The sequence below is a fragment of the Empedobacter sp. EJD.6dd genome (genome assembly GCF_057369435.1).
On the sequence record NZ_CM170667.1, the window covers coordinates 1845488 to 1903158 of the forward strand.

Here is a 57671-nt window from a genome sequence, read left to right on the forward strand (position 1 = left end):
ATGATTGCTCCTGTAGCATAAACTCCTTGAGCTACTAATTCGTTTAACTCAATGTTTAATCCTTCGTTTTGTTGATTTTCTGACATTATAATTCTTGTTTTGCGTTTATTAATTCCTCGTATTCACGGTTAGATCCTACGATGATGTTTTGATACTCTTTTAATCCAGTTCCTGCAGGAATTAAGTGTCCAACAATTACGTTTTCTTTCAATCCTACTAAACCGTCTACTTTACCAGCTACAGCTGCTTCGTTAAGAACTTTTGTAGTTTCCTGGAACGATGCTGCAGACATGAAAGATTTAGTTTGTAAAGACGCTCTTGTAATCCCTTGTAAAACTGCCTCTGCTGTTGCAGGTAAAGCTTCACGAGCTGTTACTAAGTTTTTATCTTCACGTTTTAATTTAGAGTTTTCGTCACGTAATTCGCGAATTGTGATGATTTGTCCTGCACTTAAAGTATCAGAATCACCAGCGTCTTCTACGACTTTCATACCGAATAAACGATCATTTTCTTGCATGAAATCGTCTTTATGCTCTAAACTATCTTCTAAGAATCTTGAATCTCCTGAGTCCACAATACGAACTTTACGTAACATTTGACGTACAATAATTTCGAAGTGTTTATCATCAATTTTTACCCCTTGTAAACGGTATACATCTTGAATCTCATTTACTAAGTATTCTTGAACCGCTGTTGGTCCTAAGATTCTTAAAATATCTTCTGGTGTAATTGCTCCATCTGATAAAGGCTCACCTGCACGTACAAAGTCATTTTCTTGAACTAAGATTTGAGCAGATAATTTAACTAAATAACGACGGATTTCACCATTTTTAGATTCAACGATGATTTCGCGGTTACCACGTTTAATTTTACCAAAAGATACAACTCCATCCATTTCACAAACAACTGATGGATTAGATGGATTACGAGCCTCTAACAACTCTGTAATACGAGGTAAACCTCCTGTAATATCGCCAGATTTAGCTGACTTACGAGGAATCTTAACTAAGATTTTACCTGCATTAATTTTTTCTCCATCATTTACCATTAAGTGCGCACCTACTGGTAAGTTGTATGTTTTTTCTTCACCATCAATTGTGATAACTCTTAACGCTGGAACTAATTTTTTATTACGTGACTCAGAAATAACTTTTTCTTGGAATCCTGTTTGCTCATCGATTTCAATTTGGAAAGTTACCCCTTGTTCTAATTGTTCGTACTCAATCTTACCTGTAGATTCTGCAATGATAACCCCATTATAAGGATCCCAACTTGCAACCTCTTGACCTTTCTTAACTTTAGTTCCATTTTTCACTGATAATATTGTACCATAAGCGATATTCGTTTGTTGACGAACGTTACCTAAATCGTCAATAAGCTTCATCTCAGTAGAACGAGAAACAACAGTGTCTACTTTGTTTCCTGCATCATCAGTAGATTCAACAGTACGTAAGTCATCAAACTCAACTGTACCATCAACTTTTGCATTAATTGTATTTTGCTCAGAAACGTTACCAGCAGTACCCCCAACGTGGAATGTACGTAATGTTAACTGTGTACCAGGCTCACCAATAGATTGTGCAGCAACTACACCTACTGATTCACCTTTTTGAACACCTTTACCTGTAGCTAAGTTACGTCCGTAACATTTAGCACAAATTCCAGTTTTCGCTTCACATGTTAATGGAGAACGAACTTCTACATTTTCGATACCTGCAGCTTCTAAAGCTTCACCAATATCTTCTGTGATAATATGACCAGAAGCGATAATTAATTCGCCATTATCTGGGTTGTAAATATCATCTAATGAAGTACGACCTAAAACACGAGAAGATAAACTTTCGATAATTTCTTCTTTTTTCTTAAGTGCAGATACTTCTAAACCTCTTAATGTACCACAATCTTCGTGCATTACGATAACGTCTTGCGCAACGTCAACTAAACGACGAGTCAAATATCCAGCATCGGCAGTTTTTAAGGCAGTATCGGCAAGACCTTTACGCGCACCATGCGAAGAAATAAAGTACTCTAAGATTGACAGACCTTCACGGAAGTTAGAGATAATCGGGTTTTCGATGATATCCCCTCCTGAAGAACCAGCTTTTTGAGGTTTAGCCATCAATCCACGCATACCTGATAACTGACGAATTTGCTCTTTAGATCCACGCGCTCCAGAATCAAGCATCATGAATACAGAGTTAAATCCTTGTTGATCTTCTGTCATGTGTTTCATTACAATTTCTGTTAATGTTGCGTTTGTTGTTGTCCAAACATCAATAACTTGGTTGTAACGTTCGTTATTTGTAATAAGACCCATGTTATAGTTCATCTTAATGTTCTCAACTTGGTTGATCGCACCAGAGATAAGGTCTTTCTTTTGTTCTGGGATTAAGATATCACCTAATGAGAATGATAAACCACCCTCGAAGGCATTACGGTATCCTAATTGTTTCATATCATCTAAGAAAGCAGCCGTTGTAGGGAAATCTGTAATCTTGATAATTTTGTTAATAATAGTACGTAACGATTTTTTCGTTAATACTTCATTAACAAATCCAACTTGTTTTGGAACGATTTGGTTAAATAACACACGTCCTACAGAAGTCTCGATTAATTGATTTTCTACCAACTCCTCTCCTACACGAATTGTTCCTTTTACACGAATTGGCGCGTTTAAGTCAACAGCACCTTCGTTGTAAGCAATTTGAACTTCTTCGTCTGAATAGAAAGTTAATCCTTCACCTTTTACTGTAAATTGGTGGTCAGTACGACGAATTTTCGTCATGTAGTACAGACCTAAAACCATATCCTGAGAAGGTACAGTAATTGGAGATCCATTTGCAGGATTCAAAATATTTTGAGAGGCCAACATTAATAATTGTGCTTCTAAAACAGCTTCTGGTCCTAATGGTAAGTGAACAGCCATCTGGTCACCATCGAAATCGGCATTGAAGGCAGTACACACTAATGGGTGTAAACGAATTGCTTTACCTTCAATTAATTTCGGTTGGAATGCTTGGATACCTAAACGGTGTAACGTTGGGGCACGGTTTAATAAAACTGGATGACCTTTAATTACATTTTCTAAAATATCCCAAACAACTGGCTCTTTTCTATCGATAATTTTCTTAGCCGATTTAACTGTTTTTACAATTCCACGCTCGATTAATTTACGAACAACAAATGGTTTGTATAATTCAGCTGCCATATCTTTTGGTAAACCACATTCGTGTAATTTAAGTGTTGGTCCAACAACAATTACAGAACGAGCAGAATAATCCACACGTTTACCTAATAAGTTTTGACGGAAACGACCTTGTTTACCTTTTAATGAATCAGATAATGATTTTAACGGACGGTTACCATCAGCTTTTACAGCAGATGCTTTACGTGTGTTATCGAATAATGAATCAACCGCTTCTTGCAACATACGTTTTTCGTTACGTAAGATTACTTCTGGCGCTTTGATCTCCATTAATCGTTTCAAACGATTATTACGGATAATTACACGACGATATAAATCATTTAAATCTGATGTTGCAAAACGACCACCATCTAATGGAACTAATGGACGTAATTCTGGTGGAATAACCGGAATAACGCGCATTACCATCCATTCTGGACGGTTTACGTGGTGCATATTTGACTCACGTAACGACTCAACAACTTGTAAACGTTTTAACGCTTCTGTACGACGTTGTTTAGATGTTTCGTTATGTGCTTTGTGTCTTAATTCGTAAGATAACTCATCTAAATTGATACGAGATAATAGGTCCTCTAATGCTTCAGCACCCATTTTCGCAACGAATTTGTTTGGATCTGTATCTTCAAGATATTGATTTTCGATCGGAAGAGTTTCTAAGATATCTAAGTACTCTTCTTCTGATAGGAAATCTAATCTATTTAATTCTTCACCTTCTGGTCCTTTTGCGATACCTGGTTGGATAACTACATATCTTTCGTAGTAAATTACCATATCTAATTTCTTAGATGGTAATCCTAAGATGTAACCAATTTTGTTTGGTAATGAACGGAAATACCAAATATGTGCAATTGGCACAACAAGATTGATGTGTCCAATACGCTCACGACGAACTTTCTTTTCAGTAACTTCAACCCCACAACGGTCACAAACAATACCTTTATAACGGATTCTTTTATATTTTCCGCAGGCACATTCGTAATCTTTTACAGGTCCAAAGATACGCTCACAGAATAACCCGTCACGCTCTGGTTTGTGCGTTCTATAGTTAATCGTTTCAGGTTTTAAAACTTCACCTTTAGATTCTTGAAGAATCGATTCTGGAGAAGCTAACCCGATACGGATTTTTGAGAATTGACTTGTTTTATTTTTTGTTGACATATAGAAATGTATCTAACAATTATATTATTATAACGAAAAAGGTAGAATAATAGGTTGCCCTATTATTCTTCCAAGTTTATGTCTAATCCAAGACCTTGTAATTCATGTAACAATACGTTAAATGATTCTGGAATACCAGGTTCTGGCATTGGCTCTCCTTTTACGATTGCTTCGTAAGTTTTTGCACGTCCAATTACGTCATCCGACTTAACTGTTAAGATTTCGCGTAAGATATTAGATGCACCAAATGCTTCTAATGCCCAAACCTCCATCTCTCCAAAACGTTGTCCACCGAATTGTGCTTTACCTCCTAATGGTTGTTGAGTAATTAATGAGTATGGTCCGATAGAACGCGCGTGCATTTTGTCGTCAACCATGTGTCCTAATTTCAACATGTAAATCACCCCTACAGTAGCTTTTTGGTCAAAACGTTCTCCAGTATTACCATCATATAAATATGTTGTACCGTGTTTAGGAATACCTGCTTCTTCTGTAATACGATCGATGTCATCAATTTCTGCACCGTCGAAAATAGGAGTAGCAAATTTTTGTCCCATTTTTAATCCAGCCCATCCTAATACCGTTTCATAAATCTGACCGATATTCATACGAGATGGTACCCCAAGTGGATTAAGTACGATATTTACTGGTGTTCCGTCTTCTAAGAAAGGCATATCTTCGTCGCGAACAATACGAGCAACAATACCTTTGTTACCGTGACGTCCCGCCATTTTATCCCCTACTTTTAGCTTACGTTTTTTCGCAATATAGATTTTCGCTAATTTTACGATACCTGCAGGTAATTCGTCTCCAACAGAGATTGTAAATCTTTCGCGGTTAAGAGCTCCTTGTAAATCGTTGTACTTAATTTTATAATTATGTATCAACTCTTTTACTAATTCGTTCTTATCTTCATCTGTTGTCCAAAGAGATTCTAATCCAGTTAAGTTTAAGAAATCTTCAACGTTAGATAAGATTTTTTGTGTGTATTTTACACCTTTCTTGATTACTTCTTCGTTCAAGTCGTTGTAAATACCTTGAGAAGTTTTTCCGTTTAATAAAACGTATAATTTCTCTAATAAAATCTCTCTTAATTCGTTGAATTTAACGTCGTACTCAGCCTCTACACTATCAATGATAGCTTTGTCTTGAGAACGTTTACGTTTATCCTTGATACTACGTGAGAATAATTTTTTGTTGATTACAACACCACGTAATGATGGAGAAGCTTTAAGAGAAGCATCTTTTACATCACCTGCTTTGTCACCAAAAATTGCACGTAATAATTTTTCTTCTGGAGTTGGATCTGATTCTCCTTTCGGTGTAATCTTACCAATCAAGATATCTCCTGGTTTTACTTCTGCTCCAATACGGATCATACCATTTTCGTCTAAGTCTTTAGTAGCCTCTTCAGAAACATTAGGAATATCAGAAGTTAATTCTTCCATACCTAATTTAGTATCACGTACATCTAATGAATACTCATCGATGTGGATAGATGTAAACCAGTCTTCGCGAACAGCTTTCTCAGAGATTACAATGGCATCCTCAAAGTTGTACCCTTGCCAAGGCATAAAGGCAACAACCATGTTACGACCAATAGCTAATTCACCTCCTTCTGTTGCATAACCTTCAGATAAAACTTGTCCTTTCTCTACACGATCTCCAACTTTTACAATTGGTTTCAACGTAATTGTAGTTCCTTGATTCGTTTTTCTGAATTTAGTTAAATTATATGTTTTCTCTGCAGAATCGAAGCTTACTAATTCTTCGTCTTCTGAGCGATCATATTTAATTGTTATAATGTCAGCATCAACATAAGTTACTGTACCTTCACGTTCTGCATTTACTAAGATTCTTGAATCTTTTGCAACTTGTTTTTCTAATCCAGTACCTACAATTGGTGCTTGAGGTTTTAATAATGGAACTGCCTGACGCATCATGTTCGATCCCATTAACGCACGGTTGGCGTCATCATGCTCCAAGAAAGGAATTAATGATGCTGAGATAGAAGCAATCTGGTTAGGTGCAACGTCGATTAAGTCTACTTCTGATGGAGTTACCACAGGGAAATCTCCGTCTTCACGAGCTGTTACACGTTCAGTAGCAATAGTACCATCGTCTGCCATGTCGATATTGGCTTGAGCAATTACTTTAGATTCTTCCTCTTCCGCAGTTAAGTAGATAGGTGCTGATTCGACGTCCACTTTTCCTTCTTCTACCTTTCTGTACGGTGTTTCGATGAATCCTAAGTTATTAACTTTAGCGAATACACATAATGACGAAATCAAACCAATGTTTGGTCCCTCAGGAGTTTCAATTGGACATAAACGTCCGTAATGAGTGTGGTGTACGTCACGTACCTCGAATCCCGCTCTTTCTCTTGATAAACCTCCAGGTCCTAATGCTGATAAACGACGTTTGTGTGTAATCTCTGATAATGGATTTGTTTGGTCCATAAACTGAGATAACTGATTCGTTCCGAAGAATGAGTTGATAACAGATGATAATGTTTTAGCATTAATCAAATCGATTGGTGTAAACACCTCGTTGTCACGAACATTCATTCTTTCACGGATAGTTCTAGCCATACGAGCTAAACCTACTCCGAATTGGCTTGCCATTTGCTCACCAACCGTTCTTACACGACGGTTAGATAAGTGGTCAATATCATCCACCTCTGCTTTAGAGTTGATTAATTCGATTAAGTATTTAATAATCGAAATGATATCTTCACGAGTCAATACTTGTACGTCCTCGCTAATAGCTAAACCTAATTTTTTATTTAATCTGTAACGACCTACTTCACCTAATGAATAACGTTGATCAGAGAAGAATAATTTGTCAATAATTCCTCTTGCTGTTTCCTCATCTGGTGGCTCAGCGTTACGTAATTGTCTATAGATGTACTCTACTGCCTCTTTTTCAGTATTAGTAGGGTCTTTTTGTAAAGTATTATGGATAATTCCATAATCAGCAGAATTGATATCTTCTTTGTGTAATAAGATCGTCTTAACGCCTGAATCTACGATTTGATCGATGTGATCTTTCTCTAGGATTGTTTCACGGTCTAAGATAATTTCATTACGTTCAATAGATACAACTTCTCCTGTATCTTCATCTACGAAATCCTCGTGCCATGTATTTAATACACGTGCAGCAAGTTTACGACCTACAACTTTCTTTAAATTAGCTTTATTAACTTTTACTTCTTCAGCTAAGTCGAAAATTTCTAAGATATCTTTATCTCTTTCGTATCCGATAGCACGTAATAAAGTAGTTAATGGTAACTTTTTCTTACGATCGATGTAAGCGTACATTACGCTGTTGATGTCTGTTGCGAACTCAATCCAAGATCCTTTGAAAGGAATGATACGAGATGAGTACAGTTTTGTACCATTCGCGTGGAAAGATTGTCCGAAGAATACCCCAGGAGAACGGTGTAATTGAGATACAATAACACGCTCTGCACCATTGATAATGAACGATCCTGAAGGAGACATATAAGGAATTGTTCCTAAATAAACGTCTTGCACAACAGTTTCGAAATCTTCGTGCTCTTCGTCAGTACAGTACAATTTAAGACGAGCTTTCAATGGTACACTGTACGTTAATCCTCTTTCGATACATTCATCAATAGTGTAACGAGGTGGATCTACGAAATAATCTAAGAATTCTAAAACAAACTGATTGCGAGTATCCGTAATTGGAAAATTCTCAGCAAATGTTCGGTAAAGACCTTCATTTTTTCGTTGGTCAGGTCTTGTTTCCAACTGGAAAAAATCTTCAAACGATTTGATCTGAATGTCAAGGAAATCTGGGAACTGAGCGACTGCTTTTGCAGAAGAGAAGTTCAATCTTTCTTTTTTCTCAGTCGAGTTGCTTAATGTTGCTTTAGTGGCCAATTTCGAATGAATTTTGGTTTATATAATGACTTTATGCGTAAAAAGGTTTAGACCTAACACGTCCTGTGTTAGGTCCAAACCTATATTTTTGAGTAATAAAAATTACTTCAATTCTACTACTGCACCAGCTTCTTCTAGCTGTTTCTTTAAAGCTTCAGCTTCGTCTTTAGAAACTGCTTCTTTAACTGTTGCTGGAGTTGAATCTACTAAATCTTTAGCTTCTTTTAATCCTTTTCCAGTTAATTCTTTAACTAATTTAACAACACCTAATTTAGATGCTCCTGCTTCTTTTAAGATTACGTCGAATTCTGTTTGCTCTTCTGCAGCTTCAGCTCCACCAGCAGCAACAACAACTGCAGCAGCAGCTGGTTCGATTCCGTACTCGTCTTTTAAGATTGTAGATAATTCGTTAACTTCTAAAACTGTTAAGTTTACTAACTCTTCAGCTAATTTTTTTAAATCTGCCATTTTAATGCTTTTTGTTTTTTAAACTTTATTTAATATGAGTGTGTCTTATTCTTCTGAAGCTCCTTCTGCTTTTGCAGCATCTTTGTTCTCTAATTGAGAAACAACTGTTTTGATAGGAGATTGAAGTAACATAACGATATCTGCTATTAATTCTTCGCGAGATTTCAATGCTACTAATTGTGGTAATTTATCATCACCAACCCAAGTATTATCTTCAATCCAAGCTCCTTTTAAAATAGGTTTATCAGATCTTTTTCTGAAAGTATCGATTACTTTAGCTGGTGCGTTACCAACTTCAGCAGTCATTAATGCTGTATTTCCTTTTAAAGAACCATAAAGCTCTTCGAAGTTTTTGTCTTCGATTTGCTCCATAGCTTTCTTTAATAAAGTGTTTTTTACTACGCGTAAAGATACATTGCTTTTGTAGCAAGCTCTTCTTAATTCAGTAGTATTAACAGCGTTTAATCCGTCGATATTTGCTAAGTAGATGATTTTTGCTTCTGCTAATACAGCTTGCAACTCATCTATCATATTTGCTTTATCTTGTTTTGTCATTGCCATAATCTACTAATTTTAAGCGTTTACACTTTTTGGATCTACTGATACACCTACAGATTGAGTTGTAGAAAGCGTGATGCTTTTTACATACGTTCCTTTAGCAGCTGTTGGTTTTAATTTAATTAAAGTTTGAATTAATTCATTCGCATTTTCTTTAATTTTATCAGCATCAAAAGATACTTTACCAACTGCAGCGTGGATAATTCCGTAACGGTCTACTTTGAAGTCGATTTTACCTGCTTTTACTTCAGAAACGGCTTTACCAACTTCTAAAGTTACAGTACCTGATTTTGGGTTTGGCATTAATCCACGAGGTCCTAAAACACGTCCTAATGGTCCTAATTTACCCATAACAGCTGGCATAGTAACGATAACGTCAACGTCTGTCCAACCTTCTTTAATTTTTTGTAAGTATTCGTCTAATCCTACATAGTCTGCACCTGCTGCTTTAGCTTCTGCTTCTTTGTCTGGAGTAACTAATGCTAATACTTTTACATCTTTACCTGTTCCGTGTGGTAATGAAACTACACCACGAACCATTTGGTTAGCTTTCTTAGGATCTACACCTAAACGAACTGCTATATCTACAGAAGCATCAAACTTAGCGTAGTTAACTTCCTTTACTAATGATGATGCTTCATCGATAGAGTAAAGTTTGTTTTTTTCTACTTTCGCTAATACTTCTTTTTGTCTTTTTGTTAACTTTGCCATTTCCTAAAATGTTTTAATTATTCTGGAGCTTGCCCACCTTTTACAGTTATACCCATAGAACGTGCAGTTCCAGCAACCATTTTCATAGCAGATTCAACAGTAAAACAGTTCATGTCCGCTAACTTGTCTTCAGCAATAGCTCTAACTTGATCCCAAGTAACAGTACCTACTTTTTGACGGTTTGGTACACCTGATGCTTTTTTCAATTTCGCAGCTTCCATTAACTGAATAGCAGCTGGTGGAGTTTTAATTACGAAATCAAATGATTTGTCTTGATACACCGTAATAACAACTGGTAACACTGCACCTTGTTTTTCTTGTGTACGTCCATTAAATTGTTTACAAAACTCCATAATGTTAACACCTGCAGCACCTAAAGCTGGTCCTACTGGTGGCGAAGGATTTGCTTGTCCTCCTTTAACTTGAAGTTTTACAACTTTTTCAATTTTTTTTGCCATTTTTTTAATTCTTAAAATTAAGCGTTATGTGGAAGCAGCCTAAATTTTCTACTTTAATTGTTGATAGATTAAACAATCTTTTCAACTTGGTTAAAACTTAACTCTAGCGGTGTTTTACGTCCGAAGATTAAAACCATCACTTCAAGTTTACGTTTGTCTTCAATGATTTTTTCAACTGTTCCGTTGAAACCATTGAATGGTCCGTCGATTACTTTAATCGTTTCACCTACAATGTAAGTAATTCCTAATGTTGTATCAACGTTTTCTGCTAATTCGTCAACTTTACCTAACATACGGTTAACTTCCGATTGTCTCATTGGTACAGGATCACCTCCTTTCGTTGCACTTAAGAAGCTAATTACACCTGATGTATTCTTTACCATGTGAGGAATTTCTCCTACAAGTTCAGCTTCTATCATAATGTAACCAGGAAAATGTACTTTTTCCTTTTGATATTTTTTACCGTTACGGATTTGAATCACTTTTTCCATAGGAACAACAATTTGTCCTACATAATCATTCAAATTTTGGTACTGAATTTCTCTTTCAATATAATCCTTAACTTTAAGCTCTTGTCCAGCCACAGTCTTGATTACATACCATTTCTTTTCACTCATGATTCTAATTACTAAACGGGATATTATATAAACTAAAAAGCGCCGTAAATAAAGTTAAGCACTTGTGTGAATACTGTATCTACCGCATATAAAAATATAGCTAACAAAACTGTAGCTATTGCAACAATAATTGTATCTCTTTGCAGATCAGAAAAAGATGGCCATGTAACATGTTCTTTGAATTCTACAAAGGATTCTTTAAAGTATTGTACGACTTTCATATCGTTTTCATTTAGCACGGGCACAAGGATTCGAACCCTGATCAACGGTTTTGGAGACCGCTATTCTACCATTGAACTATGCCCGTAGAATAAAAAGAGTGGTAATCATTGAAGATTACCACATCTTCTATATTATATTTTTACTATAATTAGTCTAAAATTTCAGTTACCTGACCTGCACCAACTGTACGTCCACCTTCACGGATTGCGAAACGTAAACCTTCGTTTAATGCAATTGGTTGTAATAATTCAACTGTAATAGTTAAGTTATCTCCTGGTAAAACCATCTCAACTCCTTCTGGTAAGTTGATTTCCCCTGTTACGTCAGTTGTACGTACGTAGAACTGTGGACGGTAACGGTTGTGGAATGGAGTGTGACGACCACCTTCTTCTTTAGTTAAGATATAAACCTCAGCTTTGAATTTTTTGTGTGGTTTAACAGATCCTTGTTTTGCGATAACCATACCACGACGGATGTCAGTTTTATCAACACCACGTAATAATAAACCTACGTTATCACCAGCTTCACCTCTATCTAAGATTTTACGGAACATTTCAACACCTGTTACAGTAGAAGTTAATTTTTCTTCTCCCATACCAACGATGTCAACTGGCTCCCCAGAGTTAATTACACCAGCCTCGATACGTCCTGTTGCAACAGTACCACGACCTGTAATAGAGAATACATCCTCTACTGGCATTAAGAATGGTTTATCTTGATCACGAACTGGTTGCTCGATCCACTCATCAACATTGTTCATTAAGTTCAAAACAGTTTCAACCCATTGAGGCTCACCATTTAATGCACCTAAAGCAGAACCTTGAATAACTGGAGTGTTATCTCCGTCATACTCGTAAGAAGATAATAAATCTCTTACTTCCATTTCTACTAACTCTAATAACTCAGCATCGTCAACCATATCAACTTTGTTTAAGAAAACAACGATACGAGGAACGTTTACTTGGCGACATAATAAAATGTGCTCACGAGTTTGAGGCATTGGACCATCAGTAGCAGCAACTACTAAGATACCACCATCCATTTGAGCAGCTCCTGTAACCATGTTCTTTACGTAATCCGCGTGACCTGGACAGTCAACGTGCGCGTAGTGACGGTTAGCAGTTTCATACTCTACGTGAGATGTATTAATTGTAATACCACGCTCTTTCTCCTCTGGAGCATTATCGATTTGATCGAAAGCTTTTGCTTCTGAAAAACCAGCATCAGCTAATACTTTAGTAATCGCTGCAGTCAAAGTTGTTTTACCGTGGTCAACGTGACCAATAGTACCAATATTTAAGTGCGGCTTACTACGGTTGAAAGTTTCCTTTGCCATTTTACTTTTTATTAATTTCTATTGTTATACTTAAATTTAAAAAATAACTTTAAATTATTTTCAAGTGCAAAAATACACTTTTTGATTTATATAAAGATATTTATTTTTGACTCGCGTTAACCTTGGTTAAATGAGTTTCAACAACTACTTAAAAGATTAACTATACTGGCGAACCAGAATTTGAGCGGGAAACGGGACTCGAACCCGCAACATTCAGCTTGGAAGGCTGACGCTCTACCAATTGAGCTATTCCCGCATTCACTTCTAAAAAGCTTTGCAAATTTACAGATTAAATCCTAAACCACAAAAATTTTTAAAAATTAAGTTTGTGGGGAGAGCAGGATTCGAACCTGCGAAGGTGAAACCAACGGATTTACAGTCCGTCCTCGTTGGCCGCTTGAGTATCTCCCCGCCTTATTTTTTTTGTTCTTAAAAAAACTTAGAGCCGATAGAGGGACTCGAACCCACGACCTGCTGATTACAAATCAGCTGCTCTAGCCAGCTGAGCTACATCGGCATTTTGTTTTTAAAAGTAATATTTAAAAGAACAGTCCGCTAAATATGTTTGTTTAACGGACTGCAAATTTACGTTGTTTTTTGAATTAACCAAATTTTTAAGATTTTTTTTTCGACCAATTCTTCAATTTTTATCTATCGCTAATTTTTTCTTTTTTTCTGATAATTAATTTTTTCAATGTATCTACCGACAAATCAATACATTCCTCAAAAGACTGTCCTGTTTTACTTACAACGATATCATCACCTGGCACTTCTAACTTAATATCAACCGTCTTGTTATTTTTTTCTGCAGTATTTTCTAATTTGAAAGAAACGTTCGCTGCTATGATTTTGTCTGACAAAGTTTCTAGTTTTTCTAATTTTTTTTCTAAATACTCCTCTAAACCTGGTTTAGTGTTGAAGTTTACTGCTTGAAAGTTAATTGTCATAATTACTCTTTTTTGTTCTCACGTGGGTGAGCTTTGTTAAACACTTTTTTTAAATTTTCTATACTCCCATGTGTATAAATTTGAGTCGATGACAAACTTGAATGCCCTAAAATATCTTTCACTGCATTCAGATCTGCTCCGGAATCTAACATATGGGTCGCAAATGAATGCCTCAACATATGAGGACTTTTTTTATGTTTTACACTTATAAGACTAAGATAATATTTTACTTTGGAATAAACAAGATTATCGTACAAAGGTTTTCCTTTTTCTGTTACAAAAACATTCGTACATTGTAGAGTAATTTCGTTATGTTTACGCGTGTTATAAACTGCGATATCTTCTAATAAAAAAGTAGAAATAGGAATTACACGCTCTTTGTTTCTTTTTCCTAAAACTTTTATAGAAAGCGTATTAGGATCAATATCGTTTTCTTTTAATCCTATTAATTCTGCTCGACGAATTCCTGTTTGATACATTACATCAATCATTAATCGATCTCTTACTCCTTCAAACGTATCAGGAAAAAATTCATCATTATTTAGCAAATCATTTAATTCTGTCTCAGTAAAAGGAACCAAAACTTGTTTGTTTTGCTTTAAAGAATGAATTTGCTCGATTGGATTTACCGTAAGATGATTTTCTTTAATCAAATATTTATAAAAAGTGCGAAGCGCGCTTAATTTGCGATTGACCGTTTTCTCAGATTTCTCTAATTCTGATAAATACATGACAAATGCGCGAATATGATTTTTTGTTGCGAGTTGAATATCTGACGAATTCTCTTCTTGTTGATAAAATTCAACAAAATCGTCTAAATCTCTTTTGTAACTTGTGATTGTTAGCCTAGAATAGTTTTTCTCGAGCGCTAAATAATCTAAGAATAGTTGAATAAATTCCATAAAAAAACCTATTCATCAAAGTTACAACTTTAATAAATAGGTCAACAGAAATTAATTCTTTATATTGTTTAAAACAGCAATTTATGCTTCTTCGTTAGCAACTAAAGCTTGTTTGTAGATTGCTCTACTCATTTTAATTCTATTTGTAACAGAAGGTTTTGTAAATTGTTGACGTGCTCTTAACTGACGTACAACACCTGTTTTATCAAATTTTCTTTTGTATTTTTTTAGAGCTCTTTCGATTGACTCTCCGTCTTTTACTGGTATAATCAACATAATTTTATCTATTTCTTTTTGAGATGGCAAATATACAACTCTTTAGTAATTAAACAAATCCTTTTGTATTAATCTTTCAAAATATTTCTTCCGATGACTAATTTTTGGATCTCAGTTGTCCCTTCACCTATAGTACATAACTTAGAGTCTCGGTAGAATTTCTCTACTGGGAAATCTTTTGTATATCCATATCCTCCAAATATTTGTACCGCTTCATTCGAGATTTTAACACATGCTTCAGATGCATAATATTTAGCCATTGCACCTTCTGTTGTCATTGGTTTTTTATGATTTTTCAGATAAGAAGCTTTGCGAATTAATAATTCAGAAGCTTCAATTTCTGTAATCATTTCAGCCAATTTAAAATTAATTGCTTGGAAATTTGCAATTGCAGTACCAAACTGATGACGTTCTTGCGCATATTTTAGCGCCGCTTTATACGCTCCTTTTGCAATACCTAACGATAAAGCAGCAATTGAAATACGACCACCATCTAAAATCTTAAGCGCTTGCTTGAAACCGTCCCCAACATTTCCTAAACGATTTGAATCCGATACACGTACATTATCAAAGATAAGCTCTGCAGTTTCAGAAGCACGCATTCCTAACTTATTTTCTTTTTTACCCGATGTAAAACCTGGCGTTCCTTTTTCTATTACAAAAGCAGTGGCATTATTTTTTGCTCCTTTTTCACCTGTTCTTGTCATTACAACCGCTACATCTCCGGAAATTGCATGTGTAATAAAGTTTTTTGCTCCATTAATTACCCATTCATCACCATCTTTTACAGCTGTTGTAGACATTCCTCCCGCGTCAGATCCTGTATTGTGCTCTGTTAATCCCCAAGCACCAATCCATTCTGCTGTTGCTAATTTTGGTAACCAACGTTGTTTTTGCTCTTCGTTACCAAATTCTAAAATATGATTTGTACAAAGTGAATTATGTGCTGCTACTGAAAGACCAATAGAAGGATCTACTTGCGAAATTTCATCAACGATAGATACATATTCATCATATGACAAACCGCTTCCTCCATATTCTTCTGGAACTACAATTCCCATGAATCCCATCTTTCCAAGTTCTTTAAAAATTTCTACTGGAAAAATTTGAGCTTCATCCCACTCCATAATATTGGGCTGAATGTATTGTTTTGCAAAATCTCGTGCTGATTGTGCGATTAATGATAAATTTTCATTTTCTAAGAAATCCATTTTTTTGAGTTTTTTTTGTTTTTTTATGACTTAGCATCAAAAGTAATAAATTTCTATTAAGTGAATAGTTTTTCTTTTGCGATTATTTTTAATGAATAAAAATAATTGATTATCAGTGGCTTTAAGTTAAAAACATTTTGAAAAATAGCAAATGTTCAAAGTCATTTTAGGAAATGATTTTTCGCATTTTAATTCGGATAAATTAGTCTGAATTTTGTTTCAGAAATAAAACGATACATTATGAAAAAAGGACTTATACTATTAGGAGCAATCCTTACATCTGCAATCTCATTTGGACAAGAAGCAGGTGAATTGCATATGCGTGTAAGAGCGACAGGTGTAGTTCCTATGGAAAATGCTAAAATTGATGCTATAGGCGGAAATGTAGCGGTTACAAATAACCTTATTCCAGAAATTGATTTTACCTATTATATCACAAAAAACATTGCAGCTGAATTAATTTTAGGAACTTCAAAACACGAAGTTGTAGCTGTAAATACTGCTTTAGGAAATTTAGATTTAGGAAGAGTAATGCTTTTACCTCCTACTCTTAATGTGCAATATCATTTGTATCCTACAAAAAACTTGAAACCATATGTTGGTGCAGGAATAAATTATACAATTTTCTATGATGAAGGTACAGGAAAAGGTAGAAACGCAGCAGTAACAAATGTTGATTACGAAAACAAAGTTGGTTTTGGTTTTCAACTAGGATTTGATTACAAAATCAATGATAAATTATATTGGAACGTTGATGTCAAAAAATTATACTTAAACACAGATGTTACAGTTGGTGCAGCTTTAGACAAACAAGTTTATGTGCCAGCAGATGTGGATCTTAATCCTTGGTTAATCAGTACAGGTATTGGTTTCAAATTATTTTAACAATATTATCGAACTTTTATATATATGATGATTTATTAATCAAAAAAAAAGAGAAGTGTTAATTTGCTTCTCTTTTTTTATTTTATCACTATTTCTCTACTCGATTATCTTCTATTTGATTGTTTCGAAAATATTCTCGAACTGAAACAAATGTAGGTTCTATATGCACTAAGACATCTTTTACTTGTGGCATTTCTACTTGTACAGCATCTTTAAGATCGTGACTAATTTTATGTCCTTCGACTACCGAAATAGAGCCGTCTACAATTGCATGTAAATCCACATAATAATTCATTCCATTTTTACGCACATTACATTTCTCTGTTGCCATAACACCAGGAACATGCGAAGCAATTTCACGAATTTGTTCAATTTCTTCTTCATATAATTGTTCATCCATAATTTCTCCCAATGCTGGTCGAAGAATTTTATACGCATTATATAAAATGAAACTTGAGGCAAAAAGCGCTGCAACATCATCCGCCGCTTCCCAACCTGGTCCCATTACCAATGAAATTGATATTCCGATAAATGCCATCAACGAAGTAATTGCATCTGAACGATGATGCCAAGCATCTGCTTTTAGAGAAGAACTATTTGTTTCGACGCTTTTTCGCATCACGTATTGAAACGATAATTCTTTGAACAAAATAATTCCTCCAAGAACCAATAAAGTAAAAGGTTTGGGTTGATGATGAGGCGTAATAATATTAGTAATACTCTCTTTTGCGATAATAATAGCAGAAACAATTAAGAAGGTAACAACCAAAAATGTAATCAACGCTTCTGCTTTTCCATGTCCATACGGATGATTTTCATCTGCAGGTTTTGCAGAATATTTTAATCCAAAGAAAACAAATATAGAAGAAAAAACATCTGCCGAAGACTCGATAGCATCTGCAATAAGGGCATAAGAATTCCCAAAATAACCAGCCAAAAACTTAATTCCAGCCAAAGAAGCGTTTCCTACTATACTAAAAATCGAAGCTTTGATTGCTTTTTCCGAATTATCATTCATACCAAAAAAATAAGCCCTACAAATGTAAGGCTTATTCTAATTTTATATCTCGAAAATATTATTTTTCTAAGAATGGGTATTTGTAATCTTTTGCAGGAACAAATGTTTCTTTAATTGTTTGAACAGAAGTCCAACGTAACAAGTTCATTGCAGAACCTGCTTTATCATTTGTACCAGAAGCACGTGCCCCACCAAATGGTTGTTGTCCTACAACTGCACCTGTTGGTTTGTCGTTGATGTAGAAGTTTCCACAAGCATTTTTCAATGCTTTAGCAGCTAATTCTACAGCAGCACGATCTTTTGCGAAAATTGATCCTGTTAATGCGTAAGCAGAAGTTTCGTCAACTAATTTTAAAGTTGCTTCGAATTCATTTTCATCATAAACATAAACTGATAATACAGGTCCGAAGATTTCTTCTACCATTGATTCATATTTAGGATTCGTTGCTTTGATAACTGTTGGTTGAACAAAATATCCAACTGAATCATCATAAGTACCACCAATTACAACTTCAGCTTCTGAAGATGCTTGTGCACGATCAATGTATGCTTTAGATTTTTCGAAAGAGTTTTTATCAATAACAGCTGTCATGAAATTAGAGAAATCCTCTGGAGATCCTAATGTAACAGTTGCTAACATTTCTTTCATTTGTTTCTCAACTTCGTTCCATAAGTTAGATGGAATGTAAGCACGAGAAGCAGCAGAACATTTTTGTCCTTGGTATTCGAATGCTCCACGAACTAATCCTACAGCAACTTCTGTTGGACAAGCAGATTTATGAACCATTACGAAATCTTTTCCTCCTGTTTCTCCTACGATACGTGGATAAGTTCTGTAATTATTGATGTTATCACCAATTTGTTTCCACAATGTATTGAAAACTTTTGTAGAACCTGTGAAGTGTAAACCTGCGAAATCTTTGTGTTCTAAAACTGTTTTTGCAGTTTCTGCTCCATCCGTTAAAATCATGTTGATTACACCATCTGGTAAACCAGCTTTTTTGAACACTTCCATTGTTACTTTAGCAGCTAAAGTTTGTTTATCAGAAGGTTTCCAAACAACAACATTCCCCATCAAAGCCATACAAGATGGTAAGTTACCAGCGATTGCAGTAAAATTGAATGGAGTAATTGCGAAAGTAAATCCTTCTAATGGACGATAATCTACACGATTCCAAATTCCTGGAGAAGAAATTGGTTGATCTGCATAAATTTCTGTCATGTATTGTACGTTAAAACGTAAAAAGTCAATCAACTCACAAGCTGAATCAATTTCTGCTTGCATTGCATTTTTAGATTGACCTATCATCGTTGCAGCGTTTAATTTTGCACGGTAAGGTCCAGCAATTAAATCTGCAGCTTTTAAGAAAATTGCCGCTCTATCTTCCCATGGCATTGCAACCCAAGCTTCTTTTGCAGCCAAAGCTGTATCAATCGCTTTTTTTACATCGTCTTGAGTTCCTTCGTGGAAATAACCAACAACTTTTTGATGATCATGAGGAGGACGAATTTCTTTTTTATTTCCTGAAAAAATTTCTTCAGAACCAATGTATTGAGGAACTTCAGTTACCTCATTAAACATTTTCTTGTATGCGTCTAATAATTGCGCACGCTCTGGTGAACCAGGAGCATATGATTTTACCTCTTCGTTAACAGCTTGAGGAATTTGAGCAAATGATTTTGACATTTTGATTATTTTGTTTGTTTATACTTTTCAAAGTTCAAATTTAAGAAAAATAAATGGAAATGTTTTAGTTTGAATAATTAAGTCTCTTGTTGCTTTTACATCAAAACTCTATTGTTACTATTCATTTGGTTTATTCTCTTTTTTATCTTTTGTATACATGATTTGTTTTTCAATATTTTCTAAATATTGAATCTGCATTTCCTGTATTTCTAATAATTTTTTATTTTGATGAACCAATAAATGATCAATTTTTTCGCTTAATAATTTTATCTCCAATTCAGCTTTCAAGTTAATCTTATAATCATGTTCGGCTCTATCACGATCTTTATCTTCTTGACGATTTTGACTCATCATAATAATTGGTGCTTGTATAGCCGCTAAACAAGACAATATCAAATTCAATAAAATGAACGGATACGGATCAAAACCTTTGTTGTGTAACATCCAAAAATTAAGAAACATCCAAGCCAATAAAAAAATAAAAAACGAAATAATAAACGTCCAACTTCCTCCAAAAGATGCTACTTTATCTGCAATTCGATCTCCTGTTGTCAATGGTTTTGTTGAATTTTCTTTGATATTTTCAGAAAGAATTGAATTATCACGAATTGCTTCTACCACATCTTGATCCAGTTTTTCCATTTCACCTTTTTCTTGCGAAATTAAATTAGCAAAAAATTGACGTCGATATTTGTTCAATACTTTAATCGAAATATAATCTTCTTCAGTTATAGTTGGATAATCATGTTGAATTAATTTAAAAATTTCTTGTTGAATTTCTTTTCCTTTTACAGCTTCGTAGCGATTAATTGGTTTTTGAGTTACAAAACATTTCATAATAGTCTATTTAAGTCAAAAATCACATCACAAAAAACGCTCCTAAAATTAGAAGCGTTAATATGATTAAAAATTATTTGTGTAATAATCGAAATATTTACAATTGGATTTAATTTCTTGATACGTTTTTGTATCTGAATATTGTTTCAAGTTTTTAAAATTTGAACGATAATTTGCGACTTTAAAAGCCAAAATTTTATCTTCGTTATCATATTGATTTTCGTACAAACGTTTCAATACAGGATCTTTTGCATTATAAAATCTTCCTTGTTCATTCTTAGACAACGCAAATAAAAGCTGGGCTTTCATTTCTTTATCTTTTGTCGAATCGAAAGCTTTTTTCAAATAATTTTCAGAAGGTGTAAAATTGTCCACATAGTTTCCTCCCCAACCAAAACTTTTGTAAAAGAAATTATTTGTCGCGCTATACTCTTCTCCATAATTGTTATATTTTGGTCCATTTTCATTGTTACGATCAAATGTTAACAAGTAACGATAATAGCCCAAAGTTGTCGTGTTGTAATAAAAATTTCCTAACAAATAATTCGCTTTCGCACCTTCCTCGTTATCCTTTTTCGCAATTTTATTCAATTCAATCATTGCATTTGTCAATTCTAATTTTGACATTTTTGGTTTGATGAATTTAAATTCATTCAAATAAGGTATTGCAATTACTTGATTTTCGTCACAGTTAAAACACTCAATTTTATTATAGCCAAAAATTTTATTCGTGATATTATGATAGCCATCAAACTGATTTTCTACCCAAGTTTTGCTTTCTTTTTCTGTTGTATAATCGTAATCATAAACAAAATAAGCACTTTCTGACGTATGATATTTTTGATCAATCTTCTCAAATTCTTTCTTCGCCAAATCAAATTTCATTTCGCCTAAATACAATGTTCCTTTGAAATCGGCTAGATAATCTGATAATTTGAACTGAATTTCTTTCGATTTTTCTGTTCTCCAATCCCATGAACTCGATTTTACTTTTGTATTAATCAAATATTTTTCGAAAGCTGTTTTATTCGATTTTTTATCCAATTTATCCAAATCATTTATAATCACCCAATCTGGATTTGAACCTAATTGAGTAATTTCATTATGAATCAAAAATGCTTTTCCTTTATCGCCTTGCAAATAAAAACGATTTGCCAAAACGTCTAAAATGACATTTTTTAGATTCATTTTCTGATCATCTTCATTAGAATAACTATACACATCTTCAGGTAATTTTGGGTATTCATAATTCAAAATTGACGCGTATTTTGTCATCAATTGATTCTCAAAACTATCTGTAATTTTCTTTTGCTCGAAGATTTCTAACAAAATTTCGATCACTTTTTTCTGTTGTTGAAATTCTTTCGATGTTGAATTTACTTTTGCTAAATATGTTTTTGTTTCACTAAAATTTTTGTTCAATAAATTCAAATAAGCAACCGATAAATTCCAATACTCTTTATCATTTGCTTTCGTTGCTTGAGATTTTGCTAATGCAATTAATTCACTAATCTGAATATCATCTTTCGAATTCTCATCAGGATTGCTGTAATAACCATTACTTGTCTTAACTGGCAAATACAAATCCGTATATTTTTTTCGCTCTTGCGTCGAACTCCAATAATAATCTTCGGGATTTTGTTGCAAATATTGACGCTCGATCAAATTTATAGAACGCGCAAATAATATTCTCGCTTGTGGAGCATTTACATCATTTGCAATAATTTTTTTGGCTGGTGCTAACGGATTAGAGAAATTATTATACCCAATCAACAAATACAAGTCATTCTTTTCTTGATTCGTTTTGGCATTGTTTAACATTTTTTCATAATCCAAATCTTGTGTCACATTCATCGATTGATAAGCACTCATTTTTCGATCATTCGAATGAGAAAAAACTTCAAAAAAATCATAATTTGCTTGAATATAATTTCCAAGAGCTCGCTCTGCACCTCCTTTTTGATCTAACGCATAATAATACATTGAGTTTTTAATTCCTTGTGATGCCACATACATATTAAAATAATTAATCGCATCTTTATATTCGTGGAAGTAATGTGCAAAACGAACCAGTTGATAACCGTAACGAATTTTCAATTCTTTATCTGTTTCGGCATTCCAACTTTTCTTTAAAACATCAAGCACTTTTTTATAATTCAAATTATTGACATTCTTTTCTGGACGATCCACATACGACCATTCACCATTATCTATGTAATAAAATGCCATGTAAGGCTCTAAATATTTGGCATACGATAAATAAAGTAATTGTTGTTTGTTCTTACTTACCCAATCTGCAGTCGCAAAATTATACTTAGAATTTGTTGATTTTCCATTTTTAATCATCGAATCTACTTCTTGTTTCGATGCTTTAAAAACCAAATTATATGCTTGTTGATAACCAATTCCCAACGTTTTTTGCCAATCGAGAATATTATCATTTTTCTGATTTGCATCCATCGTATAATATGGATTATCCAAAGTCATCAAAAATGGTTGATATTGTGGCGCTTCGCTTAACGTTTGCGAAAACAAATTATAGTAGTAATAATCTTCTCCGCCTCCATCTGCGCAAGCAAATGCTTTGGTTAAACCAAAAGTTAAGTATAAAGTAAGTACTATTTTTTTCATAATTGGTTTGGTATTGTATTTAAAAATTTTGAATCTAAATGATAATAGATCAAACGATAATTGTATGGTAGTTTAGTATCGATAAACGATTTTGTTTCAACTAATAATTCGGGAGAAATTGTTTCAACTTTTATGGTAAAACCTTTGCTAACAAAAAAATTTCGAACAAAAAAATCATCTTCTACTTCGTAAAAACCTTTTCTAATTTCCTTCACAGGTTTTCCTATCAAATCTTGCTCCGAAAAAGAATTGATTAACTTTATTTTCCCGAGATGATTCGTTAAAATCGCCCACGAATAAATAGGTAAAGCTACATCTAGTTTAATAGGATAATCGTTTAAATTTTTCAAATAATCTTTGGCTATTTTTAAATCTAAAATCGAATTATTTTCAGATTGATCAGTTGGATTTGCTGTTGCATAACACATCAAAACCATTTTATCTAAAGGCGGAACACCTTCTTGTTCTTTAAATTTCACTTGATGTAAGCGTAAAGTTGCAGAAAGTTTTTTGCCCGAAATATGTTTCAATTCTGACAGAAACATAAAATAATTTTCGCGAGTAGATTTTGTCCAATCGCAATCTATTTGAATTTCATTAAAACTTTTTAAGTTTCCTCTTTCAGCTGTTTCACTCAAAAAATTATACACATCTTTTGCTAATGTCTTGATTTGATCTTTTGATGAATTCAGAAAAGTTTGATTGGTAATAAAAACAGTCGGAATATAATTAACATGAAGTTTTGTTGCATCAAAGTTTTGAATAATTCCGACCGGAGAAATTTTATTCGCCTTTTTATCCACATCAAAAAAACGAACGTAAACATTTTCTACTTTTAGCGAATCTGAAACTTTCTTTTCCGTTTCATTAATCGAAAAATTGCTTCGCCAGTAATAAAAATCTATTGGAGATTTCTTGGTTTCGGAATTACATCCAACCAAAAAAAATAATGTAATTAAGATGAAAAAATTGAAGTTAAATTTCATACTCAAATTTAATTAAAAATTCAAAGCAGATATTCAGTGAAAATAGTGAGATTTTCTCAATAGATTTATCGATATTTAAATCCTTTTAATCCTATCAATTAAAAATTAATCCATGAATGACAAAAATTTTCAACGTGTAATCGAAATGTCTTTTGCGAGTGTTTATCCACATTATATTACAAAAGCAGAAAAAAAGGAACGAACAAAAAGCGAAGTAAATGAAATTATTTTTTGGTTAACAGGTTATTCGGAAACTGATTTAGATCAAATATTACAGAATAAAACCAATTTTCAAGATTTTTTTGAAAATGCTCTGAAGTTTAATCCAAATGCTGAAAAAATAAAAGGTGTAATTTGCGGTTACCGAGTAGAAGAAATTGAAAATCCGTTGATGCAAAAAATTCGTTATTTAGATAAATTGATTGATGAATTAGCTAAAGGTAAAGCAATGGAAAAAATTTTGAGAAGTTAATTATTTATCTCCTCGAATTTCCAGAGCCGTATCCCATTAAAACATCATAACGTTGTCCCCAAGGGCGATAGTAAAATAAAGCTTGGTATTGATTTTCGGTTTGCCAAAAACTTCCACTTACATAACTTGGATCTATTTTTCCTGTTTTAGTATTTTTTACTACGTATTGATAATTGTAATAACCTTGTTTCAAAAACAATTCGGTTACCCAAAGCCCAGAATCATCCTTCTCTAATTTAGAATTTTCATCAATATTCCAATTATTAAAAGCCCCCACAACATAAGGTACATACAACCCATTTTGATCTTCGAAAGCATCTAAAGCAAAATACACCCACGAATAATCTGCCTCCGAATTTGCTGCATATTCGTTTCCATAACGATTATTTCGAATATAAAAATTACCATCAATATCTGGATAATCATCATAAGGCAAATTGTATTTCGGAATATCAACGCGCAAAACAGTGTGGTAAACACTATCTTTTCTGAAAGTCTTTTCGGTTGTCATACTTGGAACTTCCAAATTCTTATTATCAAACCAATTGTATTCTGCTCCACCTTCAAACAACGTACTTGTGTCATTATAGGTTAATTGATTTGGTCGAGAAAAAGATGGACGGTTTATAAAATAACCTTCGTTCCAATTATTATTTTTCATTAAAAATAATTTTGCTCCGTCAGGAACTTCTGTCAAATTCTGTGTACCACTCGAAACTTGAACTTGTAAACGTTGATTCAATTCTTTTATAGTTGGATTATTGTAACGAGAAACCATCACTCCAACATCTGTAATCGGTTGATAAACGGCAAATCTTTTCGTGAAAATTGGATTTGAATCGTTATCTAAATAAACCTTCAAAATATAATTTCCAGCTAATTTTACATTCATTTGCTCGTTTGGAAATTGAATCTGATAATTTGTATATTTTTGATATGTATTGAATGAATTCTTATATGTACGCGCATAATCTGCATTTACACCATTTAGAAATTCGGATTGAAAAATATTTGACTCACTCCAATCTGCATTTCTATGCTCAATAGAATATTGATAACGCTTATAACCTGCATTGATATCATCAAAAAGAAAAAACAAACTTTCACCAGATCCTAATCTAATAATTGGTGTATTATCATTTGTCTGCGGATTAAAAATTTGAATCGTCTTGATATTCTTTGGTGGTATTACGTCTTGAAATTGTCCAAAAAGAATTGAAGTCAAAAGACAAAGTATAATCGAATAGAATTTCATTTTCATTACTATTTTGATTGATAAAAATACAAAAAAAGCGCATGCCTTTTTGCAAAGACATACGCTTATATAACTCTAAAATTTATTTTTTAGTACAAAGCAGGAAACTCGTTTGGTTTCGCTTCGCGCATCAATTCATAAACTTGTTCTGTAATATCATCAACAGAAGGTTTTGAGAAATAATCTCCATCCGTTGCATATGCAGGACGATGCGCTTTCGCTGTAATCGTCAATGGTGCACTATCCAATGTAAAGTAACCACCTTGTTTTTCGATAATTTCTTGTAACAAGAACGCACTTGCTCCACCAGGAACATCTTCATCGACAATCACTAAACGATTTGTTTTTGATAAACTTTTCGCTACATCTGCATTGATATCGAATGGTAATAAAGATTGTGCATCAATTACTTCTACAGAAATCCCTAATTGTTCCAATTCTTTTGCTGCATCCATTACAATTCTCCATGTAGATCCATAAGTTAACAACGTTACATCTTTACCTTCTTTTGTAATTTCTACTTCACCAATTGGTGTTGTAAATGCCCCAATATTTGTTGGTGCAGGCTCTTTCAAACGGTAGCCGTTTAAGCTTTCTACAACAATTGCTGGTTCGTCTGCTTGCATCAATGTATTATAAAAACCTGCTGCTTTTGTTAAATCGCGAGGAACTAAAACATTTACACCACGAACCAAATTTAAGATTCCTCCCATTGGTGAACCAGAATGCCAAACACCTTCTAAACGGTGACCACGCGTTCTGATTATTACTGGAGCTTTCTGACCACCATTTGAACGATATAAAACAGTTGCTAAATCATCAGAAATTCCTTGTAAACAATAAAGGATGTAATCTAAATACTGAATTTCTGCAATTGGACGTAAACCGCGCATTGCTAAACCAATTCCTTGACCAAGAATTGTTGCTTCACGAATTCCAGTATCTGAAATACGATCGATTCCATATTTAGCTTGAAGACCTTCTAAACCTTGGTTTACATCACCAATATTCCCAGCATCTTCACCAAATACTAATGCTTTTGGATATTTCTCGAAAATTTTATCAAAGTTATCACGAACAATCACACGACCATCTTCTAATTCTGGATTATCACCAAACTCAGGTTTCACTTGCGGAACTTGAGTTGCTGTACCTGAAACTAATTTCGTCGAATAAATTTCTTCTTCACGTTTCATTTTCGTATCCAACCAAGAAATTAATTCAGTTTTTGAACTTAAATTCTCAGAACGAGTTAAACGAATAACTTTACGAACAGCTCCATAAACATCACGTTTAAATGGACTTTTCTTTGCCTTAAGATTACTAATTTCGATGTTAATAAATGCTCCATTTGAACTTTCTGAAGCTATTTTTATTAATAAATCTAATGCCTGATTTTTTAAATCTAAAATTGGATTCAAATAATCATCCCAACATTGTTTTTGAGAATTTTTAACTTCGGTTTTAACTTCTGCTTCTAATTGATCTAATTCTTCAGCAGAAATAATTGCTTCTGAATGATCAGCAAATGCTAAAATATATTCACGGAATTTTGCAATTCCATCATATTCTTTTTCCCAAGCCAAACGGTCTTCTGATTTGTAACGTTCGTGCGAACCAGATGTCGAATGTCCTTGTGGTTGTGTACATTCTTGTACGTGTACAATACACGGAATATGATGCTCACGCGCAAATCTTTCTGCACGAGTATATGCTTCTATCAAAGCAGGATAATCCCACGCTTTTACTGTAATAATTTCGTAACCTCTTTCGTTTTCTGTTCTTCCGAAACCTGATAATAATTCAGAAAGATTAGATTTTGTACGTTGAAATTTTGCTGGAACAGAAATTCCGTAACCATCGTCCCAAATAGAAACTACCATTGGTACTTGCAAAACTCCACCTGCGTTAATCGTTTCCCAAAAATGACCTTCAGATGTACTTGCATCACCAATTGTTCCGAAAGCGATTTCGTTTCCGCTTACAGAAAATTGTTGTTCTTCATCTGCTTGAGGAACATTTCTAAAATATTTTGAAGCTTGTGCTAAACCTAACAAACGTGGCATTTGACCAGCTGTAGGTGAAATATCTGAGCTCGAATTTTTTTGTTCTGTTAATTTTTTCCAAGAACCATCTTCATTTAAAGAACGAGTTCCGAAATGAGATGTCATTTGACGACCTCCAGACGAAGGTTCTTTCTCTAAATCTGTTAAAGCGTATAATTGTGCAAAAAATTGTTCAACTGTTAATTGACCAATAGCGAACATAAATGTTTGATCGCGATAATACCCTGAACGGAAATCTCCATTTTTGAATACCTTTGACATTGCAATTTGTGGTAATTCTTTTCCATCACCAAAAATTCCAAATTTTGCTTTCCCAGTAAGTACCTCTCTTCTCCCTAAAAGACTTACTTCACGAGACATAAAAGCCGTCTTATAATCACTAATGATTTGACTTTTAAACTCTTCGAAAGTAATTTTATTTACCTCTTTTGTTTCCATTTCTTTTGTTTGTTGCATCACAAATTTAACAAAAGATTTGTAACTTACACCATACAATTTACGTCTAACGAATAGATTATTAAATATATTCGTAATTTTATATAACACTAAAAATTAATACATGAAAAAAACTTTACTAAGTTTATGCCTCGTTTTTGCCTTTGCAAATTCGTCTCACTTAATGGCTCAAACTAAATCTGGAAGCGCAACTTTTGTGACGCAAGTAGAAGGAATAAAAGAATACAAATTATCTAATGGGCTACAAGTACTTTTAGTTCCAGATCAATCTCAAAGTAATGTTGTTGTAAACATTGTGTACAATGTAGGATCTAAACATGAAGGTTACGGAGAAAAAGGAATGGCGCATTTATTAGAGCATATGTTATTTAAATCGACGAAAAACCTTGGTGATATCAAAAAAATGTTATCAGATAAAGGAGGTCGCGCTAACGGAACAACATATTATGATCGTACAAATTATTACGAAGTTTTCCCTTCAAGTGACGAAAATTTACGTTGGAGTTTAGAGATGGAAGCTGACCGAATGATTAATGCTACAATTAAACAAGAAGATTTAGATAAAGAATTTTCTGTTGTTCGCAATGAATTTGAAATCGGAGAAAATGATCCTTCAAGTGTTTTAATGGAACGTGTAATTTCTGCTGGATATTTATGGCACAATTACGGAAAATCTACGATCGGTTCTAAAGAAGATATCGAGCGTGTAAAAACACCTCAATTACGTAAATTTTACGAAAAATATTATCAACCAGATAATGCTACATTAATTATTGCTGGAAAATTTGATGAGAAAAGGACAATTGAATATGTAAATCAATATTTTGCTTCAATTCCAAAACCAACTCGTGTTTTAGACGAAATCTTAACAGTTGAACCAGCTCAGGATGGAGAAAAATTTGTTGAAATAAAACGTGCAGGAGATTCGCAATCTGTTGGTGTAATGTATCACGTTGCGGCTTATAGTGACAAAGATTACGCTGCAATTAATGTTTTAAACAATATCTTAACTTCAGATCCTTCTGGTTATTTATACAAATCGTTGGTCGACACGCACAAAATTGCTTCTATTTGGGCTTATAGTCCAGAAGTTCGTGATGCGAGTTTCTTCTACATCGGAACTGAAATCCCGAAAGAGAAAAATATCGAGCAAACGAAAAATGATATTCGTGCAGAGTTAGATAAGGTTGCAAAAATTAATTATACTGATCAAGATGTGCAACGTGCAAAAGCAAACATCATAAAAAACATCGAAAATCAGAAAAATAATACCATTAATTATGCAATTGGTTTAACTGAAATTGTAGGTGCTGGTGATTATCGTTTAGGATTCTTATACCGTGATAATATTGAGAAAGTAACAAAAGAGGACATTAAACGTGTTGCTGAAAAATATTTTAGAGCAAATAATAGAACTGTCGGAGCTTTTATCCCGACAAAAGATGAAATTCGTGTAAAACCTGCAGAATTAACAAATAAACAGATCACTGAATTAGTTTCGAATTACAAAGGTCGTGCTGTTGAAAAAGAGGCAAAACCTTTCGAAGCTTCGATCAAAAATCTAAAAGCACATTATGCTGAAGGAAAAGTAAATAATGGATTAAAATACGGAATCATCGATAAAGAAATAAAAGGCGAAAAAGTTATTTTATCCTTTAATTTACCAGTTTCGAATGAAAAAGATTTAGCAAATAAAGGAATGATTGGTCAATTAACTGCTGAATTGTTAATGTCTGGAACAAAAAATCTAACGAAAGAACAAATCAAAGATCAATTAGATGCTTTAAAATCTTCTGTTGGATTTAGATTCGGAGGACAAACATTAACTGTATCTGTTAATACGTACAAAAATTCATTAGACAAAACAATGGATATCGTTCGTCAAATTATTACAGAGCCAACGTTCCCACAAGCTGAATTAACAAAATCTGTAAATGAATACACAACTTATTTAGATGCAAATACAAACGATCCACAAGCTTTAGCTTTCAATGAAATTAATCGTTTAACGTCTAATTATCCAAAGTCATCTATTTTTTATACAGCTTCTTTTAGTGAATTAAAAGATGAGATTAAAAATATTAAACAAACTGATTTAGTTGATTTTTATAAAAACATTTTAGGAGCTCAAAACGGTGTTGTTTCTGTTGTTGGAACAAATGATAAAGCAAAAGTTGAAAAATTATTAAATGATACTTTTGGAAAATGGAATAGCAAATCTAAATACGAAAAAGCATATCCTACTTTTACAGCAACTAAAAAAGAAGACAAGTTATATAACATACCGGATAAAGAGAATGCAGCAGCTGTTGGATCAATCAATTTCAAAATGAATCGTGAAAGTGCAGATTATGCAGCAATGGTTATGGCAAACGAAATGATTGGTAGCGGTGGTTTCTTATCTGCACGTATTCCAATGCGTTTAAGAGAAAAAGAAGGTATTAGCTACGGAGCAGGTTCGTATGTTTCTATTCCAAGCGATCCTAAAAATGATGTTGCATCTTGGGGATATTATGCATTCTTAAATCCTACAAAACGAGAAGCGGTAGAAAAAGCATTGAAAGAAGAAGTTGCAAAAGCATTGAAAGATGGTTTCACAGCTGAAGAATTAAAAACAAATATCGTTAGCTGGAAAAACGGTCGTACAACTTCTTTAGGTACAGATGGTACATTATTAGGATTATCAAATGGCTATTTATTAAACGGAATTAGTTTTGATGATTTTGATAATTTAGAGAAAAAAGTTGATGCTCTGAATGTAAATCAAGTAAACGAAGTGTTCAAAAAATACATTTCTTTAGACAAATTAACTTCTGTTTACACAGGAACTTTTGATAAAAAATAAATATAAAAGATCATAATTTTAAAAAAGCTTCAGATAATTCTGAAGCTTTTTTTGTGATTTTTAAAGAATAAAATTCTGTATGATTATTCATTTTCGGTCTTAAATGTGAAAATTTTTGTTAAAAAACCTCCGTTTTAACATATTCTAAAGAATTTGGCATCATAATTTCTTAACGTTAAAAATAATAAAAAAACAATTAACCTTAAATAATAATTTATATGCAAGGATTAGAAGAAAACAATCAACCAACAAACAAAGGAAAAAATGGCTTAGTAGTGCCTTTGGCTTTAGTAGGAATCTTATTAGCTGGTAGTGTTGGTTACAATATTTATCAGGCAAATCAAATAGGAAATTTTGAAAAAAATGACTCTTTAAACTCTCAAATCCTTAAAAATGAAACAGGTCAAAAAGAGCAAATTCGTAGACAATACGATTCAATTTTAAACGATTATACACAATATAAAGCTCGTATCGAGGATCGTAATAATTTGTTGGGAGATAAAGAAAATATGATTCAATTAAAGAATCAAGATATTCAAGAAATTTTAGACAAAGACAATCCAACTGCAGAAGAAATGAGTCGTGCACGTAAAATGATTGCCGATTTAGAAGGAAGCGTTAAAAATTATAAATCTGAAGTTTCTCGTTTACAAAAAGAAAATGCAATTCTTGTTCGTAATGTAGAAGATTTAAATAACAAAAATTCTGCTTTAACATCAGATAATAATAATTTAAGAGAAAACAATAAAGAGTTAACATATAATTACGAAACGGAAAAAAGTGTTCGCCAAAAAGACAATGCCATTTCGAAAGGAAAAATAGATGAATTAAGTTCAACATTATCTGTTTCGAATCAACAAATAAAAGGAATTCGCGTAAGAAACAGTGGAAAAGAAGTTGAAAAAACACGTGCAAAACGTATTGATAAAATTCGTGTTTCTTTTGATGTAGATCGTAATTCGAGAACAGAATCTGGAGAAAAGAAATTATATGTTGCCATCTATAATCCTGATGGAACGTTAGGAAGATATGGTAATGCACAAGGTGGACAAATTGAGTTGAGATCTGGAGATACAGTAAACTTTTCTGATGCAATTAACTTCAATTACACAAATGGGCAAACAAAAAATATCACTTTCGATTGGGAAAATGAGGAATTCCAAAAAGGAGTTTATACGTTCAATGTTTACGAAAATGGGTTTAAAATTAGTCAAGCAAAAATAACTTTAAACTAATTATAGATATAAGACTAACCAAAAAAACTCAGTAAGAAATTACTGAGTTTTTTTGGTTTATATAAATGATTATTATTTTTTCAGAAGATTAATGCTAACAGTTGCCAATTCGTTGTTTGGATATTTTTTGAACAATGTTTTATCAGGGAGTAAACCAGTTTCTTGACAAATACGATGAAAAACATCTACTTCTACAATATATTGATCGGAAAAACCATGTGTTGCATCATAAGCTGTTGCTGGTGTATCACCTAAATTCTTCGCTGTTAAATCTGGTGCAATTGTATGCAATTCGATTAACAACAAACCAAACTTCTCTACATAAGGTGCCCACTTTTTGAGATGATTCAATAAATTTTGTTCCACATCATTATTCGACAAACGTTTTCCTCTAAACGCAAACGCGCCAGTAGAAGTACTTATTCTGTCCGTTTTCACATCATTTACATCTTCCCAAATTCTGTTATGATCTAAGAAAGTTCTGATGTTTAATAAATCGCTCAACTCGATTGAATAGTCATTTTTTAAATCATTTGCCAATCGATCTGGATCGCCAATATCGCCCCAAATTACTTTTGCCCAAATATCGTTTTTAATTAAATTGGCACGTGTCACTTTCAAGGCTGCTTGGTTGTAATCTGCACCTACCAAAAACAAAGGATATTCGTCGAGATGTTTACCACGTAATGTTTGTCGCTCAATCACATCGTACAAATGCTGTAACAACGCACCATTTCCACATCCCATGTCCAAAATCCCTTTTGGTTGTTCTTCTATCGGACGATTAAAAATGTCGACAATAAATTCATCTATCACTTTAAAATATGTTGAATGCGCTCCTCCACTACCCCAAACATTCATTTCTCGATTAACATGTTGCTCATCTTCACCTTCTGTAATTTCTCGCAATTTTGTTGGTGAACCAAAAAGTAAATCATTCAACTTCGCAAACATTGGCAAATAAGAAACTGTAACACCGTAAGAAGTGGCGCGACGAGCAAAAAACAATCCTATTTCTGTGAATTTATAATTTTTTTCGTGTTTGATAAACCAACCTAATTCTGTTAATCGTTCTAATATTTTTTCGAAAGTTTGTGGATTTTTGTGAAATTCGTCTGGATTGAAAGATGCTTCCATAAAATATTTATGAAATAATCCACTCATTCCCATTCGAACTATAATTGGTCCAACCAATACTCCTTCTATATGTTTTGTAATTTGATAATGCAATGGTTTTTCCAAAAACTCTTCGTCTTCTGCTGTCGTCAAATAAGTTTTGTATTTATCAAATAATTTTATCCATTTTTTACAAAACTCATCCGAAAAATCAGCTTGATTGATGACTTCATCTTCTGCTAAAAAAGTTGCTAAATCATAATAAATATCAATATTTGTAAAAGCTCTGTCTGAATATTTATTGGTTTGAATTTCGACAATTTCTTGTTTATTATCGACCGAATATTCTAACATATTTTGAGAAGCTAATACACGCAAAGCTATATTAAGATAACCTTCGTTCGCTTGAAATTCATCGGTCAACTGATCCAACAACATTGTTTTATGCTCCACAATATAATGCAACACTCCTTTACTTGCTAAAGCATGTAAAATAGGCGCTGTTACAAGACCATCGAGATGTCTAAAAATTAACGATCTCAAATATTTTTTATCCATTTGGTTGATTTTTCTACTATAAATATATTGATAATTGTGAACTATTTATGTGAAGAATAATGTAAAATTTAATTAAAAAGCAATAAAAAAAACCTCATCAAATGATAAGGTTTAAAATCTTTAATTAATCAATTTTGATGAAATTTCCGTTCAGATCAAATTTCAAATCAACTTTATTCTGCAGTAATTCTACTTTAATTTCTTTGTCTTTTGTATCCATCTCAATCGATTTTGCATCTATTTTAGGATATTTTGTCTGAAGATATTTCTTAATATTTTCTGGAAAAAACTTATTCGGAATTACTTTTCCTAAGCCATTTTTCACTTCTGTCCAATCTCCGTTATCCGTAAACTCAATTTTAGTTCCATCTTTTAACTGAATATTATATGTTGTGATATTTCGTTCAACTTCTTTTATCGCATGTATAAATTCCATATTACCGAAGTTTTGTGAAACAAAATTCTGTGCATTTACAGGCAAATTATTTGCCGAAATCACTGTTTCATTTGGATCTACATTAACAGTCTTCTGTTGCCCGTTATCTTGCAAAACTACATATGTATTTGATGAAGTAGAAGCTTCGGGATTATTTGCAATATCACTTTCCGAAACAATTGGCTGTTCTGCAACTTCAGATTTAGTTGAAACAACATTTGTTTGTTCTGTTTTCTTCGATTCGCATGAAAATAGAACTAAACTTAAAATGGCTGCTGTTGATAAAACTATTTTTTTCATGATTTTGATTTTAACCAATTATCAACAAGCATTATACCATAAAAAAAGCTGATTAAAAATTTAACCAGCTTTTAAGAATTTATTTTTTCTTCTGAACTAAAATAAGGTATTCCCAAGGTTTCAATTTCAGTTTTGTAGTTGCATCAAATGTAACATCTTCATTGTTCATAAAGTTTTTATAGATTCCGTTAATTGGAACCGTAACCTCTTTAGCTGACTTAGTGAAATTTGCTACAAAATAAGCCTCTGTTGTGTTTTTCTTACGCTTGAAAGCTAAAATAGATTTATCATCAGATGTTTTTAATCGTTCGTAAGAAGCTGCTTTTTTAGCTCCATTAAAGGCTTCATTTGTTACTTTTAATTCTCCTAATTTTTCGTAAACACCACGCATTTTTGCATTCGAATTACGATCAATAGAATCTTTGACAAAGAATTTTAGACGACGGTTAAAATCTTCTTCTTGTCCATTATAAATTAACGGAATTCCTGGTAAAGTATATGTTAATGCAGCAAATGTTTCAACTGCATCGCCCATTCTTTCATATTCTGTTCCTGCCCAAGAATTTTCGTCGTGGTTAGATGTGAACAATAATTTGTAATCATCGGCTTGCCATTTTTTAGGAATCGAATCCATATATGCATCAATTGCAGAAACATTCTTTTTACCTTTTGCAATGTCATTCATAATATGATGAATTTTCCATCCATATGCAGCGTCGAAAGCATTTACTAAAAGATCTGGTTTTTCTGTTTCACCTAACATAAATATCTCACGACCATTTACTAATTGTGGTTTTGCTTCTTCCCAAAAATCAGTCGGAACCTCATGCGCCATATCACAACGGAAACCATCAATTTTGAAATCATCTAACCAATATTTCATATCAGCAATCATCTGTTTGCGCATTTCTTTGTTCTCAAAATTTAATGCCACAACATCTGTCCAATCGTATGGAGAATGCATTTTTCCATTCTTATCTTGCTCGTACCAATCTGGATGTTGTTTAACCCAAGGATGATCCCATGCAGTGTGATTTGCAACCCAATCTAAAATAACATACATCCCATTTTTATGTGCTTCATCAACCAATTTCTTGAAATCTTCTGCATTTCCAAACTCTGGATTGATTCCTCTATAATCTTTGATAGAATAATATGAACCTAAACCTTCTTTTCTATTTTCTTCTCCAATCGGGTAAATAGGCATAATCCAAAGAATTTTAACACCCAACTTTTTGATGTTAGCCATCTCTTTTGTTACTGCAGCAAAAGTTCCTTCTGGTGAAAATTGACGAACATTCACTTCATAAATTACCGAAGTTTCTGCCATTTCAGCTGTAAAAGGAACAACTCCTTGTTCTTTCATTTCAGATTTTACCTCTTCAGACTTTGTTTCTTTTTTGCTTTCGCAACTTGTGAAAAACAATGTCGTTATAAGGGTTAAACCAACTATTTTTTTTATCATTTTTATCTTCTATTTCTTCTAAAAAATTAATTTAACTTCTCTAATAATACAATATCAGAAGTCGTATTCAATTCTATATTCCCGTTTACAACTTTTCCTGAAACACCTGAATAAGCATCGCGAACTTTAGTACCATCTTTCCAAACCGAACTCACATTAATTGTTTTTTTACCAATAGGCATTTCCAATCCAATTACGACTTCGTCTGTCTTATATTTTCTTGTAAAAATATACGGAGAATTTTGCAAATCTGTTTGATTTCCTGCACCAACCGCTGGATGATTTCTTCTAAATTGTCCTAACTTCTGGTAATGATTCAATAATGATTCCGTTTCTGAATTTGGCTGAATACTTTCCCAATTCATATTCGAGCGAAGATTTGCATCTCCATCAACACCTTCTATTTCTAATGGACGAGCTGTTTCATCTCCATAATAAATTTGAGAAATTCCTGGAGCTAACAATAATCGAGTTCCCGCATCCCAAGGATTTTGACGATTTTTATCGAAAGGTGAACCATCATCGTGAGATGTAATGTAGCTCATCACAGACTTTCCGTTCATCTTATTTTGAAGAATATCATTGTATCGATCAAAAACAGCTTTATTCGATTCTTTTTGTGTTGAACGCAAATCGAAATTGATTAATGCATCAAATCCATTCTCGAAATAATTAACTGTTTTATCAGGAAAATTAAATTGTTGTCCATCGTTAATTGAATAATTATAAACTTCTCCTAACAAGAAAAATTTGTTTTGATCTAATACTTTGGTTGGATGAGTAGCTTTATATTCTGCAAAAGCATCTTGACAAATCTCTTCGAATTTCTTCCACACATCTTCTTCTGTATGTTTTACTGTATCGACACGATAAGCATCAATTCCGTACTTTCTAATGTAATCAGAAAGCCATTTCATGATGTAATATTTCGGAGCTTTTGGTAAATTATATTTTGCAAAAAAAGCATTCAATTCTGACACTTCTTTTTCCAAACGACCTTCTTGTGACCATTTTGCTAACAATTGGGGTGGTAACAACACATCATTTTCAGACTCTGTTAAAATATCTGGTAAGTTTTTCACCAACGTACATTCTATCGTCGACTTATACGAATCGTACGTGCATTGCGGCGAAACACGAACCCAATCTGAAGGAAAAACGCCATCCGAATTTGTAACAGGACCTGTATGATTAATCACCGCATCCAACATAATACGAATTCCTTTTGCGTGTGCTTTATCTACTAACTCTTGCAATTCTTTTTCTGTTCCCCAGTTTTTATCAATTGATGTCCAATCTTTGGTCCAATACCCATGAAATCCGTATGTTTTTCCTTGACCTTCGTCTACAAAACCATGAATTTGTTCAACAATTGGTGTCATCCAAATAGCATTAACACCTAAATCTGAAAAATAATTATCATCTATTTTATTGATTACACCACGAAAATCTCCACCTTCAAAACCTCTTAATTTAGATGTTTCGGCAGTTCTTCCGTAGTTTACATCATTCTTTATATCTCCATTTTCGAAACGGTCTGTCAATAAAAAATAAACATTTGCTCCATTCCAAACAAATGGTTGTTTTTCTGATTTAGTTATTTGTGTAGCTTGTGTTGAGGTTTTTGAGCAAGAACTTATAAACAATGAAGCTATTCCAATTGAGAAAAGTATTTTTTTCATACTAAAAAGTTTTGAGTACTAAGTTTTGAGTATTGAGAAATTTGTTACTCAATACTCATCACTCATTACTTATTTAATTTCTTTAATACTAATTGCAAAACCTCCACCAGCTTGAGATGTTAAATCTAAAACTGATTTTGCATCAACTTTTTTAGTTTCTATTTTATAGGCTTGAGGATTTGTTTTATAGTGCGCATCTTTTGCATCTGCATAAATTGTCGCTTCATATTTTTTCCCTTTCTCTAAGAAATCTAATTTGATTTTCGTTGAACGAGGAGTTTCACCATTTACATTTCCAATAAACCAGTTGTTTGAGTTTTTATCTTTACGTGCAATTGTTAGATATTTTCCTGGTTCAGCTTCCAAGTATTTAGAATCTTGCCAATCTACAGGCACATCTTTGATGAATTGAAATGCATCAGAAAATTGTTTGTAATGCTCAATAATATCAGCAGCCATTTGCAAAGGCGAATACATTGTTACGTACAAAGCCAATTGATTTGCAATTGTAGAATTAACATGTGAATGGTTGTTTGGATTTAATTTCTTTACATCCATTTCGAAAATACCAGGCGTATAATCCATTGGTCCACCTAAAAGACGCGTAAATGGTAAAATAGTTACGTGATTTGGTTTAGAACCTCCGAAAGCTTGGTATTCTGTTCCACGAGCAGATTCATTTCCAATTAAATTTGGCCAAGTACGTGCAACACCAGTAGGACGAACTGCTTCGTGTGCATTTACCATAATTTTATAATCAGCCGCTTTTTCAATTGCATATTGATAATGGTTGATTGTATTTTGGCTGTAATGATAATCTCCACGAGGAACGATATCTCCTACATATCCACTTTTTACAGAGGTATAACCATTATCATTCATAAATTTATATGCTTTGTCCAAATGTCTTTCGTAATTACGAATTGATCCCGAAGTTTCGTGGTGCATCATGATTTTTACACCTTTTGATTTTGCATAAGCATTTAACATTTTTACATCAAAATCTGGATAAGGCGTAACAAAATCGAATACGTAGTCTTTGTGATTTCCAAACCAATCTTCCCAACCTTCGTTCCATCCTTCTACTAAAACAGCATCAAAACCGTGCTCTGCAGCAAAATCAATGTATTCTTTTACATGTTCGTTATTTGCTCCATGTTTTCCATTAGGTTTTGCATTTTTATAATCTGTAACACCTAATTGTACCGTTGGAAATTCATCTGTATAAGCCCAAGAGCTTTTTCCTGTAATCATTTCCCACCAAACACCGATATATTTTACTGGTTTGATCCAAGAAGTGTCTTTAATTTTTGAAGGTTCATTTAAATTATATATTAATTGCGGACCTTTAAATGCAACTTCTCTTGCATCATCACTCGCAATAACTGTACGCCAAGGCGTATTAAAAGGTGCTTGTAAATAACCTTTATCTCCTAAAGCGTCTGGTGTTAACCACGATTCAAATGTTAATGTTTTATCATCTAAATTCAAACTCATTGCAGGATAATTAATCAATGCAGCTTCGTGTAAGTTGATGTAAAGACCATTTGTTGCTTTCATCATTAATGCTGTTTGTACACCAGTCTTTGAAAAAGCTTGTTGAGAAGCATTTCCAATGTAAGCTTTATCAAATAAACCTCTAATTTCAGATAATTTAGATTCTGTGTAATCGTATTCTTGTGTATCGTAATCTCCAGGAATCCAGAAAGCCGTGTGATCTCCAGCCATTGCAAACTGAGAATGCTCTTCTTTGATGACAAAATATTTCAAATTCTTTTGCTCTGGAAACTCGTAACGGAAACCTAAACCTTCGTTGAACAAACGAAAACGAATAATCATTTGACGATCTGTATTTGGTTGAGAAACTGTAACAGCTAATTCATTGAAATTATTTCTGATTTTATCTACTTCTCCCCAAACTGGTTTCCATGTTTCGTCGAATGTTGAAGTTTTAGTATCAATGATTTTAAACCCAGATAAAAAGTTCGCAATATCTTTTGCCTTTTCATCCTCTACACGATCTTGAACTGCAAAGTCCATTTCTTTATGTTTCGTTTTAAACTCAAATCCCAAATGACTTGGTTTCACTACATCTTTGCCTTTGAACTTTAATTGATAGGTTGGCTTTCCATCTTTTGACAATGAAAAATCCATCACGAAATTTCCATTCGGTGATTTCAACTCTTGTCCATAAACCATATTCATCATTGCGATCCCTAAACCAAGTATAAACTTAAAGTTTTTCATATTTCTTGTTTTTGTTTTTTACATTTTGTTAGATTCCTCCATTCGTCGGAATGACATTTACTTTATTATTTTTAATGAAATTGTCATTCTGAGTTTATCGAAGAATCTTTTTTAATTCTCTTTTAAGATAACTTTATTTATTCGTCATTTCAAGTGATTCTGATAAGAATCGTATCTAGAAATTAGACGAATTATTCACATTTTACTTCTCGATATAAATTCACTCGAAGTAACGTGAAACGTTTTACTTTCTAAGTTCAATAATCATTGATGTTTTACCATCAATTGAAATTTCTCCATTTGAATTAATTGGAAATGTTTTCTCAGAAATAATATCTTTTCCTGAAGTTATTCCAATTAATGATTCTGCAAAACGATCCAATTTGAACGTTTGTTTTTCTGGATTTGCATTCAAAATAACCATTACAGATTCTTTTTCATTGTATCTGAAATACACGTAAACATTTTTCTGAGGCATATAATGTTTCGTTTTTCCTGAATGAATAACTTCTTTGTTTTTTCTCCAATTAAAAAGTTTTGCTGTAAAATCGTGAAAAGATTTCTGTTCAGCTGTTCTTCCTTCAGTTGTGAAAGCATTTTGCTGATCTGATTTCCATCCTCCAGGAAAATCGCGACGAATATCTGCATCCCCTTTACTTTTATCACCACGCATTCCTATTTCAGAACCATAATAAACTTGTGGAATTCCACGAACAGTAGAAATTAATGATAAACCCAGTTTATAATCATTAATATTCCCATTCATAATTTCGTTCCATCGCTCTGTATCATGATTTTCCATGAACACAAACATGTTGTTGACATTTGGATACAAGAAATCATTCGTGAATGAATTGTATAATTTTATCATTCCTCCATCCCAAGACTCTTCTTCTTTGATTGCTTTTGGTAATTCTGAAAATAAATTAAAATCCATTACAGAAGGTAAATGCGAATTATAATGATCTATTTCTGCAATTTTAGAATCTTTTTGCCAATAAGAAATATGTGCTGGCGAATACATCCAAGCTTCTCCTACGACATTAAAATTTGGATATTCATCTGTAATTGCTTTCACCCATTTTGCCATTCCAACTTTATCATTGTACGGATAGGTATCTACACGCATTCCTCCTAATTCTGCATATTCTATCCACCAAATTGCATTTTGCGTCAGATAATTTAACACCAATGGATTCGATTGATTCATATCTGGCATTGATAAATCAAACCAACCATTCAGAGCTTCTTTTTTATCGACTTCTGCAACATTTGTATCAAACTGAGAAGTTGTACGATAATTAGAACGTTTAAAACCTTTTAGACCTCCGTCAGGAAATTGATGAATCCAATCTTGAGAAGGTAAATCTTGAATCATCCAATGCGATAATCCCCAGTGATTGGTAACATAATCTTGAATCAACATCATTCCACGTTGATTTAATTTTTGAGATAATTCGCGATAATCTTCATTCGATCCGTATCGTCCATCAATTTTATACAAATCTGTTTGCGCATAACCATGATACGAATGTTGCTTTTCATTATCCTCGTTAACTGGCGTTAACCAAACTGCTGTTGCACCAAGATTTTGCAAATAATCTAAATTGTTGATAATTCCTCGTAAATCTCCTCCGTGGCGACTATCTGGAATAGAACGATTTGCTTTATCTGTTAATTCTTTCTTCGAATCATTACTTTCGTCTCCATTTGCGAAACGATCTGGCATAATCAAATACACAATATCCTTTGACGTAAAAGAAGTACGGTTTGCAGAATTTGCCTTACGTTCTTTTAATTCGTACGTGTACGAATCAACAACTTTATTTTTGTTTTTGATGTTAATTTTGAACGATGATTTATTTACATCATTCGTATTAACTGTTACAAAAACATAATTTGGATTTTCTGTTTTCTGAATATCTTTGATCTTTATTTGATCTGATAACTCAATATTGTATTTACTTATATCTTTTCCGTAAACCAGAATTTGAACTTCCGGATTTTTCATCCCTTTCCACCAAAACATAGGCTCTACTTTTTGAATTTGAGCAAAAGCAAAGGTTGATAAGAAAGAGGTTAATACGAATAGTTTTTTCATTTTGTTTGTTTTTTATTTTGTCAAGTTGAACTTGATTCAACTTCTCATCTTCATTATATGATTTTGCACTTCGACAAGCTCAGTGTGACAGTTCAAAATGCCATTTTTCGTCAGTTCGAGTATTTAAAATGATTGTTATAATCTTTTTAAATGTATCGAGAACTTAGATGAATTCCCGTCTTACTTCTCGATACAAATTTTCTCCATTTTCATTTCAAAAATTCACTCGAAGTGACGTGAAATTATAATTTCAAACGTACTACTTTAAATAAAAATACCTCGAAAGCGATTGCCTTCAAGGTATTTAATTTTCCCTTTATTAAATCGAAGGCTGAACAACAACTTTTTGATCGAAAACATAAACCTCTAACGGTTTTGTTCCTTCCAATTCAAAAGTTGTTTCTCCTTTATTTACAATAACTTTTAGGATTTGATTACGGAAATTGATTTTAAATGAAAATCCTTTCCATTGTTCTGGCAAACGTGGTTCAAAATATAATGTATCATTTTTCACACGCATTCCTCCAAATCCTTCTACAATCGACATCCAAGTTCCTGCCATAGACGTAATGTGTAAACCTTCGTGAACTTCTTTATTATAATCATCTAAATCAAGACGAGAAGTTCTCAAATAAAATGTATATGCTTGTTCCATTCTTCCTAACGTTGCCGCTTGAATTGAATGCACACAAGGTGATAATGACGATTCGTGAACTGTTAATGGCTCATAGAAATCGAAGTGTTTTTCTAATTGTTCTTTCGAAAATTGATCTTCGAAATAATAGAATGATTGTAAAACATCTGCTTGTTTAATATAAGCTGAACGTAAAATTCTATCCCAAGACCATTTTTGATTAATTGGTCGTTCTTCATTAGATAATTCTGAAACTGGTGTTAAATCTTTATCCAAGAAACCGTCTTGTTGCAAGTAAACATCAAATTCTTCGCTAAATGGAAAATAGATATTCGCTGCAACTTCTTTCATTTCTGCTAATTCTGCATCAGTAACATTTGTTTTCGCGACAATGCGTGCAAAATCTTCAGGATAATTTGTCTTAACATTTTCAACTTGTTCAATCAAATAATTCATACACCATTGTGCACAATAATTTGAATGGAAGTTGTTATTCACATTGTTCTCGTACTCGTTAGGCCCAGTTACACCCAACATTACGTATTGTTTTTTATCGTTTGACCAATTGACACGTTGTTTCCAGAAACGAGCAATTCCTAATAAAACTTCTAAACCAGCTTCAGGAATATACGACTCATCACCCGTAAAACGAGTATAATTAAAGATTGCAAAAGCGATTGCTCCATTACGGTGAATTTCTTCGAAGGTAATTTCCCATTCATTGTGGCATTCTTCTCCGTTCATCGTTACCATAGGATATAAAGCTGCTCCGTTTTTGAAACCTAATTTTTCTCCATTTTCTATGGCTTTATCTAACTGATTAAAACGATACATTAACAAGTTTCGGGCAACTTCTTGATTTTTTGTCACCATATAAAAAGGTAAACAATAAGCTTCTGTATCCCAATAAGTAGAACCTCCATATTTTTCCCCTGTAAAGCCTTTTGGACCGATATTCAATCGTGCATCTTTACCAGAATACGTTTGGTTTAATTGAAAAATATTAAAACGAATTCCTTGTTGCGCTTTTACATCGCCTTCTATCGTAATATCAGCCATTTCCCATGTCTTCGCCCACGCTTCTTTTTGGTTTATTAACAATTGTTGATAACCTAACTGATTCGCTTTTGCCAAAACATTTTCTGCTGTCGAAACTAATTCATTTTCGTTATGATTTGTCGATACAACGTAACCACCAAATTTCTGAATAGTTGCAACTTCATTCGCTTTTACATTAATTTCATATGTAAATTCAACTTTCCAATCTGTTTTTGATGATTGAATTGGAGCAATTGTTTGTTTTTCTTGATTGATAAAAAATGCGTTTTGCATATACGTTACCACATTAAAATGTGTTTTGAACGTACGAGCTTGTACAAAACCTTGTTCACCTTTTATTTCTGAGTCAACCGATTCCCAAAATATTTCCTCCCAATTGGCATCCTCATTTTTTACATGCGCATCAACATAAGGTTTATAGATAATTTTCGCATCACCATTTAGCGGTTTGATATCATATATGATCACACCTAATTCATCTAAATCAGCTGACAGAAAACGGCTAACATTTACATCTATTTCTAATCCAGATGCTAAAACTGCTTGAAAAGAACGATTTAAAACTCCTTCTTTCATGTTCAGTTCACGACGGAAATTTTTGATTTCTATACATGTATTCAAATCGAATTGTTCACCGTTAATTTCGATGTCAATTCCGATCCAAACAGGTGCATTAAGTACTTTTGCAAAATATTCTGGATAACCATTTTTCCACCATCCTACTTTTGTTTTGTCAGGATAATAAACTCCAGCAATATAACTTCCTTGAAAAGTATCTCCTGAATAGAATTCTTCGAAATTCGCACGTTGTCCCATCGCACCATTTCCGATAGAAAATAAACTTTCAGACGATTTTACACGATCTTTTTCAAACCCTTCTTCGATAATTGACCATTCATTCGGGATGATATAATCTTGATTCATTTTTGTTCTTGTATGTTGATTGTAAAATTATTGATTGATTAATTCTATTAAGAATTCTTCTGTGATTTCAGTAAAGTTGTTGAAATTGTATTTTGCTTCATTTAAAACAGAAGCTTCTCCGATTCCTATACTTATCATTCCCGCATTATTAGCTGCTTGAATACCTGCAACCGAATCCTCAAAAACAATTGCATTTTCATTTGGTTGATTTGCTTTTTTTGCTCCAACGATAAACACTTCTGGATCTGGTTTCGCGTTAGAAACATCATTACCATCTACGATATCATCAAAATAGTTTAGAATATTTACTTTTTCTAAAATTGGTCGTGCATTTTTAGATGCAGATCCCAAAACAATTGGCTGATTGTTTCCTTTCAAAAAGTTAAGTACGTACATCACTCCAGGAAGAATTTCAGAATCATCCATCTTATTGATATACTCTAAATAATCTTCGTTTTTCTGAGTTAACCATTGTTCTTTTTGTTTATCCGTAGCGGTTACATTTCCTAAGCCAAGAATAATTTCTAATGAACGCACACGAGAAACACCTTTTAATAATTCGTTATGTTCGTGTGTAAAGTTGATATTAAGTGCATTTGCAATTTTTTGCCATGCTAAAAAATGATATTTTGCGGTGTCTACTATTACACCGTCTAAATCGAAAATAAATGCTTTAGTTTTCAAGATTTTATGCTTTGATTGGTTTTTCATCGTCTTGTACACGTTGTACTAACAATGCAGCAATTATAAAAGCTACACCACTTGTCATGATCGCGTAAATTGGATCTCCACCATAAATATATTTAACAATAGGTCCTCCTAAAATAGAATTGATGATTTGAGGAATACAAATGAAGAAATTGAATATTCCCATATAAACACCCATTTTTCGTGCAGGAATTGCTCCTGCCAACATCGCATAAGGCATTGCTAAAATACTTGCCCATGCAACACCTACTCCAACCATAGAAAGAATTAGTAGGTTTGGATTGTCTATAAAATAAATTGAGATTAATCCTATTCCACCCACAATTAATGAGAAAGTATGCGTTGTTTTTCGACCAATTTTTAAGGCTAATGCTGGTAAAAAGAAGGCGAAAATTGCTGATACTGCATTATAAACTCCAAAAATAATTCCGACCCAATCTCCCGCTTCGTTATACGTTGCAGATGAAGTATCAGAAAGTGGAAGTTTATAAACATGATGTGCAATCGCAGGTGTAGCAAAAACCCACATCCCAAACAATCCAAACCATGTGAAAAATTGAACCCATCCCAATTGTTTCATTGTTTTTGGCATGTTACCAAAATCTTTAAAAATTTGAGATAAAGTTGCTTGTTCTTCCTGTACAATTTCTTTTCCTTCAACTCTATCAAAAGCTTCTAACTCTGCTGGAGAATATTCTTTTGTTGTTGTAACTGTTACAATCACAGACAGAATTAAAACCACTGCTCCGATGATGAAAGATAAAATTAAATGAAACGGAACCTGACCTTCTGCAGCTACACTACTTATTCCAAGCCAATTACTCAAAATATAGGGTAACCACGATCCTAATACGGCTCCAAAACCAATTAATGCTGTTTGAATAGAAAAACCTAATGTTCGTTGATCTGATGGTAAAACGTCTGCTACTAATGCCCGAAAAGGTTCCATAGCGATATTGAACGAAGCGTCCATAATCATCAAAAAACCTGCTCCCATCCACAATGCAGGCAACAATGCAGTAAACGCACCAGCCTGAGGCATCAGAATTAATCCGATACTTGCCAATACAGCTCCAACTAAAAAATAAGGTTTACGGCGACCAAAACGTCCCCATGTTTTATCAGAATAATGTCCAATAATAGGCTGAACAATCAAACCCATTAATGGAGCTACAATCCAAAACCAAGACAAATGGTGTACATCTGCACCAAATGTTTGTAGAATTCTACTGGCATTTGCATTCTGTAAGGCAAATCCCATTTGGATTCCGAAATATCCGAAACTTAAGTTCCAAATTTCCCAAAAACCTAATCTACGCTTTTCCATTATCGTAATTATTTTTAATTATTTACGATAAGCGTTTCAGCTTATCAAAACTATATTTTTTTATTTGAGAAGTAAAAATATGTTTTGATTTGATTACAATGTTAAAACATTTTTTCGGGATTATTGCAACTGTAACAATTATTTAACCAAAAAAAACTTACTAAATCGTTGTAGTTTCTCTGTGTAATAATTCAGTACCTACAACTTCGGTTATATAGTGTTCATGTTCATTTTCTGACTCTAATTTTTGTATTAAAAGTCGGGCAGCAATTTCACCCATTTTAAATGCATTTTGTTTAACTGTAGAAATGCTTGGAATTGAGTTTTTTGAAATCACCCCATCTGTAAAAGCAATGAGATGTAAATCTTCTGGAACCTTGATTCCTTTTTTCAATGCAGTTCTTAACACTTTCACAGCGTACAATTCGTTCACAGCCATTACAGCATCAAATTTATTGTTTTCGAAAAAATCATCAATCATAGTGTCTAATTGACTCTCATCTTCTACTCTTAATATCAAATTTTCGTCAATCGCAATTCCGTTTGCTTCTAAAGTTCTTTTATAACCTTCTGTTCTTAACCTTCCTACGCTTATATAATCAGGCGTTGTAATAAAGCCAATTTTCTTACGTCCTTTGCTTATAAAATATTGTATTGCCTCTTGTGTAGCAAGTACATCATCAATAATTACTTTATCTGTATAAACTTCGCGCGTAACACGATCAAACATAACAACAGGCATTCCTTGATTGATAATTTCTTTGATGTGATGATAGTCCTTTTTAGATTGAGTTTCTTTAGAAAGGGATATAACAAACCCGTCTATACTACCAGATGCTAACATTTCCATGTTAAGTACTTCGCGTTCGTAAGACTCGTTTGATAAACAAATTAAAACATTGTAACCATATTGATTTGCTAAATTTTCGATACCACTAATAACCATAGCGAAAAAATCGTGAACAATTTCGGGAATGATCACTGCAATGGTTTTCGTTTTGCGATTCTTAAGACTTAACGCAATATTGTTCGGTTTGTAATTATACAATTTTGCAAATGCCTGAATTTTATTTCGGGTTGCTTCACTAATTTCTTCACTATTCTTCAAAGCCTTAGAAACCGTTGATATCGAAACGTCTAACTCCTTTGCAATTTGTTTTAATGTCAAATTCTTTTTCATAATATTCTTTCTACCTAAACCATCAATCTTATTCTACTAATTTCCGTCTTTTTTATTTAAAATTAACAACCTTCTTTAAATAATTTAATTATTTATTAACACGAAAACGTTTTCGTGACACTTATCGGTGTACAGCATACACAATCAATCAATTAAACGACTTACATTTGGTAATGAGAAGTAAAAATATAAATTAAAAATTAACGAAACAAAACGGAAAATATATGAGGATTTTAAAACAATCTCTTCTTGCATTAGTTTTATCAAGCCCTGCTATTTTATCAGCTCAAACAGCGGTAAAAGGAACAGTATATGATAGCACAAATGCAATTCTTGCTGGAGCTGATGTTTCGAACATCACAACAGGAGAATCTACGATTTCTGATGATAAAGGTAATTTTTCATTAGAAGCAAATGATGGTGATGTTATTGTAATCAGTTTTTTTGGTTATGATGATCAAGAATTGACATATGCTGGACAGACACAATTGCAGCTTCGTCTATCTAAAACAACTGAAAACTTAAAAGAAGTTGTGATTATTGGATATGGAACAGCTAAAAAAGAAGATGTTACAGGCTCTGTAAACCAATTAAATTCAGAGGACTTCAACAAAGGATCTATTACTTCTGCACAAGAATTAATGACTGGAAAAATTGCTGGTGTTGTTGTAACATCTGGTGGTGGAGCTCCTGGAGATGGTCAAAATATATTGATTCGTGGAAACAGTTCTTTATCATTAAGCTCTCAACCTTTATATGTAGTTGATGGTGTTCCATTAGGAGACTCTAACATTGGAGGTTCTCGTAATCCATTAGATTTCTTGAATCCAAATGATATCGAGACAATGACTATTCTAAAGGACGCTTCTGCAACTGCTATTTACGGTTCTCGCGCAGCGAATGGTGTTGTTATGATTACAACTAAAAAAGGAAAAGGAAAACAATTTAAATTCAATTATAATTCAACTACATCAATTTATCAACCAGAAGGTTATATTGATATGATGAATGCAGATCAATTCCGTGAATTAGTAAGAAGCGTAGGTACACCTGTAGAAATTGCTCGTTTAGGAAATGCAAATACAGATTGGCAAAAAGAAGTGTATAAAACTGCTATTGGTTTTGATCACAACTTTAGCGCAACAGGAAATATTGGAGGAAATATGCCTTCACGTTTTTCTGTATCAAACACTGATCAAGATGGTATTTTGAAAGGAGACAATATCAATCGTACAACTTTATCGATGAATCTAAACCCAACTTTCTTAGATAATCATTTGAAGTTTGAATTAAATGCTCGTGGTTCTTATATTGAAAATCAATTCGCGAATCGTGGAGCTATTGGTGCAGCATTAGAATACGATCCTACACAACCTATTTATTCTGGAGCAAATATTTATGGAGGATATCATACTTGGATGGATGGAGCTGTAAAACACAACTTAGCACCAACAAATCCTGTTGCATTAATTAACGAATTTAGCGATACTTCTGAAGTTCGTCGTTTTGTTGGAAATGCAAAAATGGATTATAAATTACATTTCTTACCATCTGTAACAGCTACAGTAAATGTAGGATATGATATTTCTAATTCTAACGGTCGTTCTGTTACAACTGAAAATATGCCAAACTCTTCTTTAACTTGGGATGGAGCATATACTAATTTTAGCGATCAATATTATAATAAACTTTTTGATGCATACCTAACTTATGACCAAGACTTCGGTCGTCATAACGTAAAAGTTATGGGAGGTTATAGTTATCAATACTTCAATACATATAAATATAGTTATGATGGTGAATTGGAACAACAAAATGCAGATGAGTTTGAGTTTGTAGATAGAGATCATTTTACAACGTTATCTTATTTCGGAAGATTCAACTATAGTTTTGATAATAAATATGTATTAACTGCTACTTTACGTGCCGATGCTTCTTCTAAATTTGGTCCATCAATGAACAAAAAATGGGGATATTTCCCATCAGCAGCCTTTGCTTGGAATGTGACAAAAGAAGATTTCTTAAAAGGAAGTACTGTTGTAAATGATTTAAAATTACGTATTGGTTATGGTGAAGTAGGTAATGTTGGAGGATTAGGAAACTTCCAATATTTAACACGTTACAACGGATCTCAATCAACTGCGTATTATCAATTTGGTTCTACTTTTTATCAAACATATCGTCCTCAACCTTTTAATGGAGATTTGAAATGGGAAATTTCGAATACTTTAAATGCAGGTATTGATTACTCTTTGTTCAGAAATAGAATTTACGGAACATTTGATGTTTATCAAAAGAAAACGAAAGACTTAATTGCAAGTGTTTATGTAGACCCATTTACAAACTTTGGAAATATGATCGATAAAAATATCGGTGATATGGAAAATAAAGGAGTTGAGTTTAGCATTAATGCTGATATCATAAAAACAAAAGATTTCGACTGGTCATTTGGTTACAACATTGCTTACAATGATAACAAAATTGTAAACTTACCTACTGATAACTTAACAGGTGGAATTGATGGAGGAACAGGAAACAACATTCAAATTCAACGCGAGGGTTATGCTCCATTTAGTTTCTATGTATACAAACAAGTTTACGATGCAAACGGAAGACCTATCGAAGGAGCTTATGAGGATTTAAACAATGATGGCGTTATCAATAACAGCGATCGTTATATTCACAAAAGTCCTTTTGCTGATGTAACAATGGGATTCAATACTTATTTCCGTTACAAGAATTGGGATTTATCAGCTACAGCACGTGCTAGTTTAGGTAACTATGCCTACAACAATATGGCGTCATCTAAAGGATACAGTAGAAAAGCAACTGGAAACGGACAAAACTACTTATCTAATGTGCATACAAGTTACTACAACACTGGTTTTACAAGCATAACAGAAACTAATTTATTAAGTGATTATTTCATCGAAGATGCTTCGTTCTTCCGTATTGATAATATTACATTAGGTTATAATCTAAAACAAGCCATTAAAGGTATGGATGTACGTCTATACGGAGCTGTTCAGAATGTAGCTGTTTTTACAAATTACAGTGGATTAGATCCTGAAATGTATAGAGGAATTGATAATGGTTTTTATCCAAGACCAAGAACATATGTATTTGGTTTAAATGTTAACTTCTAAGAGAACAATTATGAAAAAGAATAAAATTTCTAAATATATATTAGCTGCTGTATTAGCTTTTTCTATCTCATCTTGTCATGATGATTTAGATCTAATGCCAAACGATCCAGATATTTATACAGAATTTGATGTATTTAAAAATCCTATTGAAGCTAAATCTGCTTTAGCAAAAGTATATGCTTCATTAGCTTTAACAGGTCAAAAAGGTCCTGCTGGAGATGGAGATATTCAAGGTATAGATGAAGGTGCTTCTCAATACACTCGTTTAATGTTTAATCTTAATGTATTAACAACAGACGAATCTATCGTTGGTTGGGGAGATACAGGTTTACCAGATCTACATGGTATGTCGTGGAGTGCAAGCAACAGTTTTGTTGAAGCAATGTATTACCGTTTAGCACAAACTGTTTCTTTCTCTAACTCATTTATTTCAAATGCAAAAACATTAGGAGAGACAGATCAAGATGTAAAATCTTACATTGCCGAAGCGCGTTTTATTCGTGCCTATGCATATTATAATTTAATAGATTTATTCGCAAATGTACCTTTGGTAACGAATGTTACTTCTGAATTACCAAAACAAAGCAATCGTCAAGAACTATTTACTTTTGTTGAAACTGAATTAAAAGAAATTGAGACTGAATTAAAAGAAGGTCGTGCAAACGAATATGGACGAGTTGATAAAGTAGCTGCTCAAGCTCTATTATCTCGCTTATATTTAAATGCTGAAACATGGATTGGTCAACCTAAGTATACTGAATCTATTACTTATTCTAAGTTAGCTATGCAATCTTCATACAAGATTAATACAACTGACGTAAATAAAAATGGTTCTGCGTATGACGAATTATTTTTAGCAGATAACGATGTCAACGGTGCTCAAAATGAAGCTATTTTCACTCTGAATTTTGATGGAAATAACTCTAGAACTTACGGAGGATCTACATTCTTAGTTAAAGCATCAATCGGTGGTAATATGAAAGCAGGAGATTATGGTGTTAACGGTGGTTGGGGAGGTCCTCGATCTACAAAAGCCTTAGTTAACCAATTTAGTGATGCTGTTACAACAAGAAATAGTGAAGGAAATCCTATTGCATGGAGAGATAAACGCGCCATGTTCTTTACAGATGGTCAAACATACGAAATCAATAACGTTGGTACATTTGGAGAAGGGTATGCTGTATACAAATGGTCGAACAAAAAGTCGACAGGAGGTAATGGTAATGATGCGACAGGAGAATATGTAGATACTGACATTCCAGTAATACGTCTTGCTGAAGTTTATTTAAACTATGCAGAAGCTGTTTTAAGAGGTGGCGCAGGTGGTGATAAAGCAACTGCACTTAATCTAGTAAACGCATTACGCGAACGTGGCTACGGAAATACAGCTGGTAATATTACAAATAGTCAATTAGATTTAGATTTCATTTTAGCAGAACGCTCTCGTGAAATGTATTGGGAAGGAACTCGTCGTACAGACTTAATTCGTTTCAAAAAATATGTATCTAGTTACAATTGGCCTTTCAAAGGAGGTGTTAAAAATGGAACTTCTGTTGATGCTACAAAAGCATTATTCCCAATTCCAAATAATATTATCGTAATCAATAAAAACTTAACTCAAAATCCTGGTTACTAATATGAAAAATTTTATAAAATATATTTCGTTAGCTTGCGCAAGCATTTTTGCGTTAAGCGCTTGTAATGACGATGAGGATATCATTCAATTAGATCCATCTACTTTTGTTGCTCCTGTAGTTACAGCTCCTACTTCTAACTCTATTGTATTATTAGAAGAAAATGCTGCATCTAATGCAATGACTGTAAAATGGTCTGCTGCTCAATATGGAGCTAATACTCCTCCTAAATATGAATTAGAGATTGATTTAGCTGGAAATAACTTTAAAAATGCAAAGATTGTAACTTCAACTTCTTCTACAACTGCAGATATTACAGTAAAAGAATTGAATTTAATCGCAACAGATTTAGGTTTAGAACCTTTTAAAGAAGGGCAATTAGAATATCGTGTTCTATCAACAGTTGGTACACCTGGTTCTCAACAATTAATTTCGAATGTTCTTCCATTAAAAGTTACTCCTTATCCAACAGATTTATCTACAAATTGGAGTGTAGTTGGATCTATCACTGGTTGGGCAGATGGAAAAGATATTCCTTTCTGGAAAACCGATGAAACAAACGTTTTTGTTGCTTACTTTGATGTAAACGAAGCTAATTCTGAAATCAAATTCCGTCAAGATGGAAAATGGGATGTAAACTACGGAGATAACGAACCAAGCACTATAAGCCCTGACGGAAATTCAATAAGTGGAGGTTTAGATAAAGGTGGTAGCAACATCAAAATTGCAAACATTGGTACATATAAAGCAACATTTGACCTTTCAAAACTTACGTATAAAATTGAAAAATACACGTGGGGATTAGTTGGAGACGCTACAGCTAATGGTTGGGGTGGACCAGACGAAAAACTATCTTACGATGGCACTATCGATTCTTGGGTAATTACTACGACTTTAAAAGCTGGTGAATATAAATTCCGATTAAATAATGATTGGGGAGTTAATTTCGGAGGAACAACTACTCCTGGAATTTTGACTGACAAAGATGGAGCTAACATCAAAATCACAGCTGGAAAATACAAAATCACAGCAAACTTCAACAAGAAAACTTATACAGTTGAAGCTCAATAATAATTTTTTCTCATAAAATTATACATTCAAAAAGCCATTAAAATTCATTTCTGTTATTTTAATGGCTTTTTTTCTAAAACCACACTCACATGAAAAACATTTTATTTTTTACATTGATGTTTTTTGTAATTATTTTTACAAAAGCACAAATTACAACTACTCCAACAATTCCAGAACCTGATCAACCAGTTACCATCTTTTTTGATAAAAACAATACTGGTTTGGCAAGTTACTCTGGTGATATTTATGCTCACACAGGTGTTACTGTAAATGGACAAGCTTGGCAAAACGTTATCGAATCGTGGGGAAATAATACGACTCAACCAAAATTAACATTGGTTTCAGGAACAACTTATAAATTAGAAATCCCGACATCTATCTACAGTTTTTACAAAATAGATCCTTCTAAAAATATCACTGCAATCAATGTTGTTTTTAGAAGTGCTAATGGACAACAACAAACTTCTGATTTAACAATTAATGTTGGTTCGTTTAAAGTAACATTAAATAATCCTGTAGAAAATAGTATTACAAATGTAACTTCTGGAGCAAGTTTCAACATCAAAGCAACTGCAACAAAAAATGCAAATTGGACATTAACTGCAAACGGAACTCAAATTGATGCTTTATCAAATTCTACAACTTTTGATAAAAATTATACAATTACATCAAACCAAACCTATATCTTAAAAGCAGAAAACAATGGACAAACAATCTCAAAATCTTTTCAAGTTTTTGTAAAACCAACAGTAAAAAATGTTGCGATTCCTTCTAATTTAAAACAAGGAATCAACTATGTTGATAATGATCCTACAAAAGCTTATTTGGTACTTTATGCACCACAGAAAGAATTTATTCACGTAATAGGATCATTCAATAATTGGCAAATCTCGGATCAATATGTGATGAATCGCGATATCACGAATAAAGATTTGTATTGGATAGAACTTAATAATCTGAAATCTGGAGAAGTCAATACATTTCAATACAGAACAAGTGATGGCGTAAAAACTGCTGATCCATATTCTACGTTGATCCTTTCTCCATACGACGATCCATATATTACGGCTACAACTTATCCAAACATGCCTATATATCCTGCAGGGCAACAGTTTGAAGTTTCTGTCTTACAAACAAATCAAGCTAAATACAATTGGAAAGTTCAAAATTTCGCAAAACCAAACAAAGAGAATTTAGTAATTTATGAATTATTGATTCGAGATTTTAACACAGCTAAAACGTGGGAATCTTTGATTAATGATTTTGATTATTTCAAGAAATTAAACATCAATGCAATCGAAATTATGCCTGTCATGGAATTCGAAGGAAATATTTCTTGGGGTTACAACACAGCATATCATTTAGCTTTAGATAAAGCTTACGGACCAGCTACAAAAATGAAAGAATTCATCGATTTGGCGCATCAAAACGGAATTGCAATTATTCTAGACGTTGCATTAAATCACGTTTATGGTCGTTCGCCTTTAGTAAGAATGTGGATGAATGATCCTGATGGAGATGGTTTCGGAGATCCAACCTCAACAAACCCATATGCAAATCAAGAAGCCAAACATAGTTACAATGTTGGTTACGATCTTAATCATCAATTAGCTCCAACACAATATTATATAAAAAGAACAATTGAACATTGGATAAACGAATTCAAAATTGACGGTATTCGTTGGGATTTAACAAAAGGATTTACTCAAAACTGTTTGCCTTCAGACGAAACGTGTACCAATAATTATCAAGCAGATCGTGTAGCTATTTTGAAAAAATATGCAGATGATCAATGGGCTGTTGATCCTACTTCTTATATTATTTTTGAACATTTAGGAAACAATGGTTCTGCACAAGAAGAAACAGAATGGGCAAATTATAGAATAAACGAAGGAAAAGGAATTATGCTTTGGGGAAAAGCGACAAACAATTTCAATCAGAATACAATGGGATATGCTTCAGATAGTAACTTTGATTGGTTAAAACATTCGGTAAAAGGTTTTACAAAAAAGCATTTAGTTGCTTATGCAGAAAGCCATGACGAAGAACGTTTAATGTATAAAAACTTACAATATGGAGCGACAAATGGATCGTATAATGTAAAAGATTTAAAAACTTCTTTGGAAAGACAAAAAGCTCTTGGTGCTGTTTTATTTACAATTCCTGGTCCTAAAATGTTATGGCAATTTGGTGAATTAGGTTACGATTATTCGATCAATCATTGTGAAGATGGTACAAATAGCGATGGTTGTAGAACAAATCCTAAACCGATTCCTTCTGAAATTGGTTACATAAATGATACTGATAGAAAAAGTGTTTACGATGTTTGGTCAAAAATTATTGGATTAAAACTAAATAATAAAGTTTTTGAAACTGATAATTATACGATTACTTCGGGAGATTTAAAACCTCGTATTCAGATTACAAATAATTTATTATCGTCGTCTGATTTATATGAGGTAATTGTAATTGCAAACTTTACAACATCAACTCAAAATATCGCACCTTTATTTCCTTTCGTTGGAAATTGGTACAATTTAATGGATAATACAACCTTAAATGTTACCAATACAAATTCAACTTTTACAGTTAGCTTAAATCCTGGAGAATTTAGAATTTTTGGAAACGCAAAAGCTAATTTATCAACAGATAATGTCAATATAAAAATTGATAAAATTACAGTAAGTCCAAATCCAGCAGCATCATTTTTTACTTTAACTACTGATACTCAAAAAATAAAGATTTATGATATTTCAGGTAAACTAGTTAAAGAATTTTCTGGCAGTTTTTCATCAACGCATCAGTTTAATATAAAAGAATTATCAAAAGGGATTTATATCCTCAATATCGAAACAAAAAACAATAAATCAACTACAAAATTGATTAAAAACTAATAAAAATCCCTTGATTTTATCAACTTTTAAAATCAAGGGATTTTTGCTTAAACCCATTATTCTTTATTCAGTTAATTCATAGAATAATTAATATCTTGTGGATTAATTTACAAACCATGTCACAGAAGAAAATTTTACTTGGGCTTTTTTCCTTCATTTTTTCATTAGGATTTGCCCAAACTAACAAACACGTTTTATTTACAAGTAAAAATCAAACCGATGTCAAATGTTATCGCATTCCAAGCATTATTACGTCTAATAATGGAACTTTAATTGCAGCAATTGATGAGCGTGTCCCAAATTGTGGAGATTTACTTTACAATCATGATATCAATATTGTGATTAGAACAAGCCATGATAAAGGAAAAACTTGGTCAGAAATAAAACGAATTGTAGATTTCCCATACAAAGAATCTGCTTCGGATGTGTCGATGGTTTTGGACGAAAAAACAAAAGAAATCTTTCTTTTTTACAATTATATGAACCATAAAATTGCAAAAAACGAATTTAGACTTCACTTTATCAAAAGTGCAGACAATGGAGAAACTTGGTCGAAACCACAAGATATAACAGATCAAATCACACCAAATGAATGGAAAAAAGATTTTAAATTTATTACTTCTGGTCGAGGTTTTTATTCCAAAGAAGGCTGGATTCTGAATACCTTAGTTCGACTAAAAGATGGTGTATATGTTTTCGGAAGTAAAGATCACGGAAAAACATGGGAACGAATTTCGAGTGTAGCTGCTAACGCTGATGAAACGAATATTATTCAACTTTCGAACAAAGATTGGTTATTGAATGCTCGTATTCAGAATGCAGGTTATCGCAAAATTTTCACA

40 protein-coding genes and 4 tRNA genes (2 of these 44 running past the window's edge) are annotated in these 57671 nt (G+C 33.1%); 9 read left to right on the forward strand and 35 right to left on the reverse strand.

Features of this window, described 5'->3' with window-relative positions; genetic code table 11:
- The 18 genes from AC2I98_RS08725 to AC2I98_RS08810 form a co-directional block, all read right to left on the reverse strand.
- Positions 1 to 86: the 5' end (the start) of a DUF3467 domain-containing protein gene (locus AC2I98_RS08725; protein ID WP_038331074.1), read on the reverse strand. It extends 208 nt beyond the left edge of the window; only the first 86 of its 294 coding nucleotides appear in the window; it begins with the start codon at positions 84 to 86; its stop codon lies off the left edge, out of view.
- Entirely contained in the window at positions 86 to 4363 is a 4278-nt protein-coding gene (gene rpoC / locus AC2I98_RS08730; protein WP_486411325.1) for a DNA-directed RNA polymerase subunit beta', read from the reverse strand. The genes AC2I98_RS08725 and rpoC overlap by 1 nt, the downstream gene beginning before the upstream one ends.
- A 62-nt stretch (positions 4364 to 4425) precedes the next feature.
- Positions 4426 to 8268, reverse strand: a complete 3843-nt coding sequence (gene rpoB, locus AC2I98_RS08735) for a DNA-directed RNA polymerase subunit beta (RefSeq protein ID WP_486411326.1) — start codon at positions 8266 to 8268, stop codon at positions 4426 to 4428.
- Between the two features lie 102 nt (positions 8269 to 8370).
- Complete coding sequence (gene rplL / locus AC2I98_RS08740; RefSeq protein ID WP_486411327.1) at positions 8371 to 8736, reverse strand: 50S ribosomal protein L7/L12; 366 nt, start codon at positions 8734 to 8736, stop codon at positions 8371 to 8373.
- 45 nt (positions 8737 to 8781) lie between these two features.
- The gene (gene rplJ, locus AC2I98_RS08745; RefSeq protein ID WP_486414069.1) at positions 8782 to 9291 is read right to left on the reverse strand and encodes a 50S ribosomal protein L10; all 510 of its coding nucleotides are present in this window, start codon (positions 9289 to 9291) and stop codon (positions 8782 to 8784) included.
- 18 nt (positions 9292 to 9309) lie between these two features.
- On the reverse strand, positions 9310 to 10005 hold the full coding sequence (gene rplA, locus AC2I98_RS08750) for a 50S ribosomal protein L1 (RefSeq protein WP_038331070.1): 696 nt from the start codon (positions 10003 to 10005) through the stop codon (positions 9310 to 9312).
- 17 nt (positions 10006 to 10022) lie between these two features.
- A complete protein-coding gene (rplK, locus tag AC2I98_RS08755) occupies positions 10023 to 10463 on the reverse strand; it encodes a 50S ribosomal protein L11 (RefSeq protein WP_038331069.1) in 441 nt (146 codons plus the stop codon).
- 68 nt (positions 10464 to 10531) lie between these two features.
- The gene (gene nusG, locus AC2I98_RS08760; RefSeq protein ID WP_486411328.1) at positions 10532 to 11080 is read right to left on the reverse strand and encodes a transcription termination/antitermination protein NusG; all 549 of its coding nucleotides are present in this window, start codon (positions 11078 to 11080) and stop codon (positions 10532 to 10534) included.
- A 32-nt stretch (positions 11081 to 11112) separates the two neighbouring features.
- Entirely contained in the window at positions 11113 to 11301 is a 189-nt protein-coding gene (secE, locus tag AC2I98_RS08765) for a preprotein translocase subunit SecE (RefSeq protein ID WP_486411329.1), read from the reverse strand.
- A 15-nt stretch (positions 11302 to 11316) separates the two neighbouring features.
- Positions 11317 to 11387, reverse strand: a tRNA-Trp gene (locus AC2I98_RS08770).
- Positions 11388 to 11450: 63 nt separating this feature from the next.
- Complete coding sequence (gene tuf, locus AC2I98_RS08775) at positions 11451 to 12638, reverse strand: elongation factor Tu (protein ID WP_486411330.1); 1188 nt, start codon at positions 12636 to 12638, stop codon at positions 11451 to 11453.
- A gap of 183 nt (positions 12639 to 12821) precedes the next feature.
- Positions 12822 to 12894 (reverse strand) — tRNA-Gly (locus AC2I98_RS08780).
- Positions 12895 to 12967: 73 nt separating this feature from the next.
- Positions 12968 to 13049 (reverse strand) — tRNA-Tyr (locus AC2I98_RS08785).
- A gap of 32 nt (positions 13050 to 13081) precedes the next feature.
- A tRNA-Thr gene (locus AC2I98_RS08790) sits at positions 13082 to 13155 on the reverse strand.
- Between the two features lie 130 nt (positions 13156 to 13285).
- Positions 13286 to 13585: a ribosome hibernation-promoting factor, HPF/YfiA family gene (hpf, locus tag AC2I98_RS08795; protein ID WP_171622823.1), complete on the reverse strand. Its 300-nt coding sequence runs from the start codon at positions 13583 to 13585 to the stop codon at positions 13286 to 13288.
- Positions 13586 to 13587: 2 nt separating this feature from the next.
- Positions 13588 to 14487 (reverse strand): tyrosine-type recombinase/integrase, encoded by a 900-nt coding sequence (locus AC2I98_RS08800; RefSeq protein ID WP_486411331.1) that lies wholly within the window; start codon positions 14485 to 14487, stop codon positions 13588 to 13590.
- Between the two features lie 81 nt (positions 14488 to 14568).
- Positions 14569 to 14763: a 30S ribosomal protein S21 gene (gene rpsU, locus AC2I98_RS08805; protein ID WP_486411332.1), complete on the reverse strand. Its 195-nt coding sequence runs from the start codon at positions 14761 to 14763 to the stop codon at positions 14569 to 14571.
- 68 nt (positions 14764 to 14831) lie between these two features.
- Positions 14832 to 15974, reverse strand: a complete 1143-nt coding sequence (locus AC2I98_RS08810; protein WP_486411333.1) for an acyl-CoA dehydrogenase family protein — start codon at positions 15972 to 15974, stop codon at positions 14832 to 14834.
- Positions 15975 to 16214: 240 nt separating this feature from the next.
- Between AC2I98_RS08810 and AC2I98_RS08815 the strand changes: the two genes are divergently transcribed.
- Entirely contained in the window at positions 16215 to 16859 is a 645-nt protein-coding gene (locus tag AC2I98_RS08815; protein ID WP_486411334.1) for an OmpW/AlkL family protein, read from the forward strand.
- Between the two features lie 88 nt (positions 16860 to 16947).
- Here AC2I98_RS08815 and AC2I98_RS08820 read toward each other — a convergent pair whose 3' ends face one another.
- The 5 genes from AC2I98_RS08820 to AC2I98_RS08840 form a co-directional block, all read right to left on the reverse strand.
- A complete protein-coding gene (locus tag AC2I98_RS08820; RefSeq protein WP_486411335.1) occupies positions 16948 to 17877 on the reverse strand; it encodes a cation diffusion facilitator family transporter in 930 nt (309 codons plus the stop codon).
- A gap of 58 nt (positions 17878 to 17935) precedes the next feature.
- Positions 17936 to 19564, reverse strand: a complete 1629-nt coding sequence (pruA, locus tag AC2I98_RS08825) for an L-glutamate gamma-semialdehyde dehydrogenase (RefSeq protein ID WP_486411336.1) — start codon at positions 19562 to 19564, stop codon at positions 17936 to 17938.
- Positions 19565 to 19681: 117 nt separating this feature from the next.
- Positions 19682 to 20401 carry a DUF1003 domain-containing protein gene (locus AC2I98_RS08830; RefSeq protein WP_486411337.1) on the reverse strand — a complete coding sequence of 240 codons (720 nt, stop codon included), beginning with the start codon at positions 20399 to 20401 and terminating at the stop codon, positions 19682 to 19684.
- A 66-nt stretch (positions 20402 to 20467) separates the two neighbouring features.
- On the reverse strand, positions 20468 to 23032 hold the full coding sequence (locus AC2I98_RS08835; protein ID WP_486411338.1) for a hypothetical protein: 2565 nt from the start codon (positions 23030 to 23032) through the stop codon (positions 20468 to 20470).
- Positions 23029 to 24018 (reverse strand): hypothetical protein, encoded by a 990-nt coding sequence (locus AC2I98_RS08840; RefSeq protein WP_486411339.1) that lies wholly within the window; start codon positions 24016 to 24018, stop codon positions 23029 to 23031. The genes AC2I98_RS08835 and AC2I98_RS08840 overlap by 4 nt, the downstream gene beginning before the upstream one ends.
- 112 nt (positions 24019 to 24130) lie before the next feature.
- On the opposite strand from AC2I98_RS08840, the gene AC2I98_RS08845 reads away from it, so the two are divergent.
- A complete protein-coding gene (locus AC2I98_RS08845; RefSeq protein ID WP_486411340.1) occupies positions 24131 to 24490 on the forward strand; it encodes a DUF2200 domain-containing protein in 360 nt (119 codons plus the stop codon).
- 4 nt (positions 24491 to 24494) lie between these two features.
- Here the strand turns inward: AC2I98_RS08845 and AC2I98_RS08850 are convergent, their stop codons facing one another.
- Entirely contained in the window at positions 24495 to 25751 is a 1257-nt protein-coding gene (locus AC2I98_RS08850) for a type IX secretion system plug protein (protein WP_486411341.1), read from the reverse strand.
- 83 nt (positions 25752 to 25834) lie between these two features.
- Complete coding sequence (locus AC2I98_RS08855; protein WP_486411342.1) at positions 25835 to 28249, reverse strand: alpha-ketoacid dehydrogenase subunit alpha/beta; 2415 nt, start codon at positions 28247 to 28249, stop codon at positions 25835 to 25837.
- A gap of 121 nt (positions 28250 to 28370) precedes the next feature.
- Between AC2I98_RS08855 and AC2I98_RS08860 the strand changes: the two genes are divergently transcribed.
- Entirely contained in the window at positions 28371 to 31112 is a 2742-nt protein-coding gene (locus tag AC2I98_RS08860) for a M16 family metallopeptidase (protein ID WP_486411343.1), read from the forward strand.
- Between the two features lie 218 nt (positions 31113 to 31330).
- Complete coding sequence (locus AC2I98_RS08865; protein ID WP_486411344.1) at positions 31331 to 32347, forward strand: hypothetical protein; 1017 nt, start codon at positions 31331 to 31333, stop codon at positions 32345 to 32347.
- Positions 32348 to 32419: 72 nt separating this feature from the next.
- Here AC2I98_RS08865 and AC2I98_RS08870 read toward each other — a convergent pair whose 3' ends face one another.
- The 10 genes from AC2I98_RS08870 to AC2I98_RS08915 all read right to left on the reverse strand — a co-directional run bounded on the left by AC2I98_RS08870 (position 32420) and on the right by AC2I98_RS08915 (position 48084).
- Positions 32420 to 34021, reverse strand: coding sequence for a class I SAM-dependent methyltransferase (locus tag AC2I98_RS08870; protein ID WP_486411345.1), 1602 nt, complete (start codon positions 34019 to 34021; stop codon positions 32420 to 32422).
- A gap of 124 nt (positions 34022 to 34145) precedes the next feature.
- On the reverse strand, positions 34146 to 34757 hold the full coding sequence (locus AC2I98_RS08875; RefSeq protein ID WP_486411346.1) for a PepSY-like domain-containing protein: 612 nt from the start codon (positions 34755 to 34757) through the stop codon (positions 34146 to 34148).
- Between the two features lie 79 nt (positions 34758 to 34836).
- On the reverse strand, positions 34837 to 36222 hold the full coding sequence (locus AC2I98_RS08880) for an alpha-amylase family glycosyl hydrolase (RefSeq protein WP_486411347.1): 1386 nt from the start codon (positions 36220 to 36222) through the stop codon (positions 34837 to 34839).
- 26 nt (positions 36223 to 36248) lie between these two features.
- On the reverse strand, positions 36249 to 37904 hold the full coding sequence (locus AC2I98_RS08885; protein WP_486411348.1) for an alpha-amylase family glycosyl hydrolase: 1656 nt from the start codon (positions 37902 to 37904) through the stop codon (positions 36249 to 36251).
- Between the two features lie 69 nt (positions 37905 to 37973).
- Entirely contained in the window at positions 37974 to 40151 is a 2178-nt protein-coding gene (locus tag AC2I98_RS08890) for a glycoside hydrolase family 97 protein (RefSeq protein WP_486411349.1), read from the reverse strand.
- 244 nt (positions 40152 to 40395) lie between these two features.
- A complete protein-coding gene (locus AC2I98_RS08895) occupies positions 40396 to 42252 on the reverse strand; it encodes a glycoside hydrolase family 13 protein (RefSeq protein ID WP_486411350.1) in 1857 nt (618 codons plus the stop codon).
- Positions 42253 to 42571: 319 nt separating this feature from the next.
- Positions 42572 to 44869, reverse strand: a complete 2298-nt coding sequence (locus tag AC2I98_RS08900) for a glycoside hydrolase family 65 protein (RefSeq protein ID WP_486411351.1) — start codon at positions 44867 to 44869, stop codon at positions 42572 to 42574.
- Between the two features lie 27 nt (positions 44870 to 44896).
- On the reverse strand, positions 44897 to 45553 hold the full coding sequence (gene pgmB, locus AC2I98_RS08905; protein ID WP_486411352.1) for a beta-phosphoglucomutase: 657 nt from the start codon (positions 45551 to 45553) through the stop codon (positions 44897 to 44899).
- 4 nt (positions 45554 to 45557) lie between these two features.
- Positions 45558 to 46904 carry an MFS transporter gene (locus AC2I98_RS08910; RefSeq protein WP_486411353.1) on the reverse strand — a complete coding sequence of 449 codons (1347 nt, stop codon included), beginning with the start codon at positions 46902 to 46904 and terminating at the stop codon, positions 45558 to 45560.
- 160 nt (positions 46905 to 47064) lie between these two features.
- Positions 47065 to 48084: a LacI family DNA-binding transcriptional regulator gene (locus AC2I98_RS08915; protein ID WP_486411354.1), complete on the reverse strand. Its 1020-nt coding sequence runs from the start codon at positions 48082 to 48084 to the stop codon at positions 47065 to 47067.
- 224 nt (positions 48085 to 48308) lie between these two features.
- Between AC2I98_RS08915 and AC2I98_RS08920 the strand changes: the two genes are divergently transcribed.
- The 5 genes from AC2I98_RS08920 to AC2I98_RS08940 all read left to right on the forward strand — a co-directional run.
- Positions 48309 to 51230 (forward strand): SusC/RagA family TonB-linked outer membrane protein, encoded by a 2922-nt coding sequence (locus AC2I98_RS08920; RefSeq protein WP_486411355.1) that lies wholly within the window; start codon positions 48309 to 48311, stop codon positions 51228 to 51230.
- A gap of 10 nt (positions 51231 to 51240) precedes the next feature.
- Entirely contained in the window at positions 51241 to 52866 is a 1626-nt protein-coding gene (locus tag AC2I98_RS08925) for a RagB/SusD family nutrient uptake outer membrane protein (protein ID WP_486411356.1), read from the forward strand.
- Position 52867: 1 nt separating this feature from the next.
- Positions 52868 to 53935: a SusE domain-containing protein gene (locus tag AC2I98_RS08930; RefSeq protein ID WP_486411357.1), complete on the forward strand. Its 1068-nt coding sequence runs from the start codon at positions 52868 to 52870 to the stop codon at positions 53933 to 53935.
- Positions 53936 to 54024: 89 nt separating this feature from the next.
- Complete coding sequence (locus AC2I98_RS08935) at positions 54025 to 56829, forward strand: alpha-amylase family glycosyl hydrolase (protein WP_486411358.1); 2805 nt, start codon at positions 54025 to 54027, stop codon at positions 56827 to 56829.
- Between the two features lie 116 nt (positions 56830 to 56945).
- Positions 56946 to 57671, forward strand: the 5' portion of a protein-coding gene (locus AC2I98_RS08940; RefSeq protein WP_486411359.1) for a sialidase family protein. It continues 309 nt past the right edge of the window; only the first 726 of its 1035 coding nucleotides appear in the window; the start codon lies at positions 56946 to 56948; its stop codon lies beyond the right edge, outside the window.

Coding starts and splice junctions, on each gene's coding strand:
- AC2I98_RS08890 (WP_486411349.1), bottom strand. CDS start 40,151: ATGAAAAACTTTAAGTTTATACTTGGTTTAGGGATCGCAATGATGAAT.
- AC2I98_RS08845 (WP_486411340.1), top strand. CDS start 24,131: ATGAATGACAAAAATTTTCAACGTGTAATCGAAATGTCTTTTGCGAGT.
- AC2I98_RS08935 (WP_486411358.1), top strand. CDS start 54,025: ATGAAAAACATTTTATTTTTTACATTGATGTTTTTTGTAATTATTTTT.
- tuf (WP_486411330.1), bottom strand. CDS start 12,638: ATGGCAAAGGAAACTTTCAACCGTAGTAAGCCGCACTTAAATATTGGT.
- AC2I98_RS08900 (WP_486411351.1), bottom strand. CDS start 44,869: ATGAATCAAGATTATATCATCCCGAATGAATGGTCAATTATCGAAGAA.
- AC2I98_RS08815 (WP_486411334.1), top strand. CDS start 16,215: ATGAAAAAAGGACTTATACTATTAGGAGCAATCCTTACATCTGCAATC.
- AC2I98_RS08830 (WP_486411337.1), bottom strand. CDS start 20,401: ATGAAATGTTTTGTAACTCAAAAACCAATTAATCGCTACGAAGCTGTA.
- AC2I98_RS08930 (WP_486411357.1), top strand. CDS start 52,868: ATGAAAAATTTTATAAAATATATTTCGTTAGCTTGCGCAAGCATTTTT.
- AC2I98_RS08855 (WP_486411342.1), bottom strand. CDS start 28,249: ATGGAAACAAAAGAGGTAAATAAAATTACTTTCGAAGAGTTTAAAAGT.
- AC2I98_RS08920 (WP_486411355.1), top strand. CDS start 48,309: ATGAGGATTTTAAAACAATCTCTTCTTGCATTAGTTTTATCAAGCCCT.
- AC2I98_RS08820 (WP_486411335.1), bottom strand. CDS start 17,877: ATGAATGATAATTCGGAAAAAGCAATCAAAGCTTCGATTTTTAGTATA.
- AC2I98_RS08870 (WP_486411345.1), bottom strand. CDS start 34,021: ATGGATAAAAAATATTTGAGATCGTTAATTTTTAGACATCTCGATGGT.
- AC2I98_RS08865 (WP_486411344.1), top strand. CDS start 31,331: ATGCAAGGATTAGAAGAAAACAATCAACCAACAAACAAAGGAAAAAAT.
- secE (WP_486411329.1), bottom strand. CDS start 11,301: ATGAAAGTCGTACAATACTTTAAAGAATCCTTTGTAGAATTCAAAGAA.
- AC2I98_RS08915 (WP_486411354.1), bottom strand. CDS start 48,084: ATGAAAAAGAATTTGACATTAAAACAAATTGCAAAGGAGTTAGACGTT.
- rplA (WP_038331070.1), bottom strand. CDS start 10,005: ATGGCAAAGTTAACAAAAAGACAAAAAGAAGTATTAGCGAAAGTAGAA.
- rplJ (WP_486414069.1), bottom strand. CDS start 9,291: ATGACAAAACAAGATAAAGCAAATATGATAGATGAGTTGCAAGCTGTA.
- AC2I98_RS08835 (WP_486411338.1), bottom strand. CDS start 23,032: ATGAAAAAAATAGTACTTACTTTATACTTAACTTTTGGTTTAACCAAA.
- AC2I98_RS08810 (WP_486411333.1), bottom strand. CDS start 15,974: ATGGATTTCTTAGAAAATGAAAATTTATCATTAATCGCACAATCAGCA.
- AC2I98_RS08925 (WP_486411356.1), top strand. CDS start 51,241: ATGAAAAAGAATAAAATTTCTAAATATATATTAGCTGCTGTATTAGCT.
- AC2I98_RS08800 (WP_486411331.1), bottom strand. CDS start 14,487: ATGGAATTTATTCAACTATTCTTAGATTATTTAGCGCTCGAGAAAAAC.
- AC2I98_RS08850 (WP_486411341.1), bottom strand. CDS start 25,751: ATGAAAATGAAATTCTATTCGATTATACTTTGTCTTTTGACTTCAATT.
- AC2I98_RS08840 (WP_486411339.1), bottom strand. CDS start 24,018: ATGAAATTTAACTTCAATTTTTTCATCTTAATTACATTATTTTTTTTG.
- AC2I98_RS08880 (WP_486411347.1), bottom strand. CDS start 36,222: ATGATAAAAAAAATAGTTGGTTTAACCCTTATAACGACATTGTTTTTC.
- pruA (WP_486411336.1), bottom strand. CDS start 19,564: ATGTCAAAATCATTTGCTCAAATTCCTCAAGCTGTTAACGAAGAGGTA.
- AC2I98_RS08895 (WP_486411350.1), bottom strand. CDS start 42,252: ATGAAAAAACTATTCGTATTAACCTCTTTCTTATCAACCTTTGCTTTT.
- rplL (WP_486411327.1), bottom strand. CDS start 8,736: ATGGCAGATTTAAAAAAATTAGCTGAAGAGTTAGTAAACTTAACAGTT.
- rpsU (WP_486411332.1), bottom strand. CDS start 14,763: ATGTTGATTATACCAGTAAAAGACGGAGAGTCAATCGAAAGAGCTCTA.
- rpoC (WP_486411325.1), bottom strand. CDS start 4,363: ATGTCAACAAAAAATAAAACAAGTCAATTCTCAAAAATCCGTATCGGG.
- nusG (WP_486411328.1), bottom strand. CDS start 11,080: ATGAGTGAAAAGAAATGGTATGTAATCAAGACTGTGGCTGGACAAGAG.
- AC2I98_RS08875 (WP_486411346.1), bottom strand. CDS start 34,757: ATGAAAAAAATAGTTTTATCAACAGCAGCCATTTTAAGTTTAGTTCTA.
- AC2I98_RS08885 (WP_486411348.1), bottom strand. CDS start 37,904: ATGAAAAAAATACTTTTCTCAATTGGAATAGCTTCATTGTTTATAAGT.
- AC2I98_RS08860 (WP_486411343.1), top strand. CDS start 28,371: ATGAAAAAAACTTTACTAAGTTTATGCCTCGTTTTTGCCTTTGCAAAT.
- rplK (WP_038331069.1), bottom strand. CDS start 10,463: ATGGCAAAAAAAATTGAAAAAGTTGTAAAACTTCAAGTTAAAGGAGGA.
- hpf (WP_171622823.1), bottom strand. CDS start 13,585: ATGACAATTAACTTTCAAGCAGTAAACTTCAACACTAAACCAGGTTTA.
- AC2I98_RS08910 (WP_486411353.1), bottom strand. CDS start 46,904: ATGGAAAAGCGTAGATTAGGTTTTTGGGAAATTTGGAACTTAAGTTTC.